Consider the following 56,259-nt stretch of genomic DNA (forward strand, 5'->3'; position numbering starts at 1 on the left):
GAGCTCTTTAGTAAGCGGCACGGGTACACCGCGATCCCGAGGACGCGAATCATGAGCTGCGCAACGTGCCGCCTCGAGGACGCCGACAGCTCGCCAGGAAGGCGGCGAAGAACCTCCGCCGCGTGGTCGATGGTGAACGCGTCGAGCGGCACCTCGCCGACGACCGGATAGACGTGCTTCTCGAGGCGCCCCTCGTCGTCGTCGCTCGTTCGCTTGCGGCTCACATGGTCGGGGTAGCGGCGCGCCAGCTCGCCACTCGTCCAGTCTTCGGCGAACTTGCGGAAGGTGAGCGGGCCAGCCTTCGGGGGTTCGGCTTTTTTGACGATGACGCCGGCGACGATGCCTTCGACGGCACGACCAAGCTCGGCCATCTTCGCCTCGTCGGCGAGAGCGGCGCTCTCCGCAAGCTTCTCGACGAAGTCGACCGCGCCGGCCACGCGGAGGCGGTTCACGAGGGCCTGAATGGCCTTCGCTCGCTGGTCGGCGGTCTCCGCGTCGACGCACCACGGGAGCGCTTCGTTGCGGCGCACACCAGGCGCCACGACGATGCGGGCGAAGTAGCGGCCGCGGATGCAGCAAGCGCCTCCGCGCCGCGGGGTCGACTTATTTCTTCGACTTCTTCTTGGTCAGCCCCGCACGCTCCGCTTCCTCGCGAATGAGTTGCCGGACGGCGTCCGTCATCGAGAGCCGCCTCGTCTCCGAGATGCGCTCGAGCTCGCCCCGCTCGTCGAGGCTGAGACGGAGGAAGATCCCCTTCGTGCGGTGTCGGTCGGGTTGGGCGGCGGGCATGTGGCTATCCATGCCTAGCACGCGCTTTCGACAATGGAAACGCTATTTCTGGCGATGCTTTTTCACATCGATGCGTTCCGTGGAAGGTCGCGGGGTTGCGGGGCCGCGTTCGTGATGCGAATAGGTCTCGCCGAAGCGGCTATTGCGCACCGCGTTCGAGGTTGGCCTGAAAGACACCGACGACCTTGTCGCGCATCTCGCGTGACGAGATGTCCAAGAGGGACGCGTGCGCCGGCTTGAGTTCCGCGATTTGGCAGTCGTGTGACGAATATCGGACATCGACGCCGATCTTCCGAAGGGCAGAGGCAGCGAAGCGGGCCACTCCGTACCCCTTCCACGCCGGCTTCGCGGCCTCCAGCGACGCCAGGTCGTTCGGGAGGCGAGACGCGACATACACCGATGGCCCGTAGTTGCTCGGGGTCGGGGTACCCTCGAATTCCTTCGTCGGAAGCGACGCGGTTTTCACCACTCGTCCCTCGATATGGGTGGGGTGAATCAGGCGCAACACAGCTTCTTCGTCACCGACCGGCACAAGGTCGGACGCCGGCGGACGAATCACTTGCCGCGTCGCTGGTCGAGCAGCCGGGTTGTACGCAACAGAAGATCGCCAAGCGACGAGAACGTCTCTTCGGTGCGCTCCGACGGGCTCGACGCGGACACGACATGTTTCGCATCCCCAAGCTCCGCAAGTACGGTCCGCTCGCCATCGCGCCATTCGAAGTGGATGTACCCATCTCCGCACGGCGAGATCATCGGCCGGGGGACATCGAACAACACGACCATCGCGACGAACGAGCGCGCCGATTCCCAGCGTGACGCTGGAAAAGCTTCAGCCCCCTCATCGTCCCATCCCGGCAACCGGGTAACGACCTCGAGCCGCTTCAGTGTTTCGCGCGCCTCATCAAGCCACGGCTGTCGCCGCGCCGTGCGGGGCCCGGTGGGCTTCGGACGCGCGACTACGGGCAGCGGCGGCGGCTCCAGCTTACGCTCGACGCCGCTCTCCGGCGGCGGCGGCACGCGCCACCGTTGACCTTGCGTCTGTCGACGGTCGTAGGCGTGTTCGCTCACTGAATCCTCCCTGAGGTTGGGCTTGGCTGAACAAGATCCATGACCATCGCCACGAGTTGGAGGGCCTGCCCTTTGCCCATGATGACCCGCGTCCTCACGAGCGCAGGTAGCACTTGCTTGCCGCCCTCCTCACGGATGGCTTGCGGCTGCACGGAGCAGAAGTCGAGGTAAACCTCGTCATCCGACGCCGACAGCGCCACATGGTTCGAGTGGACCTCGGGCAAGTCGCGCGGGTCGGCAGGGTAGATCGGCTTGAACTCCTGGATGTTTATCCGGTCGGCCACGGGGTCTCCTCGGGCGGGAAGATATGCGCTCCGGAGGGAACACGCACGTTCGGCGTAGTATGCCCCGCCCGCATGCTCTACGGGGGTTCAGTGGCGCCTTGCTGAGCACCGTCGCTCACGCCCTCACCTTCGACGCGCCGGTGAGGATGACGCCGGTGATCGGAACGGGCGCGAGAAGCACGCTCTCGAATGCGCCCGCCGTTGGTGAAACCCCCGAGAACGGCGTCCCGGGCGGGATGGTGCACGACACGACATCGCCAACGCGCGCGACCGCTTGGAGGCCGCCGCCGAGCGATAGCTCAGTCACGCCGCCGGCGGCGTCGAACGAAACAACGCGAGGCTTGGCGGGGTCGCCATTCTTCCAGGTGACACCGACGCGCGTCCCTCGAGGCACCTTCGCGGTCGTGCCCGGGGTGCCGAAGTCAATCGGGACGCCGGCGAGGTCCGGAAAGCGGGGGTCCTCGAGGTCGAGCTCGAGCGTCCCGTCGGCCGCTTGGAGGATGACGGTCGCGGCGTAGGTGCCGAAATAGTCGACGTGTGAGACCGCCCGACGGATGAGGGCGTCGAGGGTCGCGCGGTCGCCGACCTCGAGGACCATCGCGGTCCCCTGGTCTCCGACCGAGGCCGTCGCTCGAGCGACGCGCTCGCCGGCGACCGTCGTGCCCGGGAGGGCCCATCGCCGCACCTCGACGCGCCCGGTCGCGCTGTCGCGGTTGAGGATGTCGAGGTCGACGAGGCCGGCGTCGGGCCACGTCGGGGCCTTGAGCAGGAGCGATCCCGCCGGGGTCATGCGCCACGCGAGGCCGAGGGAGCGGGCGAGCGAGGAGAGCGCGAGGGCGGCGTGCGAGCCCTCGCGGGTCCAGTGCTCGAGCTCGACGTCGACGTCGCTCGCGGGGTCGAGTGTCTCGCCTGCCTCCGTTGCGATGTCATTCGCGACCGTGCGCGCGGAGACGCGGCGATAGTGTCGAGCGGCGAGGACCTTCGGCATGCCGCCGCCACCGCCGACGATGCGAGCCTCGACGGTGCCGGCAAACGACGCGCCACGGCGCGCGGCGCCGCGGAACGTGCCAACGCCTTCCCACTCGAGCGACACGGCTCCGGCGACGACGGACGCGTCGGAGCCCTCGACCTCGACGTCGGCCCACCACGCGCCCTCGAGGGGCACGACGAGGCGAGCGCGCACCACACGGGCGCCGTTGAGGGTGACGAGTGAGTTGTTACGCATGACCTGCCTCCAACGCTGATCCCTCAAGTGCGGACGCGAACTCTTCGCCGAGACTTCGGCCGAGTCGGCGGCCGTAGCTCTCCGCGCTCTCGCCCTCGCGCCGCCCATCGGCATTGACCGTGACGGTGACGTTGTTGGTGCTTCGAGCCCCGGAAGGCCTCCCGAGGTCGTGTGGCGCGGACGCGGAGACGGCGCGCGGCGCCGTGTCGGCCGCATCGAGGCGCGTCGCGAGGTTCTCGAGGCTGAACGCGTCACTTCCCGCCTGGACCTGGGAGAGCAAGGAACTCTCAGCGCCTCCGGTCGCGAACTCCGCCGCGCCTGGTCCGGTCTTGATTCCCAGGGCGCTCCTCACCGCGGGCGGGAGCTGGTCAACCAGACTTCCGAGGCGAGAGAGCAAGCCGGCCCACGCCGACGACAAGCCTTGCCAAATGCCCTCGACGATGTCGGTCCCGACCTTCACGAAACGATCCCAGGACATGCCGAGCTCGAGCGGGAGGCTCCGCCAGAAGTCGAGGAACTTTTGCCAGCGGTCGACGACCCAACCGGCAGCGGCCGCGACCACGGCGCCGCCGACTACAATCGCGCCGAAGACGAGGCCGACGACAGTGCCGACGCTCTCGAAGCCGCGTGTGAGGCGGTCGAGGTGGTCGGTGCCGCTGATTCCCAACATGGCGAGGATGTCGGAGAAGCGCTCGAAGGTTGCGAGCGCTCCCTTCCCGCCGGCGGCTAGCCCATCGATGAAGGCGGCCCCCATCTTCGACAGCGGCTCGAGAACGTCGAGGACGCGCGACAGCCCCTTCGTCGCGTCGGGGTTCCCGAAGGCGCGCGTGATGGCGTCGCCGATGGTCTCGATGATGCGAACGACGCGGCCCCCCGTGTCGCTCTTTGGGTTTAGGGCGTTGCCGAGGTCCTCGAGGAACTTCATGCCCCCGCCGCCCTTGAAGTTGGCGGCGGTCACGAGCTCGAAGGGCCTCGACGCGAGCGTCGACGTGAGGCCGGTCATCGTCTTGGCCATCTTCGCCTGAAGCGAGCCGGCGTTCCCGCCGCTCATTCCGACCGTGATGGCCTCGAGGATGGCGCCGACGCCTTGGTCGGCCGTGATCTTCCCGGCTTGCTGTAGCTTGTCGAGCTCGTTCCGCGTCTTCCCGAGCGTCTTCCCGAGCGAGTCATAAACGAGCTTTTGCGAGACGCCCGCCTCCGCGAGCTGCATCATCTCTTCGCCAGAGAGCTTGCCCTTCGCCTTGATTTGGCCGAGCGCGCGAACGACGCTCTCAATGCCCTCTTGACCCTTGAGGACGCCGACGTCGCCGACGACGTTGAGGACGTCGAACACCTCGCCCTGCTTGAAGCCGGCGATGAGGAGCTTTTGGATGTTCCCGACGACGTCCTTCGTCGCGAAGGGTGTCACCGCGGCGAAGTCGACGGCCTTGTTATAGATGTCGGCCGCGGCTTCCTTGGTGCCGAGCATGACCTCGAAGCCGACGAGCGTGTTCTCCTTGAAGGCGAGCGACTCGGCCGCGAACTTCGCGCCGAGCACAGCGCCGCCGACAGCGACGGCGCCCGCAACAAGGGCGACCGACTTGAGGCCGCCGGCGACGTTCTTGAGGAATTCGCCCGAGCCGGAATTTAGTTCCTTGATGCCCTTCGCCGCGCCCGGCATGAATTGCCCTTGGGCGTTGCGGAGGGGGCGCATCGCTCGATCCAACCCGTCGAGAGAGGCCGTGGCCTTGCGGGCCGGGCCGCTCACGCGGTCGAGGAGCTCGAGGACAAAGGTGAGGGTGTCAGCCATTGCGCGCCTCCGCGACGTTGAAGATCAGCGCTTCGTCACCGAGCCCGACGAGGCCCACGACGGAGCTGGGGCGTGCGGCGCTCCTCGCGCTCTCGTACCGCTGAGCCAACGCTGGCCACTTCTCGCGCAGCTCCCGAAGCAGGTCGCGTGCGAGCACGACCGACGCTTCGCAGTCTTCTCGCACAAGCACGGCGAGACTGGCCGGCCTGTGCCCTAGCGCCATCATCGCGAACAGCTTCGGTCGAAGCGCTTGCTCCCATCGTTCAAAGTCGGTCGGCGTCGGATTCATCGTCGACCTCCCTTCACTCCGCCGCCGTGGGGGGCTCGTTGTTGAATGTCACTGGCGCGAGCCTCTCGACGACCGCCGAGAAGAACGCCGCCGTGGGCTCGCTCTCCCACGGCCACGCGAACCCTTGCGAGAACCCGACGGCGGGGGCTTCGCGCGGCTGAACCCACGCCCCGAGCCGCATGAAGTTCGGGTCACCGGGCGGAGGCGGCGTCTCGCCTCGAGCGTGGGCGAGCTCAGCGATGGTGCGCTGACTCAAGTGGAGAGCACGCGCGACGAGCGCCTCGAGCGCGCCGAAGCCGGAGATGTTCGTCTCCCGCGATGACGCTCGCAGGTCGAGCGCGTCGGTGGCACCAAGCTCCGTCGCCCGCGTAGCCATGGCATGAAACACGCGTGCCTTCGTCGAGAGCCTCGCGCGTATCGCCGCGAGGCGGTCGGACAGCTCGGCGACCTCGAGGACATCCTCAGCGACGAGCTCGTCGAACGCCTGCGCCGTCACTTGGGGCGCGAGGATGGCCAGCGCGGCAGCGTTCGCGTTTGCCGTTGCGAGTTCAAGCGCCCGAGTTGCTTTCGCCACAACCGCACGCTTCCAGCGCGCCATGGCCTCGAGACGGGAGAGCTCGAGCTCGAGCGGCTCGACGTTCTTGGTCCAGGCCTTTGGGTCGGCCATGTGGGCATCCCTTGCGCGCTCGAGCGCGGCGCGTGCGGCGTCGACCTCGCTGGCGGCCTGTCGTGCGGCGGTCTCCGCGCCCTCGAGCGCGGCGCGTGCTTCGCGCACCTTCGCCTCGTCGTCGTCGTGGCGCTTCTCTCTGGCGATCGGCGTGAGCGCGTTCATGAGCGGGGCTCCTTGACTTGGGGGGCCTTCATGTCCGCGAGGGCGCGTTCCGTTTCCGCATCCTCGTGTGACGTGGCGAGATGGCAGAGGACGGCGAAACGACGGAGGCCTTCCCCAACGGTCCGCGCGCCGGTGGCGGACCTCAGCACGTCGTGAACGAGCCCAACGCGCTGCGCAGCCTGCTCGGCGGTCATGGCGGGAGTTCCCATCAGAGCACCCCTTCGTCAATCATCCGTTTTTGCGTGGCGACGTAGACGTCGGCCGACAGGCCGAGAACCCTCAGCGTCGCCTCGTCGGGGACGTCGATGGTGCGCGCGCCGTGGTGAACGACGCGCGTCGCCGGTGACGCGCTTTCGCGCTGAAGCGTTGCTACCTGCCGCTCGAGCGGCACCGGATGAAGCGTGCCGTCGGCGATCTGCTTCCGCTGTACCTCGATGAACTCGTCGCGCGTCATGCCGAGGAGCCGCAGGGTCGCGGCGGGAGGCACTTCGACGCCGTCGGCGGTGAAGGTGGTTCGGTCGTTGGTGTTCATGGTTTGGGCTCTTTCTTCTGTCGGCACGAAGGGCGCCGAGTGGTTTGAGGGTGGGCCAGCGGGTGAGCGTGAAGCGGGGCCGTCGTCGCCGGATGACGGCGAGAGCACGATGGGAATGAAGAGAGCGTCGACGACGACCGTGCCCTCGACGTTGAAGCGTCGGTCGGTCATAGGGATCGGTCTCCTCCGTTGGTTCCGCCCTCTCCGTCGACGAAACGGAGGGAGTGATCGCGGTCGTCGTCAGAAGCATCATCGATGGCCAGAAGCGGCCCCCACTTGTCGTGAGCACCACGGAGGGACTGACTGAAGGCCTGGCCGATGCCGGTCATACGGAGCGGCGACGACGCGAAGGCACCCGGGGAAGCGGCGAACGCGCCGGCAAGCGCATCGACCTGGTCGTCGTGCACGTCGCCGGCCCCGGTGAACGAGACGATCTCGCTCACGAACGCGTCGAGCCACGGGGCCGAGTTCGGCAGGAGCACGCGACCCGCATTCCACTTCGCGGCCACGGGCTGGGCTCGGGTGAACTTGTCCCCAATGGCAGGCCGGGCGTCGATGCTGAGGCCTTGGCTTCGCATCATGTCGACGGTCCCCTTCTCCGTGCCACTCACGAACGCCGTAGCCCGCGCGCCGCCCCATCGATCGCGAAGGCCCTTGAGCGCGCCCATGAACTCGGGAGCGCGCACTTGCAGACGAAGCACCTCAAGCACGAAGTGAAGCGAGTCGCGGCCGCGGCCCGTCGTGCCGAGGACAACGGCGACGGAGTAGTCGGCCCGCGTCTTCGTCGAATAGGCGAGGTCGACGCCAATTCGCACGTCGAGGCCATCGCGCGGAGGCGCGGCGTCGAAGACGTGAACGTCTTGGAACAAGGCGCCGCCGCGGGGCATCGGCTGCCCCTGGTAGAGCGACGCCCATCCGTACGCGCCAATCTGCTCTTGGATGGCCCGAAGGCGCTCGACAGAGAACCGCTCGGGCCAGAGGGCACGGCCATGACCGTCGATTGCGGGGAGGCACACGTTCGCCCATCCGTCGCGGATGAGAGAGCCGGCCAGGTCGTCGGGATGCCACCGCGTTTGAATGACAATCGCGGAGCCGTTGGGCTCGAGCCGGGTGAAGGCGACGTCGTCGAACCACTCGCGCGTCTGTTGACGGCGGAGCGAGCTCTCCGCTTCGACGCGGTCCTTTACCGGGTCGTCGACGAGGAGGACGTCGAAGCCCTCGCCAGTGATGCCGCCGCCAATGCTCGTCGCCCACACCCCGCCGTCCTCGACGCCCGTGCGCCAGTCGTGCTTGGACGCGGAATCCTCGGAGACGGTGACGTGTGCCGCGATGGCGAGCTCACGGGCCTTGCGGGACTTCTTCTCGGCGAGCCGCTGGGCATAGCTCACATACGCGATCTGGGCGTCGGGCCGCTGTAAGAGCCACCAAGGGATCGCGTGGAGTACAGACTCCGTCTTCGCGTGGCGCGGAGGCACCGACACGACAGCGCGAACGGGCTCGACGAGGGCGCGCTCAAGGACCTCGAGGAACGGGCGAAGGTGCGTCGGCGCGACGTAGCGCGGCGAGAGAAGCGGAATGAACCGCTCAAGCGAAGCGATGCGGCGGGCCTTCACGGCTTCCCCTCCGTTTCGCCACTCGTCGCCTCAAACCATGGCGGGAGCGCACCGCCGTGCGTGGCCTTGCGCGCCTGCGCCTCGCGCACCGCGAGCTCGTAAGCCGCCAACAGGTTCTGCCGGCTAGCGTTCGCTAGCTGGCTCGCAGTCTGAAGCGTGGCCGCGTCGCCGCTGACCGCACCGCGCGCGAACAGGAAGCGCGAACTCGCAAGCTGAAGGGCGGCGCTGGCCACCATGGTCGACGGGCCCGGACCACATGTGCCACCGGCCTGAAGCGCGAGCGCTTCGACGTGGCTGCGAAAAAACTCGTCGGCGGCGACCTGGAACGGGCGGAAGTCCGACTCGGCGGCGAGCTCAGCGAGGCCAAGCCCAGCCACGAGGCGCGCCTTGTAGGCCTTCTTGAAGCCCCCCAGGGAGCCCAGGCGCTTGGCGGACTCTGGATCGGCGACCGTGCCATCCCGGCGACGACGCACCGGCTCCGGCACACCCGGCACCGGCGCCGGAAGCTCGTCGGGCGGCAAGACCTCGATGCGGGGCACGCCCGCTCCGTTTCCGTGGCCAGTGCGAAGTGTCATCAATGCCTCCGCGCATCGATGCGCTCGACGGGCAACCACCAAAGGCCCGCGTCGTCGTCGGCGACGACGAAGACGGGGAGCGAGCGCGGACGGCGCGCGCCGAGATGTCGGGCGTAGCTGTCGAAACCGGCCGAACGAAGCCAACCGATGAACTCAGCGCGGGGAAGCACGCGAACGCCCTCGGGTTCGGCGCTGTCGATGTAGCAGGCGAGCGTCTCGACCGCGGCGCCGCGTCGCATGAAGGCTGCGAGCTGCCGCCGGAGCGAAGCGAGACGGGCGACGGCCAGGTGGGGACCCGTGGTCATCGTCGCGCCTCCACACCAGCGCAACGGGCGGCGGTCACGGCCAAAGCTCCTTCTCGAGCCGTTGGCGAAGGGCCTTGAGACGGAACCGGTCGCCAGCCCCAGGCTTCTCGAGCTCGAGCCAATCCTCGACCCGCGCGAGCGCGACCGACATGGCTTCCCGCGCGCGGCGCCTCGTCCCGAAGTCGGCGGGCGTGAACCCCGAGGCGCGGTAGCGCTCCGTGACACGTAGACGCGTCTCGGCGGCCAGGACGGCCCGGAGTACCTCCGGCCATGCGATCGGCGTTCCTGGCGAGGGGGTCGACTTTTGCGAGCTTGTTTTCTCGAGGCGCCGTGAGGGCGCCGGATCGGTGTTCATGCTGCCCTCCGTCGCGGTGACGCGGGGGAGGCCCGGACCGCATGTAAGTGCTCGAAAGCTCGTCGCCCGGGGAAGAGCAGGCCACCGGAGCAGCCGCAAAGCGGCCGCCGGTGAGCCGGCTAGCCTCGGTTCCTCGACGCCGCAGCGGACTGCTCATCCGGTGAATCCGGCTGAAACGACCCTCCCCGCTTGGCACGAACGTGAGCCAGAGCAGGCCAAGTGCAGAATGCACGGGTTTACTGAAGCCAGATTCCGGGGCTCCCGTGACTTGTGCCACCGGGCTCATTGCGCGACTCCTTCCACGAGGAGGTCGTCGAAGAAGCCCGGCTCGTCTTCCGTGGGGGTGTGGGGACGCGTGAGGTCCGGATCCCGGTTAGGCCGATCATGTGGAACTTCGTCTTGGGAACTAACCGGAACATGGTCACCACAGGACCCCACGTCCCCAACGGCTCGAAGCCCCGAGGTCCGCTCGGCCTCCGACAGGAGGCGTACTCCGCGCCAAGCGTCCAGGAACTTCGCGCCGTCGCGCTTGGTGGCGTCGGTGACTCCTTGTTCCCTGAGCTTTGCCGCGAACTTCTTCGCGTCCACTGGTCGGAAACCGTTCTCTTCGCACCACTCCGTGTAGACTGCACGAAGTAGCTTGCGGGTCTCAACGTCGCCGCGTGCACCGAAGACGCACCGGAGCCGGAAGAACTCGCCCACGAGGTCGCTCTCGTCGCGGTAGTCGGCCGTCGCCTTGGTCACCTCGGGAGGCTCACCGAGGCCACTGGCCTGCCACTCGAGACAACCGCGGACAGCCCACGCGAGGATGCCCGGCAGCTCCTCGCGCAGCTTGTCTACGAGGAGCGGATCGCGCTCGGCGGCGGGGATCGTCACGGTCCACGGGATGAGCCGTATGCGCCGCCAGATCCCCTCATCGTCGCCGCGAACGCTCGGCCGATGGTTGCCCGCGATGAAGAGCTTGTGTGAGGCGCGAAGGACCAGAAGTCTTCCGACATGCGGCGAGCGCTGATTTCGTCGCCCCCGGTGAGGTCCTTCACGAGGCCCTCGTCGAAGGCACGGCCCTCTTCGATTTCGGCGCAGGCCACGAAGCGCGCCCCGAAGAGCACCGTTAGCTCCGTCGGGTGTCGCTCCCCTCGAGAGCGAAAAAGGAGCCCGCGCGGGGCCGTGACGGCGTAGTCGCCCATCATGGCGCGCGTCGTCGCGATGTACGTCGACTTGCCGTTGGCGCCGCCACCGAACAGGAAGCCGAGAACGTGCTCGCGGATGACGCCCGTCAGGGCGTAGCCCGCCATGCGCCGGAGGAAGGCGATCATTCCCGCGTTGGCGCCCATCGCGCGCCCGAGAAACGCATCCCACGCCGGGCACTTTGCTCTCGGGTCGTAGGCCACCGGTGAGAGCTTCGTGATGAGGTCGTCGCGACTGTGGGCGCGGAGCTTGCCGCTGCGTAGGTCCAGGGTTCCGTTCGCCACGTTGAGGAGCCACGGATCGGCGTCGAGCCGGTCGTGCGTGACAGCCACGGCCTCATCGGCGCGGGCGAGATCAACCATCGCGTGGAGGCGCGGAGCGGCCTGCGACTTCAGCGCCCACTTCCAACCATCTTCGGCCGAGCGGTGCCGCTTCTCAGCGCGTCGCTTCGCCTTGTCGTCGTCGCGGCCGACCTGCTCGAGTTCGGCCATCGCCGCCGTGACAGCGCCGCGCGCGTCACTGGCCATGGTGCGCGCGGTGTCGGCCGCGAGTCGTAGCGCCGCGTCGGTCTCGTCGAGTCGCCACCGGCGGCCGTCATAGACGAGCCAGCGCGACCACTTCGCGACGTGACGAACGTCGGCCCCGTGGAGCTCCACGAAGCGTTCAGCGTTGCGGAGGTCGGTGCCTTCGATGGTGAGCCGACTCATGACGCGCGCCTCCCCTCGAGGAGGGCGCCGTGCGGCATCGTCCCGCGCTCGCGCGCTTGCCGAACCTTTCGCCGAAGCTCGTGCTCGGACCACGGCGGGGAGCACGACTTGTTCCAATTACGGAGAAGCTCCAGCGACTCTCCGTCGGAAAGCCCGAATCCCCTCACGAGACGTTGGGCGACGACGAACGTATGGGCGTGCCCGTTGGCGCCCGAGATCGCGGGGGCAATCTTCTCGAGGTAGCGGCGCGCCCGATCAAACGCGTCCGGCGACGATGGCGATGCGGGGGCGCACGGCGCCGGCTCGACGCTGCGCCGAGTGGCCAGCTCCACAAGCCAGGCGGGCGCCTTGGCGATGGGTGTCCCAGGGGGCGAGTCCCACGCATAGCTTGCCGCGGTCACGCTCGGAGCAACGAGGATGTAGCGCCTCGCGAACCCCTGCTCGTCGGCGCCGTGCAAGAAGTCGAGTCCCGGCCCGAGCTTGCCGCGGCAGTCGACGCCGCTTGGCATGAGAAACAAGTGATGCGCGCCGCCGCCGCCCGTGCGCGCGGTCTTGGTTGCGGGGAGCGGGCCATGCGCCTCGAGGATGCGCGCGAGCGTCTTGTCGCCCCCGCTCCGAGGGTCGACGTCGAGGACGGCAAGGGGCGGCGTGACCGCTATCGCGAGATTCGCGGACGGCCATCGTCGCGCCCACTCTTCGATGCGCGGCTCGAGCCGAGTGGCGTCCTTGACGCCGTGCTTCAGGAGCGGACGCTTCCCGCCCGGTTCGACGGGGAGAACGAAGAAGCCGAAACGCGCGTAACGCAGCGCGGCGACGAACCAGTTCATGCCGCGGCTCCGCTCTTCGTGAGCTCGAGCTCTTCCCAGCGCGAGAGAATTCCGAAGGCCAGCCGAGCCGCGACCTCGGGATTCTCGGCGAAGAGAACGGGGCACGCATGGCGACCGACGAGGGAGGCGACGGTCCCGAGAATCGCGTTCGGATGAATGCGCCCGCGAAGCTCGACGAGGTCCGAGAGCTTCGCCTCGACAATGATGGCCCGACGCTCGAGAGAGGCGAGGCGCTCGAGCTGCCGGTCACGCCGCTCGGCGTCAAAGAACGTTCCCAGGAAATCCGCGGGCGCCTTCCTCTCTACTGCCGCGCGAGGCGCGAGGATGGGCGTCGAGTAGTCGCCCGCGGGCAACGCGACGCGGACGATCTCGACGATGTCGCCGAACGTCCAAGGCGTTTGCTCGCGCGTGTCGACGACGACGGCGCGAAGGAGGTGGGGCATCACCGGACCTCCGCGGTCGAGGCCACCGCGCGGGACAGGTCGAGGCGTCGCTCGAGGAGCGCTATGCGCTCCTCAATGGCGTCGGCGAACTCGACGTGCCCTTCACCGTCGACCACGAAGAACGCGGCGCGGAGCGATGCCAGTTCGGCGCGGATGTCGAACCCGAAGAACGCGACATCGACCCTCATCGCCCGCCTCCCGCGACCTTGGTCGCCCCGAGCTCCGCGAGCACGTCGGCGAAGGCGTCGCGCGGGCCACTCGCTGGCGCCGCTGGCGCTTTCGCTTGAGGCTCGGCGGCATGGGCCGCGAGCCAAGCGTCGAGGTCCTCGCGACGCACAAGGACCCGCTTGCCGGCTTTTACCGCGGGCAGCTCGCCCGAGCGAACGAGCCGAAGGTGCTTCGACTTGCCGAGAGGCGATGCATGCTGGTCTACGAGCTCGGGCGGCGGGGTCACCTCTGCGACGAGGGTGCCGCACACTTCGAGCAAGCCAGCGCGCCGCCGACAACGACCGCCACGATTGCACCGGTGCACTCGCACGTGAGCCTCACGGCGCCCGCAGCCTTGATGTTATTCCGTATCGATGTAGAGTTCATGGGTCCTCGTTGGTGTCGAGGGCTCGGAGGCGTCGGGGGTCGAGTCCCGGCGCCTTCGGCGTTTGTGGTTTAGGCCGCTCGTTCACTCGCGGGCGGCAGGCCGGCGGGAGGGGCGAGACCGAGCTCGGTCATCGCGGCGGCAAGCTTCTGGCCGGCCCGGCCGCGAACAGCGTGAGCGCCTTCGGTGAGCGCTTTGGCGGCGGAGCGTGGGTCCACGTCCGCGGCGGCAGCGAGCTTGAGGACTGCGATTCGGTCGGCGGTGCCCATGGCGAGCACAGTGGGCGCCATGCGGCTCGAATCAAAACAGCTTGCCGGCGGCCGGCATTGCTAACGCTTTTTGAGACGTCGTGATTTCTCGACCCGAAGCGCCGCCGGGGTAGTGCGCGGCATCTCGAGACGTTCAGCCATCACTTCAATGATCGCGCGTTCGATTTCGCCAGCGGCCGAGGGCACCCCGTCGAGGGCTCCCGATCGCCTCGGTGGCCGGCCACGCCGAACCTTCACGCGCAACACGCGGCGGATCGCTTCCAGCCCGATCTTGCGGGCCTCCTCGAGAAAAGGCCCCCCCGCGCCGATGTGGTTCAGCACAGCTCTCGCGGCCCGTTCCTCGTCGTGCACGCCATCCCGGTGAGATTGCCGAACCGCCTCGAGGAACCGCTGCCGAACCTGCGTGAGACGCCGTTCGCGCGGGCGGAACCAAGATCGCGTGGACGCTACGAACGCGCTCAAGCTCCTCGAGAGCGGGCAGGGTGTCGATCGGCCCATCCACGCGAGCCTCGAGGTCTTCGAGCCATCGTCGAAGGCTGGGCAGCATTCGGGCGATCTCGCCGGCCCGAAGGAGTTCGACGGTTGTGCGGCGCGCCGCCTCGTCGGACGCCACGCCCTCGCGCTTCGCGCGTTCCTCCACGGGCGTCGAGCCCGCGCTCGACGCGGCTCGCTTGGAAGTCACCTCGCGCGCCTTCCGCTCTTTCGCCATCGCCCTTGCCCCCGCACCGGGAATGGTATCGCTCCACACAAGAGAAAGCGCGGCGCTCACGCATCACCCCGCGCACCGCGGGGTCCGCCTCGAGCTCGGCGACACGGGCCCCGAGGGCGCCCGCGATGGCTTCGTGCGCGGCGAGAAGGAGCTTCAGCTTCGATTGGGTGAGGAGGACGAGGTCGGCCACCGTGCCATCGTTGACGTTCTCGGACTCGTGCACGGCGCCGATGGCGTCGACGAGGCTCTCGACTTCGGCAAACGCGCCGGCGACATCCCCCCGAATAGGAGACGGCCCGCCTCAGCGAAATGGGCGCCTCGAGGGCAACGGTCTCGAGTTCGAGCGCGCAGGTCGTACTGGTCTTCATGGTCGGATCGCTTTCTGCGGCGTCGTAGGCCGCCGTCGACGTCCCTCCACGGAGAGGCGCCGAAGGCGGACCACGCCGCCTATCCCGACCGCCCCTTTCGCCTCGCCGTCGCGAGGTCGGCCACGCCTTCGCGCGCGAGCCTCCTTGCCTTGAGCTCCTCGGCCACTTGTGCGACGACATCGAAGCGACCCGCCGCCGTCGCTGCTTCGAGCGCCCTCGCGAGACCCTCCTCGACGCGGTCCCCGAACGTGGCTGCGCTTTGCGGCTGCTCACCGACCGGCAGCTCGCTACCGACGGCAACACGGTTGGCCATCTTCCGGATATCGTTAGCGTCGACTCCCGATGCGTCGTCCTCCGAGGGCTTTAGGTTCCGCCGCCGCAAGGCGTGGGGGTTCAAGTCCCTTCCCGTGCACTTCCCTTGAGGCAACTCAGCCCGACACGCTCACTGCAAGAGCACGTCGACCCTTCGATCCATCATCCAGCCCATCTCATCGGTGCCCGTGGCGTCGAGCTTGCCGCGGGACGTCTCGAGAAGGCTCCCGTCGGGAACGCCGAGGCGCCCCAGGTAGTCGCGCACGCTGCTCGCGCGACGCTCGCCTAGCGCCATGTTGTATTCAACTTCGCCGCGCGGATCGGCGCGGCCCACCAGCGTGAGACGACGCCCTTGGAGCGGGCCCGTCGTGACACACGTCGCGATCTGAGAGAGCACGTCGCCGTCTTGCGAGGCGAGGACGCTCTCGTCGAAGGCGAACTTCGGCGCCGTGCCGACATCGTTGAAGTGCAGATTGCACACTCTGGCGATCTCCTCCGAGACGTTGAGGTTCGGCGAGACCGGCTCAACCTTCGGCGGGACCACGAGCTTCGCCGACGTGAAGACCGGCGCCTCCACGACCGGCACCACCGCTTTCGGGCTCGCACAACCCGCTACGACGGCGAACGACATCGCCACGCCCCACGCAACCGACCCACTCGATGAATTGTTGAACATGTTCCGTTCCAAAGCATTCGCTGTGCCGCGTAGGGCTCGTGTCTCCCGTTCTCAGTGCAACCGCGTTTGGAGGCCAAACGACGTCTTCGCGTACGCAGCGAGCTGCTTGTCCGTCGGATGGTCGGACGTCTCCATGCCGATGATCTTGGGCTCGAGGGCGTGATCGTGCCGATGCACGTACCTCAGAAACTCGAGCTTCGCGGAGCCCGGTCCGACGACGAGGATCTCCTCGGCGCCATCGAGGCCCCGCCCCACGTCACGGAAGAACCGCTTCACGTCGTCGGGATGCTCCTTGTCTCCGTCCGCGCCACGAGGGTGCTTGTGATGCAGGTTCGGCAACGCGGCCACGACCACGGCCTCGTCGACGCCGTCCATGTGGATGTGAAAGATGCGCGCTTCCTTGTGATCGAGCCAAACGGCGGCGTACCTGCTCATGCGAGACCTCCGATTTTTCCAGAAGAGACGGGCGACACGACCACGTGACATGGGGGACGGCACGCACGACGCGTGCCGCGACGCCGGCGTGGCCCCAAGGACGCGCAAGAACAACGCTCGAGAAGCCATGACTCGCTTGGTTACAGCCCCTCTGCAGCGAGAGCGCTGGCAACCTGCGAAGCCTTCGCAGGATGCGAACGCCTCATGGCGGCGGCCACGCGCGCCGGTCGCCGACGGTCTCAGGACTCCCCCACCCGATGGACCGCTGTTGGGTTCTCATCAGCCCATCGGCGGGGCGCGTTTCCGCGGAGTTGCGGCGCTCCCGGCCACTCGACCGCGGGCACACGCGATGCAGCGCCCGGCGCATGCGCTTTGCAGGTCGATCAGGCTCGAATCACTTCCCCTCTCCCCGCGCGGTGCCGCTCCTCCTTGGTTGCGCGCTGTTGGCGTGCGGCGGCGCTGACGACGCTCAGGTCGACGCCGACGAGGGCGCCCTCGAAGCAGGTGGCACCGTCGAGAGCTACGCCTTCGTGCGAAGCCGGAACGTCAGCCCGAGCGAGGACGCGCCCGATCCCGAGCTCCACCGCAAGCTTTGCCCTCCCGGCGAAGCCGTGTGCCCACTCTACGGGCTGCTCATCTCGCAGGAGCACGACCGGGCGCTCGCCAAGACGGTCTTCACGGGTCGCTACAACGCGCCGCTGCCTATGCTCGATCAGGGCGCCATGGTCGCGCCATCGGCCGTCCGGAAGACGCCGCCGTACTCGGATCCGCTAGCGATGACGCTCTTGGGAAAGAAGATCTACCACGGCGATTGGGTACGGATTCGTTACGGCAAGCTCCTCGCGGGTCGCCCCTACGGGCAAGGCAACTTTGGCGACGCGAGCGTCGCGTACTGGATGGATGACGTGACCTCCGTTGACGTCACCTACGCGCGCCCGCGGCTTCAGTGTGTCAGCGCGCCGCAAGCGAACGGTCGAAACTACGTGCTCGTCACCGAGAGCGGCCGCGCCCCTTTGACCTATGGGCCCGGCACCCGCTTGAAGTTGCATTCGTGTAGCGCCACGCCGGGTGAGCTGTGCAGCGTCGAAGCGACGGCGGAGCTCAACGTGACCGAGGCCAACAAGAGCCCGCTGTCGTTCGTTGGCCACCACGAGCGCTGGGCGCTGAGCGGCCCGGAGAACGAGCTCCGCGCCGCCTTCGGCGAGCGCTACTGGAGCATGCGGCCCGTGGCCATCCGAGAGAAAGACCGACTCGGCATGGAGGACGGCCGGAACAACCGCGTCCGCGACGTCGACCTGTCGACCCGGGCGGAGCTCGACTTCAACATGCAGATTGGGTCGCCGCTCGCGCTAAGCGGTCTCCCCCTCGCCACGCACCTGAGCGTTGAGCCGAAGGATCGAGCGGCGGTGCGCGCCGACGCCGAACGCGTCCCCAACGCGGAGCTTCAGTGGACGTGCGGCCTCCGCGCCACCGACGTCGTCATGGAGAAGAGGGTCCCGATGTTCTGCTCGCGCTTCGAATAGCAAGGGCTGCCCCGCCCTCGCGGGGCTTCCTCGTTGGTTGGTCGTCGCTCACGTTGAACGACACCCAAAGATGTGATCCCCGCCCTATCGGGGCCCGCTAGCCTCTCGCGATGCGCACTCCCCGCTCCTTGTTCGCGTCCAGCCTTCTCCTCGCCTCGTCGGTTGCCGTCGCCGCCGCGTCTGGCTGCTCCGACGACGAGACCACGCCTTCGCCAGCGGCCGCGACCGATGCGTCAACCAGCGGCGACGCGCCCACGGGGGCGGACTCCTCAAGCGCGAGCGACGGCTCGACGGCGAACGACGGTGGCAGCGGCGACGCCGGCGGACTCGACGCGACGCCAAGCGCGGACGCCGCCCCCGACAGTGCGACCGCCACCGGTGGTCCCTTCGGACTCGTCTACTCGGGCAAGTTCAACGGTATCGACAACCGCGTCGTCACCGCGACGCTGAACGGCGCCGGCGAATTGCGCGGGTACACGTTCAGCGCCAACGAAGCGCCTGTCGTCCTCACGGCCAGCGTCGGCGACGTCTTCGCCGACGGCTTCGCCAACGCGGGACGCTGGCACAGCGGCACCGTCGGCGGACCGTTCTACGATGACGGCGGCGTGAAGACGCTCTCGGCGACGGAGGCGCAACACTACGGCCTCGCGCGTGTGAAGCCCGCGTTTCCAGCGACCGGCAGCGCAACCTACACGCTCGTTGGCTCGACCAAGCCCACGATCGGTGACGGCTCAAAGCCCGTCGGCAACGTCACCGCCGGGAGCCTCACGGCGACCTTTGGCGGTGCCGCCGGCACCGTCGTCGGCTTCTCGCTCAGCCTGACGATGGACGACGGCTCCTTCGACCTCGTTGGCAATGGCGGCTCGAGCAATGTCGGCGACGCTGGCACGCCGTACACCTCCGGCGACGCTGGCTTCTACTTCGCGGCGCCCGGAATGGTCGTCTCGACCGACGCCGGCGCGTGTCCCTCCGGCACGTGCACCTCGACGGCAAGTCGCATCACCTTCGCCGGTCCGAACCTGGAGCGCATCGTCCTCGCGTTCGTCTTCGGTCCGGGGTCGCTGACGGGAGCGCGTCGCGGGGTCGCCGTGTTCCAGCGACAATAGGCCCAGCGTGCCGAGCGGGACCGCGCAGATCGTGCTCGCCCGGAGGTGCGTCGCGCCAAATTCGCGCGCGCCTCGGGACGCGTCGATTCCGCGTTGTCGCCGACGTACACTGAGCGAGTGGGCGCGGAGAGCGAAAGAGGAGGGGCTAGCCCGTCGAGCGTCGGGTCTCCGCGGACGGCTGCGGAGATCCGCGAGCGCATCCTGGCCGAGCACCGGGAGCTTCGCGAACTCTTGGCCGAGGTGCTCACGCTCTCGCGTACCGTGGCCTCGCGCGACGACGAGGAGTCGCTCAAACTCGCCGTGCGAGCCCTCGTCTTGGTCTTCGGAGAGCACCTGCGCTCCGAAGAAGCGGTCCTCGTGCCGACGCTCGAGCGCGTCGAGCCGTGGGGCCCCGCGCGCGTGGAACGGCTCGACGAAGAGCACGCAACGCAACGGGCGATGCTGAAGGACATCTTTGCCAGCATCGGCAAGCTCGACGATCGGACGCAGCTCGCCGAACGGGCCGCGGCCTTCGCCACGCGCCTCCTCGACGACATGAACGAAGAAGAGGCGGACTTGCTGACACCAACGATCTTCCACGACGCGATCCTCGTCGTCGACTAAGGCGCGTTGCCCGTTGAATGCCGCCCCGTCCGCGGCTACGACGGTCGCATGAACCGACTGTTCCTCGCGCCCGTTGCCCTCTTGGTCCTCGCTTGCGGTGCCGCCGAGGCGACGCCAGTGGCGCCGCCACCACCGCCGCCCGTCGCGACCACGCCGCCCGTTGCCGCCGCACCGGTGCCCGTCAAGGCGCCCGAGCCCACGGCTGAAGAGAAGAAGAAGGCTGACGACGCGCGCCAGCTCAAAGAAGATCGCGCCAAGTGGGAAGAGGACCACAAGCTCGAGCTCGCGCGTTGGAACGCGGAGCTTCACGCTGAGGCAAAGGCCCTCGCGGACAAGAGCTTCCCCAACCTCAAAGCGGCCCTCACGGCAGCGATGGCGGGCCACCACCGCAAGCCCGGCGCCGCCGAACGCGACAAGTCGCGACACCCGCTGGAGACGCTCGAGTTCTTCGGCCTCAAACCCACCATGACCGTCATCGACGTCGGCCCCGGCGAAGGTTGGTACACCGAGCTCTTGGCGCCCGTGCTCGCAAAGGGTGGAAAGTACATCGGCACCTCCGCCGACCCGAACGGTCCCGCGGACGCGCGTGGCACCTTCTACGGCCAGCGGTTCAAGAGCTTCTTGGAGAAGGCGCCGGAGCTCTACGGCAAGGTGCAGACGATGGTCGTCGACGGAAAAGCGCCGAAGCTCGCGGCCGACGGCACCGTCGACATGGTCCTCATCATGCGCGGCGTGCACGGCATGAAGGGCGGCGGCACCTACGGCGCATGGCTCTCCGAAATCCACCGTGCGCTGAAGCCGGGCGGCGTCCTCGGCATCGAGGAGCACCGCGCCCTCGAGGGCGCGAACCCCGACGAGAGCGCGAAGAAGGGCTACATGCCGGAGAAGTGGGTCATCGAGCAAACGGAAGCGGCGGGCTTCAAGCTCGAGAAGAAGTCAGAGCTCAACGCGAACAAGAACGACACCAAGGACTACCCGGAGGGCGTCTGGACGCTCCCGCCGACGCTTCGACTGAAGGAGCAGGACCGGGCGAAGTACGTCGCCATCGGCGAGAGCGACCGGATGACCCTGAAGTTCGTGAAGGTGAAGCCCGCGACCGACAAAGCCGACAAGCCCGCGCCGGCCAAAGCTCCGGCGAAACCCGCCGCGAAGAAGTAACGGGCCGCGGGCCGCGGACAAATCCAGGCTCCTTGCAGCAATTGGGCACGATGTAGCCACGGCGCGCACGAGCTTGAGGCGATCCACCGATGGGGTGGCGGCCTCGGGCGCGTGCCACCTGCGTCACCCTTTTTCGCTGAGCCCGTTACGCCACGACGCGACCTCATGGTGTTGGGCGAGACGGGCGTGAGGCACTTGTGTTGCAGCGTGCACGATCCTCTGCCCCCTGGAGGATCGATGCCCCGTTCGTCCGCGCTCCCGTCCTTGCTCGCGTTGCTCGCGTCGTTCGCGCTCTTGGCCTGCTCTGCCGAGACGCCGGCCCCGGACGTTCCGCCGCTCGTTCCGGGCCAAGGCGGCGGCGCGCCGAACCCCGGCGCCAGCGCCGGCGCGAGCGACACGACCAGCGGGGTCGGGGCGGCGCCCGGGTCGCCGACGCCCTTGCCAACAGCGCCGCCTCTGGTCGGCCCCAACGCGCCCGCAGAACCAACCCCCCGCGACATGGCCAAGGCGTCTTGGTCGCCCATGAGCACGGTTGGCGCGCCCGCCGACGCCGAGTGCCCTTCAGCCGTGTGGACCGGCTCGAAGATGCTCGTGGTGGGTGGCTCCCACAGCCGCACGCTCGTCACGGCCTACGACCCCGTGACCGACACGTGGTCCTCGCTTCCGTCGAACAACATGCCGCCGGGTCGCGTCGAGGCGTCGGCCGTTTGGACCGGCTCGAAGCTCATTCAGTGGGGCGGCCGACAAGTCACCGCCGGTTGCTCGCCGTTCTGTTGGTACTACGAAGGCTACACGTACGATCCCGACAAGGGCTCTTGGACTCAGAACGCCAACGCCCCCGTCGTCGACGGGTTGTACTTTGCACGTTTTGGTCACGCGGCCGTGTGGACCGGCACGAAGATGTTCGTCTACGGAGGGAACTTCCCCTCCATCGTGTTCGGCCTCGCACAAACCTACGACCCAACGAGCAATCAATGGGCTGCGGCTCCGACCGCACCCGAGGCCCGCTCGATGGTCGCGGGCACGATGATGGGGGACAAGGCGCTCTTTTGGGGCGGCGCCGACTCCGTTGATCCGTCGACGGCCGCTGCGGCCTACGAGGCAGTGGTCTTTGATCCGACCACCCAGAAGTGGTCCGCGGCGCTCAAGCCTTCGCCGCTCAAGCCTCGCGCCGGCGTCTCGCTCGTGTGGACCGGGCGAGAAGCCGTCGTTTGGGGTGGGACGCTCGGCGCCGAGACCTTCGGCGACGGCGCAGCCTACAACCCACAAACCGGTGTTTGGAGCGTGCTTCCCAACAAGGGAGCGCCCTCGGCGCGCCGCTGCGCGGCGTCCGTGTGGACCGGCAAGGAGACCATCGTGTGGGGCGGCGTCTCCGGAGGAACGGCGCAAGCGTCGGGCGCCATCCTCCGCTGAACAAATCTCGACGCGCCCTCGATTCCTTTAAAAGGGGACCATCTTAGTCTTCTTTGATGCCGCGCTACGCAGCGGCGGATACGCTCGCGGCATGCCGTTGGGGGCTTCGAGCAACCTGTTCCGCCTCGTTCTTGAGGCGTCGCCTACGGGAATGCTCATGGCCGACGAAGACGGCATCGTCGTGCTCGTCAACGAGGCGACGGAGCGGCTCTTCGGCTACTCACGCGACGATCTCGTGGGCCTGCCGCTGGAGGTCTTGGTGCCGGCACGGTTTCGCGCGGGCCACCCCGCGCTTCGCAAGGACTACGCGGAGAGCCCGCGCATCCGCGCCATGGCGGAGAGCCGCGACCTCTACGGCGTCGCCAAGAACGGCGAGGAAATTCCCCTCGAGATCCGTTTGAACCCCGTGACCATGGAGGGGCGTCGCTACGTCCTCAGCAGCATCGTCAACGTCAGCGAGCGAAAGCTCGCGGCGGCGGCCCTCGAGGCCTCGCTGAAGGAGAAGGAGACGCTCCTTCGCGAGGTTCATCATCGGGTGAAGAACAACCTGCAGGTCATCTCGAGCCTGTTGAACCTCCAAGCGGCCACGAGCGACGAGCAGCTGAAGGACAGGCTCCTCCAGGTTCGCGATCGCATCCATTCCATCGCCATGATCCACGAGAGCCTTTACGGCGCCGTCGATCTGGCTCGCGTCAACTTCGCCGACTACCTAAGGCGACTAACCACCAACCTCGGGGGCCTCGGGGCCGGGCGCACCGAGATCACCGTCGACGCGGAGGGCGTGATGGTCCCGCTCGACGTCGCTGTGCCGTGCGGCCTCATCGTGAACGAGCTGGTCACCAACGCCGTGAAGCACGGGATTGGGCAGCGGAACGGTTGCGTTCGCATCGTGGCCACGCACCCGAACGACGCGGGCCCGCTAACGCTCACCGTGAGAGACAACGGCGTCGGCCTACCCGACGGACTCGATCCGACGACTGGGGGAAACATGGGAATGATGATTGTCGCGACGCTCATTCGTCAGCTCGGCTCCTCGCTTCGAGTCAAGAGAGAGGGGGGCACCGAGATCTCCTTCGACGTCCCGGTGCACCCGTGAGGGCGAACATCGAGCGCCCACGCGTCCTTATCGTGGAAGACGAGGGCCTCGTGGCAATGGACATCGCGCAGTGCCTCGCGGAGACCTGCGAGGTGACGGGCATCGCCGACTCGTCCACGGAGGCCGTCGCGCAGGCCGCCGACAAGCGCCCCGACGTGGTGCTGATGGACATCCACATTCGCGGTCTCCTTGATGGCATCGGCACCGCCGCTCTGCTCCAAGAGCAGTTCGACGTGCCGATCGTCTACCTAACGGCGCACGGTGATTCGGATACGACGGCGCGGGCGCGCAGGACCAACCCGTTTGGGTACCTGCTGAAGCCCTTCAAGCAGGTCGATCTCGTGAGCAGCGTCCGCATTGCCGTGGCGCGGCACCAGGGAGTCCTCGAACTCCGGAATCGCGAGCGAATTCTCGCGACGACCTTGCGCTCCATCGGAGAGGCCGTGCTCCTCACGGACGGAACCGGACGGGTGACTTCGGTCAACCCCGCCGCCGAGGAGCTTCTCGGAGCGACCGCGCGAGACGTCGCGGGCAAGAACGCGGAGGCGCTCTTTTCGCTCAAGTCTCAGGCATCCGGCCTCGCCATCCCGTCGCCCGTCGGACAGGTCCTCGACACGCGAACGAAGGCTCAACTCGACGCGGCCGTGCTCACGCGGCTCGACGGCGGCGAGCGCCCCGTGTGCGGGAGCGCCGCGCCAATCCTCGACGGCGAGCTCTGTGTGGGGAGCGTCCTGGTTTTCCGGGACATGACCGAGGCCATGAAGCTCCAGCGCGAGCTCGAGTTCGCCGCGCGGATGACGTCGCTCGGCGTGCTCGCGGCCGGCATCGCCCACGAGATCAACAACCCGCTGACGTTCATCCTCGCGAACCTCGACGACAGCATCCGCGAGCTCGACAACACGACCGACGCCTCGGAAGAATTGACACAGTGGCTTCGTGAGGCGAAGGGCGGGGCCCAGCGCATCGCAACCATCGTCGGGGGCCTGCGCAGCTTCAGTCGCCGCGAAGAAAACGACACCCTCGTCGATCTCGATGAGGTCCTGGAGTGGGCCGTCGTCATCACGACACACCGGTGGGGACACCGCGCCAAGGTCATGCGTGAGCTTGATGCGATTCCGCGGGTTCAAGGCAACGCGAGCCGGCTCCGACAGGTCTTCGTCAACCTCCTCACCAACGCGGCGGACGCCATCGTCGCCGCCCCCGCTCGCCTCGGCCTCATTGGCCTGCGCTCGTACACCGACGCGGAGGGCTTCGCCGTGATCGCCGTCAGCGACAACGGCGACGGGATTCCAGAGGCCGAGCGGGCCCGAATCTTCGAGCCGTTCTTCACGACGAAGCGCGCCGGTGCAGGTCTAGGCCTTGGTTTGTCCATCTGTCACGGCATCGTCACAGCGTGCGGCGGCACCCTGAACGTCACGAGCGTGGTCGGCAAGGGAACGACGTTCACCGTGCGGCTACCCCCCCCCAAAAAGACCGAAGCCGTGCCCACCGCGGGCCTTCACGCAGTGCCTGACACGGCGGCGCTGACGCTCGCGAGGAGGCGCGTCCTGGTCGTCGACGACGACGACATGGTTCGGTTAGCTATGGCGCGCGTGCTGCAGAGCCACCACGACGTGATCGCCGTCGCGACGGTCGACGAGGCCCTGACCACGCTCGCGGAGCGCCGCGTCGACGTCGTGCTGTGCGACCTCATGATGCCGGGGCGGAGCGGCATCGACCTGTATCGGACGGTGGCCGCGTCACATCCTGCACTGCTCGAGCGCGTCGCGTTCGTCACCGGTGGCGCCGTCACTCCCGTGGCCATGGAGTTTCTCAGCACCGTCAATCCGCCGCGGCTCGATAAGCCTTTCACGGCAGCATCGTTGCTGGCGCTCATCGAATCGCTGGCGCTGCGCTCCTAGCGCGGGGCTCGCCCAAGTGGGCAGCCCGCGCGAGGCCCTCTGCGTAGGCCGCGCGGTCGCGGAACGTGCCGCGAACGAAGGCGACGCCGCGGCCATGTTGTTCGAGCGCATCGTGCGTGGCGGCGCCGGGGAGACACCGCCGCGCCTCGGCGAGCGCGAGACGAAAGGCTGCGGCCTGCTCCTCGGTCTCCCAGAGCGACGCCCACGCGAGCGCGTGCGGGACGCTCGCTTGCGGCGTTGGAACCGACGGGGAGCCGACAACGAACCGTTCGCCAACGAGGCCACCGAGGAGCGTCGCGCGCTTCCGGCACCGTGATGCGACGAGCTGAGTCCGGAACTCGCCCAACGAACCGCCTCCTTCGCGCACGAGCCCAGCGGGGATTGGGGGCTCCGGTAGCACTCGCGGCTTGTGACCGCGCAGGAAGGCTTCCGGGTGCAGGATTTCCATGGTGCTCGTCGGCGGCGCTCGAAAGGCGGCGTCAATGCGCGCCGTGCCGCCCACCTCGTAGAGGCGGGCCACAAAGCGCAGGCCCGCTAAGTAAGGAAAGAGGGCCTCCTCGCGCTCGTCGTTCGGGGCTCCGAGGACGCGTTGCGAAGCGCCCACCGCGCGCGCGACGGTGGCGCCCGGCAGCGCGTCGATGGCCCCGAGTGCGCGGGCGAGGAACGTTCCCTCCGCCTCGCCAACGCGACGCGCGGCGAGCCGTTCGCGAAGCAAGACCGCGTCCCCTTCGTAGAGCGCCTCGGCGGCGAGAGCCTCGTCGGGCGACGCGCCATCGGCGATGAGTCCGAAGTGTTGGTCCTGCAGCGCGTGAACCAGCTCGTGGGCGACGATGCCGTCGAAGCGGGAGCGTCCTTCCGACGCGGCGTCGCCGCGGACGATGAGTCGGTGGGTGACGAAGTCGTAGAGTCCGACGTAGCGCTCTTGCGAGGCGCCGCCGGAAGCCGCGCGCGTGGGGCCCAGCCCAAAGACGCGGGCCACGAGGGCACGCGACGGGTGCGGCGACGACGCGGTGCTCGCGCGCACGCGGCGCACGAAGTCGACGCGACCGAGGAGCTCCACCGCAACGGGGCGACGAAAGGCGAGGCCGCGAAGCGCGGTCACCTCGGCGAAGAGCTCCGCGTGCGAGCCCGCGGGCATGGTCGCTGCCTCTGCGGCGCTCGCGGAGGGCGCCGGCGAGGCGCTAGCCGACGCCTGCGGTGGTGTGTGTCCGGCGTCGGTCCGAGCGGAGCCGATCGGTGCCATGGGCGGAACCACGGTGGCGCCACGCGGTGCACAGCCGCCTAGGAGGAGCGCGGCCAGGAGCGCGCGGCCGAGGAGCCAAGGCTGTCCCACGCTGACCAGACAGGGCCTTTGCGCCGAAGTTCCCGCCTTGTCGGGGGCGGGATTGGCTCTAAATTGCCGTCGCGGCCCGACCCGAGCGGGCCTTGCGAGGGGCGATGACGCGATCAACGACGGTTCGCGAGGCGCGCGACGCGTACCTCGCGGAGAACGGCTTCACCGTGGCCGGCTACGACGAACCCAAGACGGAAGCGTCGTTCATGGGGATTCGCTTCACGGTGCCAAACACGCCGCGGCATCGCTTCGCGATCATGCTCCACGACCTGCACCACGTGGCCACGGGCTTTGGAACCGACATCGTCGGCGAGGGGGAGATCTCCGCCTGGGAGCTGAGGCACATTCGAGCGCTCGGGTGGTACGTGGGCGGCATCGTGGCGCTCGGCGCTTTCGCCGGCGCCGCCGCGGCGCCGCGCCGCGCGTGGGCCGCGTTCCGCGGGATGCGCGGCAAGACCCTCTTTGACTTGGCCCGGACGGAAGCCGAATACGAAGCGCTGCTGGAGCTCGATGTGAGCGAGCTTCGACGGAGGCTGAACGTACCTCCGGACGGCCTTGCGCGGGGGCCGCGCCACCTGCACCGATACGCGCCGCCGCGGCCCTAGATGGGCGTCGATTTTGTGATCCATCGGCGGTCCTCGGGCCATGATCGCCGCGATGAGTCAGAACGCGATGGCTTGCTCTCGCTGCGGTGCACCGACTTGGGCCGGTGCGGCATGCGCACGATGCGGAGCTCCGCCGGCGGGCGCCCCGGCGCAGGGGTATGGCCCTTCGCATGCCCAAGGCGCGCCGCCCAACGCCTATGGTCCGCCGGGCGCGCACGGCGGTCCCCCATTTGGAGCGGCCCCACCGGGCCCAGGCCCCTACGGGGCGCCGGGTATGGCGGGCGGGATGGGCCCGGGCATGCCGGTGAACCCCGCCGCCGCGATGTTCGTAAACGCCATGGGTCAGGTGCCGGGGGCTGGCCGCAAGAGCAGCGTGCTTCCGATCCTTGGGGTCGTCTTGGTCGTGCTCCTCGTGGGTGCCGGGAGCGTCGCCTTCGCGTTCTTGAAAGGCAGCTTGTTCCAGCCCAAAGGAACGGCCAACGCGAAAGACTTCGGCATCGATCCCGCGAGGGCGACGCCCGAGGCGATCCTCACGGCCGCCACCAAGCTCGCGAAGGGCTGGCGCTCCGACGCTCAATTCCGAGCGCTCTCCGTCAACGGCCTCCGTGTCGACGGCACCGTTGACCTCACATCGGGCAACGCGCAGGTCGAGTTTTTCTCTCCGTCGCGCGTCGCGGCCTTCACCGAGAAGGGGCGCCAAGATTCAGTGAAGAAGTTCGCCTTCAACAGCGAGCGCATCGTCTTCAAAGATCGCTGGGACGTGAAGAAGAAGCCTTGGAAGTTCGTGCAGGCCACGCCAACGCCGAGCTGCCCCAGCAGCGAGCTAGGCAAGGTTCTCAAGGCCGCCGGAGCGAAGGCCGACGCAAAGGGCATCCTCGCCGTTCATCCGCGTTATGGGGCGACCTACAAGGTGAACATGGGTCCCTTGAACAAGTGGTATTCGCTCACCGACTGCAAGGAGCTCTTCTCCGCCGGCAGCGGCTCCGCCGACGACGACGAATGAGCGCGCGAAGACGCTGTCGGCTCCGTCCGACAGCTTGATGAGACGCGCTCACGGCGCAGACGTGAGCTACGTGTACCCTGCGCCCGTGGACGAGCCGAATCGCGCCATCGGCACCGCTTCGCTCCTCGCGCTCGGCGTCAACGGCATCGTCGGCGTTGGCATTTTCTTCGCGCCATCGGCGCTCGCGGCGGAGGTCGGCGCGACGGGAAGCGTGCTCGTTCTCCTCGCGGTGGCCGCAGCCCTTGTGCCGGTGGCGCTTTGCTTCGCGATCTTAGGGAAACGTTTCCCTGTCGACGGCGGGCCCGTCGCGTTCGCGCGAGACGCCTTCGGGCCGCGCACCGCATTCGCCGTCGGTTGGCTCGCCTATGCGAGCGCGCTCTTCAGCTCTGCCGCCGTCGTGTCAGGCCTCGTTCAGGCGACCTTCGGCGCCGGCCCCAAGAGCACCGCGATCGCCGTGGGCGCGGCGCTGGTGCTCGCCGCGATCGTCGCGCTGGGCGTCGACGTGTCGAGGCGCGCGTGGTCGACACTCACCGCGCTGAAGCTCGCGCCGCTCGTCGCTTTGGCCTTCGTCTCCGTGGTCAGCACGCGAGTCGCTGAACCGGCGCCGGCGGACGCCGCTGTGTTCACCGCGAGCGGCGCGCTGCGCGCGGCGCTGACCGCATGTTTTGCCTTCCAGGGTTTCGAGATCATCCCGGTCATCGCAGGCCAGACGAAGCGCGTCGAGCGGGCCGTCCCGCGCGCCATCCTCGGCTCGCTGCTCTTCGCGGCAGCGCTCTACGCGCTGCTCCAGTGGGGCTTCGTTCGGTCCGGCGTGCCGCTGACGTCGACGGAACCGCTCGTCGACGCGGGCGCGCGGCTTTCGGGGCCCCGCTTCGGCGCGGTCTTGCGCGCGGGAACGAGCGTCTCGGCGCTGGGCATCGCCTTCGGAATGATGGTGACCACGCCGCGCTACCTCTCGGCCGCCACCTCCGGTCGCCTCGCCGCGACCGATCGGCGCGGCGTGCCGCAGCGGGCGCTCTTCGTCACGGCGGTCGCCCTTGTCGGTCTCCTGACCTTCGCCCGCCTCGCCGAGCTCTTCGTTCTCTCGAGCCTGGCCGTCGTCATTCAATACGCGGCGGTCGCACTATCCCTCTTGCGGCTCGCGGCTCGGCGGCGCCACGGGCTCGGGCCGAAGCACTACCTGCCGGCCATCGCGACCCTCATCTTTTCCGTGACGCTCTTGGGCTCGCCCTCGGCGACGGAGTGGCGAGTCTTCGCGGCTCTCCTGGTGGTCGGCGTATTTGCGTACTTTTTTGCGGGGGTTCGGGGTACGCGCCGCGCCCAAGAGCCGCCCCCGTAACGACGAGCATTGGTGCCGAGCCCGTCCCTTGGTAGGAGAGGGGCGTGACAGAAAAGGCCCTTGGCGCGGACGCGCCCTACGAAGTCCTCGCTCCCCTCGCCGGTGGTACCTACGGCGAGAACCTCGTCGCCGTGCGGAAGGACCGCCTCGGCGTCGGTAAGCTCGTCGTCCTGCGTCAACTCAGGCGAAGCCTCTCGAGCGATCGCGGCGCGGCCCAGGCCTTCGTCGAAATGGGCAAGCGCGCCGTGCGCCTATCGCACCCCAACGTCGTCACCACGTTCGAGCTGACGGAGCGGGGCGGAACGCTCGCCGCCGTGACCGAATACTCCGAGGGCGAGCCGCTTGACGCGATCATGGCGGCGGTCGTCTCGGCGCCCAGCGCCGTCGATCCCCGACTGTGGCTCCTCTTGATCTACGAGGCCCTGGCGGGACTCCACTACGCTCATGAGCTCGACGACTTCGACGGCTCGCCGCTCGAGCTCGTGCACGGTGGGCTCACGCCGCGACGCATCTTCGCCTCCTACACGGGACGCGTCTTTCTGACGGACTTCGGCCTCGCCACCTTGGCCCCCCACGCGAAGCGCATCGAGGGAACGTATCTGCCGGAAATGGTCGGCTACGCGTCGCCGGAGCAGCGCTCCGGCCTCGAGACCGATCGCCGGAGCGACATCTTCTCCATCGGCGTCATTCTCTGGGAGCTCTTGTCGGGCAAGCGGCACCACGCCCCAGCGGACCTCGAGACGGAGATGGAGCCCTTGCCCAACCTCAAGGAGCTCAAGGAGGGCATCGAGCCGACGTTGGCGGCAGCCGTCGCGCGCGCCGTCGCCCTCAATCCGTCGGCGCGCTGGGCCACAGCAGCGGAGTTCAAGCGCGCGCTCGAGCCGCACGTGGACCTCGGCCTCTTGCGACGCGGCGCCATCGGTGAGTCGGTGGCGGCGCTTTTCGCCAAGTCGCGCGACAAGATCCCTTCGCTCTTGGCACGTCGCCTCGAGCCGCTCGGCAAGCAGGGCCCCTTGTCGTTGGCGCTGCGTCCGTCGGCGCCGCCCGGCGCGACGGAAGACGCCGAGGAGGAGGCCTTCCTCCTCGCTTCCCCCATCGAACCGGTCTCCGAAGCGCAGGTCATTTCCGTGCGCGAACTGGTGAGCGAGTCGGAGCTCCTCGAAGGGGCCGGTGCCGGTGGCAGCGCCGACGCGGCCCCGCCGGTCTTGAGCAGCGTGGAGCTGGTGGTCGATTTCGGCTCTGGGCAGTTGCCGGAACCGGGCGACGGAGCCCGCGCGCCGGTGCCCGTCGAGTCGGCGCCGGTCATGACAGAACGCAGTCCTCGCGCGAGTCTTTCGGCGGACCCGGGCGCACAGGTCTCCGTCGCGCCGCCTACGGAGGTCACGCCCCGAGTGGCCGAAGAGTCCGCCGAGGAAGGCGCCCGGCCCACACTCACGGAGGCGGCGCCGGCTTCCGCGAGCGCGCCGGAGGCGCTGGCCTCGACGCCCAAGCCGAAGGCGGCTGAGGCGAAGGGCAGCGTCCCGCCGAAGGCCGAGCCGAAGACTGCCCCCCCATCCGACAAAGGAAGCGGATCCGGCAAGAACGAACCGGACAAGGCCTGAGGTACTCGCCCGTCATCGACACGTCACAGAAACGGCACACGCGCTCGTTACAACGCGCTCCAGCAACCACGAGAGTATGAGGAGCAACGATGATGGCTCGCATCTTGGTCGTTGAGGACGAGAAGGATCTTCAAGAAATTCTCGACTACAACCTTCGGCAAGCGGGCCACAAGACCTACCTGGCCGACACAGGCCACGCGGGCCTGCGCATCGCCCGGGAGAAGAAGCCCGACGTGGTCCTGCTCGACCTCATGCTCCCCGACATCGCCGGGACCGAGGTCTGTCGAGCGCTCAAGTCTGAGGCAGCGACGCGCGACGCGCAGGTCATCATGGTGACCGCGAAGGGCGAGGAAATCGATCGCGTGGTGGGCTTCGAGCTCGGCGCCGACGACTACGTGACGAAGCCTTTCAGCGTGCGCGAGTTGTTGCTCCGCATCCAGGCCGTCCTTCGCCGCGTCACCGGAGAGCTCGAGACCGACAAGCTCGTCTCCTTTGGTGATCTGCGCGTCGATCGGGCGGCCCATCGGGCCTGGGTTCGCGACACCGAGATCGAGCTCACGGCCCTCGAGTTCAAGCTGCTGATCACGCTCTTCGATCGCAAGAACCGCGTGCAGTCGCGCGGCACCTTGCTCCGCGACGTGTGGAACCTCGACGCCGAGATAGAGACGCGCACCGTTGACACGCACGTCAAGCGCCTCCGGGAGAAGCTCGGCTCGGCCGCCGAGTACATCCAAACGGTGCGCGGCACGGGCTATCGGTTCGCCGAAGACCCAGCCGAGGAGCCCGACGGTTGACGCGGGGCTATCCCCTCCGACTCTTCTTCGTCGCCGCGGTTCTGGTCTTCCTTCCGTTCGCGTGGGCGCGCCGTTGGGCGCCTGACACGATGACGTTTTTCGCCTACGGCGCCGGGGCGGCGCTCGTGACGGGCGCGCTGGTGGCCGCGCTCGCGTCCTCATGGTTGCGACGAGAGGTGCGGCTCCTGACGGAGGCCGCGACGCGCATCGCCGCCGGGGAACACGGCGTGCGCACCCGCGTCTCCGGCGACGGGGGCGGCGATGGCGAGATGGAGCGACTCGGCGGCGCCCTCGATCGGCTCGCAGAGACGCTCGGCGCAGCGACGAATGATCTGCGCACCGAGCGGGATCTCGTCGCCGGCATCCTCGACGGGATGCAGGAGGGCGTCCTCTTGATTCAAGGCGACGGCTCGGTGGGGTTGGTGAACACGTCGCTCCGCGAGATGTTCCTCTTGAGCGGCGACGTCGTCGGCCGTCCCCTCTTGATGGTCTTGCGACACTCGGTGTTGCTCGAACTCGTCGAGACGGTCCGTCGACGCAAGAAGGCGGCGTCCGGCGAGATTGAGCTAGGGGGCCTCAAACCACGACGACTCTTGGTGCGGATCGCCCCGTTGGCAAAGGACCTTGCGTCTCAACTGGTCGTGGTCGTCGACGTAACTGAGTTGCGTCGCCTGGAGCGGGTGCGGCAGGACTTTGTTGCGAACGTGTCCCACGAGCTTCGCACGCCGGTCGCGGCGATCCAATCGGCCGCCGAAACGCTCGGCGACGGGGCCCTCGGCGACGCGGTCGCGGCGCCGCGCTTCTTGGACATGATCGCCCGCAACAGCGCGCGCCTCCGAAACCTTATCGACGACCTGCTCGATTTGTCCCGCATCGAAGCCAACGAGTTTGCCGTTCACGTGGCGACGACGAACCTCGCCGCCGCGGTGGCGCAGGTGTTCGCGGGCGCGCGAGCGGCCGCCGACCGCCAACGCGTCACCCTCGCTTCGGAGATCGCAGCGCGTGGTGAGACGGCGATGACCGATCCAAGGGCCGTCGAGCAGATCCTGGGCAATCTCGTCGACAACGCCGTCAAGTACTGCCCCGGCGCTCTCGTGACGGTGACCATCGTGCCACGGGACGGTGGTGGCGTTTCCTTGCGCGTGGCCGACACGGGGCCGGGCATTGAACCGAGACACATCGGCCGAATCTTCGAGCGCTTCTATCGGGTCGACGCGGGGCGCTCGCGCGACCTTGGCGGCACGGGCCTTGGCCTCTCCATCGTCAAGCACTTGGTCGACGCCTTAGGCGGCACGGTCCACGTCGAGAGCGTGGTCGGACGCGGCACAACCTTCACCGTCGAGTTGCCGGCCCGAAGCGAGTCCGGCGTGATGCCCAGCGACGGCGAGCCTCCCGCCGCTACTGGAGCGCCGTGACCGGGAACGAGGCCTCGGCGGGGCCGCCTTCGACGTCGTCCCGCCGCCAATTACGCTCTAAGCTCACGCGGTGACCCGCGTCGCCGATCTCCCTGTGTTGCCAGGTGTGGAGCCGGTCTTCGGCCACGTGCGGCGCATGCAGCGCGATCGACTGGGCTTCCTCTACGACGTCGCCCACGACGTCGATCGCCTCTCGCGCTTTGGCACCGTGGCCGCCGAAGGCGCCATCGCCAACCACCCGGAGGTCCTGGCCGAGCTCTTTGTCGAGAAGGCCCGCGTCTTCGACAAATCGTTCATCACGCGCTTCGCGCTGGGGCCCCTCGGTGGCGAAGGGCTCTTTACGAGTCGATACGACCTGTGGCGTGGGCAGCGCAGGATCATGGCGCCGCTCTTCCATCCGTCGCAGCTCGCGCGCTACGCCACCGACATGGTTCGCTGCGCCGAGCGGGTCACGTCCGAGTGGAGCGACGGCGAGACCTTCGAGCTCTTGCGCGAGACCACGCGTATGACCATGAGCATCGCCGGCAAGACGCTGTTCGACGCCGAGACGCTCGGCGAAGCCGACGCCATTGGCCGGGCGCTCAACACCACGCTCGACTGGGCCGCAAAGAACTCACCGGGGCCGCTGGCCATCGCGCATCTGCTCGCGCGAGAGGCGCTCGTTCGGGGGGCGCGCGCTCTTCCGCAAGGCGCGTTGGCCAACACACTTCGCGAGACCGCGTCACGCTTCGAGAGGCCGGTTGCGCTCGTGGGCGAGAGCGGACGCAAGCTCAAGGCCGCCGTCGCTGTGCTCGACGCGGAGGTCGAGCGCATGATCGCCACGCGGCGACGAGAGGCCGCGCTGGGCCGCGCGCCCACCGATCTGTTGGCGCGCCTCCTGGCAGCGCAGGACGACGACGGCACCCGCATGACCGACCGGCAGCTCCGCGACGAGGTCCTCACGCTCTTCGTCGCCGGCCACGAAACGACGGCGACGGGGCTCGCGTGGACGGTCCATTGCCTATGCCAGAACCGGGATGTCTACGCAGCCGTGCAGCGGGAGGTCGACGCGCTCGGTCACGAGCCCTCGTTGCACGACCTTCCGGCGCTAGACCTCACGCTGCGCGTCTTCAAGGAGGCCCTCCGACTTTACCCGCCTGTCTATCTCCTCGGTCGGCAGGCCACGACCGAGACGACGCTCGACGGCGTCGCCTTCGGCGACCGCGCCATCGTCCTCGTCGCGCCTTTCGCGCTCCACCGGCGAAGGGACCTTTGGCCCAACCCCGAGCGCTTCGACCCGAGCCGCTTCGTTGCTGCGGAAGAGGCCAAGCGACACCGGCTCGCCTGGTTGCCCTTCGGCGCCGGCCCGCGCGTGTGCATCGGAAATCACTTCGCGCTCATGGAGGCTCAACTCGTGCTCGCGACGATGTTGCGGCGCGCAGAGTTCGAGGCCACCGACGACGAAACGCCGCTCGCCGGCGCGACGCTGCGACCGAAGCACGGCGTCCGCGTGCGCGTCAAAGTCCGCCAGAAGAAGGCGACCCAATGGACCGGCGCTGAACTCTCATGAGCGACCCCCGACTACCAGAGGACGTCGACCCGGCGGCCAAAGAGTACAAGGTCGTTGAGCTCGCGACGGTGACCGACGAAGAGGTCGAACGCGTGCTCAACGACCTCACGCGATCGGGATGGGCCTTCGAAGGGATGCAGTTCGCGATGCGAGAGGCGTCGCGACGCCCCTCGATGGCCTTCTTGTTCTTCTCGCGTCGACGCAAGGACGACGGGGTCGCTGACCCCTGATCGGCACGACGGCCGCGTTTCACGGCCGCGCCAGCGCCAAGGACGACCGAAACCGCATCGGCGTGGCCCCCGTCCACCGGCGAAACGCGCGACAGAGCGCGCTCGAGTGAGAGAAGCCGAGGCGGAACGCGAGCTCACGAAGGGGCGGCGCCGCTTCGAGGGTCGCCTCGAGCGTTGACAGCGCGAGACGCCGACGAGCGTCGTCTACAACCTCGCGGTACGTGGTGCCCTGCTGATGAAGCCGACGCCGTAGCGTCCGAGCGCTCATGCCAAGCTCGGCAGCGACGTCCTCGATTTGGGGAGCTTCGCCACAGAAGCCCGCCTGGATGGCCCTCACGAGCTCGTCCAGGGGAAAGCCTTGTCCGGCAACTCTGTGGCGCGCCTGCGGCTTCGCGTGGACGATGGCTTCCATGAGGCGGTGACATTGCAACGGGCCTGCCATCACAGGCCGCAATGAACAAGCGGGCTTTTCGCGGCGTTTTTCACCCTCGCGCGCGCCCTTTCGTCTTGATCGTCGGCCCGAGGTGGGCGCCTCGGTGGCCTGTGCACGTGTGCACGAACAAGTCACAGGTGCCGACGCCGAGGCGGGCGCCCGCCGAGTCAGAGATTCGTCGCGGGCATCGCCGTCGCGACGCGACCCTCGTGAAGGCGTTCACCGGCGGCCGCCACGTGCATGACGCCGAGCCCGACGAGGATCACGCCAAAGGCGCGCCGGACCAGGGGCCGCGCGAAGAGCTTAGCCACCGCCTCCGCCACGACGCCGACGCTCACAACCGCGGGCAACGTCCCGAGCCCGAAGGCGGTCATGACAAGGGCGCCGCGGAAGAGAGAGCCCGAGGCCGCCGCGACACTTAGTGCAGAATACACGAGTCCGCACGGAACGAAGCCCCACGCGGCGCCGAAGAGGGCCGCTTTCGGCAAGGTGTTCAGCGGCAAGAGACGCCTGGCGAACGGCGTGACGCGGCGGAAGAGGGGACCGCCCAATCGCTCGACGGTGACAAAGGCGGGAAAGAGACCGATGAGAAACAGGCCGAGCGACAGAAGCAGCAGGCCCGACGCGAGCTCGAGCGCGCCCTGTCCCTTTTGAAGACCGGCGCCGAGTCGGGCGCCGAGGCCGCCGAGCGTCAGACCCAGCGCCACGTAAGCCGTCAGGCGACCGGCGTTCTGAGCCAAGAGGAGCAGCGGCCGCGACGGCTGCGTTCGGCGAACGAGCGCCGCCGGCGCCAGGAGCGGGCGAGGGTCGGCGGTGAGCGACGCGAAGCCGGAACACATGCTGACGCAGTGGCTCGCGCCCAGGAGGCCGAGCGTGAACGCCGAGGCGATGATCGCGGCGCTCATCGGCTCACCTCTTCGGCCCGAGGAAGGGCAGCGTGATGGTTCGTGCGTCGGCCTCAAACCCCTTCGGCACCACACGCAGTGGCAACGCTCGATCGGAGACGAAGTCGTTCGCTGGGAGCGTGACGAAGACCGGAGCGCTGACCTGCTCGAGCGGCTTGAGGCGCACCTCGCGGAGCGGCACGAGGAAGGTCGCCCCCGGCGCGGGCACCGGCTCGATGAGGAACACCGTCTCGCTCGAGCGCTTGTTCACGATGTGAATGGTGAAGGCGTTGCGGACGAGGCCGCCCTCAAGGGTATAGGGCGGCCCTTGGACGCGCAGGACGTTCGACTCGAAGTCGACGCGACGGCCGTAGGCGAAGGTCGCCGCGGCCACGCCGAATGCGCCGAGCACGAGGTAGAGCGCGATGCGCGGGCGGAAGAACCGCCGCGGCTGCCCCACCAGGCCCGCCATCGAGTCATAGCGAATCAGCCCGCGGGGCCGATTGAGCTTGTCCATGATCTCGTCGCAAGCGTCGATGCAGGCGGTGCAGGCCACGCAATCCATCTGCAAACCGTTGCGAATGTCGATGCCCGTCGGGCAGACGGTAACGCAGCGACCGCAATCGACGCAGTCACCATGCTTCTCCGCTGCGTCGCCGGCGGTGGCGTCGGCTTTCTTGGCCTTGCCGCGCGGCTCGCCGCGGGACTTTTCGTAGCCGATGACGAGCGAGTCGGGGTCGAGGAGAGCCGACTGGAGCCGGCCGTAAGGGCACAGGATCACGCAAAACTGCTCGCGAAACCAGGCGAAGTTGAAGAGCAGGATGCCCGTCAACACGGCAACCACGGCGAAGGCCTCCGGGTGCGCCGCCGGAGATTGCTGCATGGCGCGGAGCAACTGTGGCACCGACACGAAGTACGCGAGCAGCACATGCGCGATGAGGAACGCGAGCACCACGTAGCCCAGGTGCGTCAGCGTCTTGCGCCACACCTTGTCCCAGGTGAGCGGCCCCGCGTTGCGGCGAAGGCGCTTCTCGCGAGGCCCCTGCAGAAGCCTCTCGAGGCGACGGAAGAGCGCCTCCAGAAACACCGTCTGCGGACACGCCCAACCGCACCAGACGCGACCGGCGGCTGCCGTGAGGAACACGAGGCCGAAGGCCGCGCCCGTGACAACGAACACCAGCATCCAGATGTCTTGGGCGTTGAAGGAGGCGCCGAAGAGGAAGAAGCTGCGGCTCTCGATGTCGAGGAAGACAGCGGGGTGACCGCCAACGTTGATCCACGGCAGCGCGACGTAGACGGCCAGCAGCACCACGAAGACAAGTTTGCGCGCCGTCGCGAAGCGCCCCTTCACGTCGGCGGGGTGCACGTAGGCGCGCGACCCGTCGAGGTGAAGCGAGCTCTTCATGTCCACCAGCGGCAGGTGGACGGTCTTGCCGCCGGGACTCGGTGTTACGGGCTTGTCCATACCGTGATGCTCACTCCGAAGCCCCCGAAGATGCTGAGCCAGTGCGGCGACTCAAGGATTCACGACTAGACGGATGGTGGAAGGAAGAGAGCACCCAGAACGGCCCCCAGAGACGGCCGAACCGGGTGGCTCTCGCACTGCTATCGACACATTCTGGAGACGAATCGTCTGTTGAAGACCTATCGGCCCGCGAATTTCTCGCCCTGCGGCGCCTTGCCCCCGGGCACGTTGGTGTTGCGGAGCGAAAGCACGTAGGCGGATACCGCTTGCGTCTTGGCTTCGCCGAGCTGCGGGCCCCACGCTGGCATGCCCTTGGCAACGACGCCGTCCTTCATCGTCTTGTAGATCGACATGGGGTCGCCGCCGTGGATCCAGTACTCGTCGGTGAGGTTTGGTCCGATGGTGCCGCCGCCGGTGGGTGCGTGACAGGGCGCGCAGAATGTAACGAACCCCTCCTTGCCGTCCTTGAGCGCGGAGGTGTCGGCGGCGAGCGCGACGAGGGTGTTCTCGTCGGCACCCTTGCCGGCGCGTTTTGCCGCCTCAACCGTCTCGCGACGCAGCTCCGCCACCGGCAGCTCGCCGGCCCCGAGGCCGTGGTAGTAAAACCAGTAGCCGATGCCGAAGATGACGCTTCCGTAGAGGGTCCACAGCCACCAAGTCGGGAGCTTGTTGTCGTACTCCTGGATGTCGCCGTACTCGTGAACGACCTTGTTTTCGCCGTGCCGTTCCTGTGACCGGTCACTCATGACTGCCTCCCTGCGGTGGAGCTTTCGTGTTCAGGTGCAAGCGGAAGCTCAGCCATGGCTTGGAGCCCGCGCCCACGTTTTCCAAAGGTCCGAACGAGCACGACGACGAAGAAGGTCACGAACAGCACGATGCTGATGAGCGGAAAGAACAGAAGCCCGCTCTCTTCGAAAAATTTCGAGGCAATGAATCGCATAGCTTCGCTCCTTCCTCAGCGGCGCTCGGCGACGGGCGCCGTGGCGGGTTTGGCGTCGGCCTTGCGACCGAGCGATTGCATGTAGGCCACAAGGGCGACGAGTTCGCTGTCTTCGCGGGCATCCTCGGCGCCGCCTTCACGCAGCTCTTTGGTCACCGCCGCGGCCTGTGCGCGAGCGGCTGCGCTCGCGCCTTGGACCTCCGCGTTCGTGTACGGGACGCCGAGCGTTTGCATCGCCGCCACCTTGACGGCGACAGCGTCGAAGTCGACCTTGGCGGCCGCCATGAACGCATAGGGGGGCATGTTCGATCCTGGCGAGGTTGCGCGGGGGTCCTGCATGTGGCGCCAGTGCCAGAGATGCGGGTACTTGCCGCCAACGCGCGAGAGATCCGGCCCGGTCCGCTTCGACCCCCACTGGAAGGGGTGGTCATAGGCCGAGTCTGCCATCTCCGAGTGGTTGCCGTAACGAGCCGTCTCGAAGACCATCGGTCGAATCATCTGCGAGTGGCACGTGTAGCAACCTTCACGGATGTAGACGTCTCGGCCCTCGAGCTCGAGCGGCTTGTAGACGCCACCGGTCGCGACGCGAGCGTCGGTCTTTGAGATGACGACGGTGGGGATAATCTCGGCGATGCCGCCGACGAGGATCGCCAGCACCGAGAAGACGGTGAAGAGCAGCGGTCGCCCCTCGATGATCCGGTGCCACGTGGGCTTACCGGGTACGTTGCTCACCTTGAGGGCAATGACGCCGCCAATCCCAACGGCGAGACCGATGACCACCGTTCCAATGGCTGCGCTCACGTTGAGGAAGCCTGCCGAGCCGATGAGAACCACGACGAGGACCGTGAGGATCATCGGTGCACCGAAGACCAACTGCGTCCAGGGCACCTTGTCTTCAGCGGACGCGACGGGGCGGACGACCTGCACCTCGCCATCGACGGCCTTGCCAGAGCGGGCCGTCATGAGGAGGTTGTAGGCCATGAGCAGGAAGCCCAGCAGGTAGAGCGTCCCACCGGCGAGGCGCACCCAGTACATCGGGCGAATGGCGATGAGCGTCTCGACGAAGTTGGGATACTGGAGCGCGCCATCGGGCGTCTGAGCGCGCCACATCATGCCTTGCGTGATGCCGCTCACCCACATCGAGATGACGTAGAGAATGATCCCCACGGTGCCGAGCCAGAAGTGCGTGTCGGCGAGCGACTTGGAGTGGAGCTTCGTGCCGAAGAGGCGGGGGACCATCCAATAGAAGAGGCCCGCGGCCATGAAGCCGTTCCAGCCGAGCGCGCCCGAGTGCACGTGCCCGATGATCCAGTCGGTGTAGTGGGCGAGGCCGTTGACCGACTTGATGGAGAGCAGCGGGCCCTCAAACGTGGCCATTCCGTAGAAGGTGACGGCCGCCACGAAGAACTTGAGCACCGGCTCCTCGCGGACCGTGTTCCAGGCCCCGCGCAACGTGAGCAAGCCGTTGAGCATCCCGCCCCACGAGGGAGCGAGGAGCATGACGCTGAAGATCATGCCGAGCGTCTGCGCCCAGTCGGGGAGCGCCGTGAAGAGCAGGTGGTGCGGGCCGGCCCAGATGTAGAGAAAGATCAGCGCCCAGAAGTGAACGATGCTGAGGCGGTAGGAGTAGACGGGGCGATCGGCCGCCTTCGGCAAGAAGTAGTACATGATGCCGAGCACGGGGGTGGTCAGGAAGAACGCCACCGCGTTGTGGCCGTACCACCACTGGACGAGCGCATCCTGCACGCCGCCGTAGATTGAGTAGCTCTTCATCGCGAAGACCGGCAACGCGAGGCTGTTCACGATGTGGAGGACCGCGACGGTGACGATCGTCGCGATGTAGAACCAGAGCGCTACGTAGATGTGCTTCTCGTTCCGCTTCGCCAAGGTCCAGAAGAAGTTGATCGCGAAGACGACCCAGACGAGCGCGATGGCAATATCGATGGGCCACTCGAGCTCGGCGTATTCCTTGCCGGTCGAGAAACCGAGCGGCAACGAAACAGCCGCCGCGGCGATGATGGCTTGCCACCCCCAGAAGTGAATCTTGCTCAGCGCATCGGACGCCATGCGCGCCTTTAGGAGGCGCTGCGTCGAGTAGTAGATCCCCGCAAAGATCATGTTCCCGACGAAGGCGAAGATCACCGCGTTCGTGTGCAGCGGGCGAAGACGCCCGAAGGAGAGCTGCGGCGCGACGTTCGCGGGAAAGAAGGCCAGCTGCAGCGCGATGATCACACCGACGAGCAGGCCCACGATGCCGAAGATCACCGAGGCCGCGATGAAGAGCCGCGGCGTCGAGTCATCAAAGACGACCGTCGACTTCTCCAGTTGAGCAGGAGTGTTGGTGGATTCAGTTTCCATTTTCTTTTCCAGTGGGTTTGGCGTCGTCTTCAGCGATGGGAAATAGGGCGAGCCGGTCAGCGTGCTCGTAGTCGCGCCCCCGCACGCTCTTCAGGAAGAGCAAGAGCCCGCCGACGACGAGCATCAGGCTCACAAACACTTGCAGAATCAACACTTCCAAAGTGGGCTCCGTGGACTGAGGGAAGCGACCGTGAGCAGAACGATCGAGAGCGAGCTCAAGGGCATCACCACGGCGCACAGGAGCGGCGTCATGAGACCGAGCGACGCGAGGAGCACCGTGAGGACGTTGTAGAGAACCGCGATGAGGAGGTTGCGGCGCGTCACGCGGCGAAGCGCCGCGGCTGCGGTGAGCGCCAGACGCACGGGCCGAAGGCCCGCTGTGGTGAAGTAGAGGTCGGTCTTCGCGGGCATGAAGGGACGATCGATGGCAGGCGTCGCCGACGCGAAGGCGCGCTCCGCCGCGAGCCCATCGTTCAGACCGTCACCGATCATGAAGGACCGCTCATGGTCCTCTAGCCAAGCGGCCTTGCCCTCGGGGGAGCGTTCGCCGATGGCACGCTCGAGCGGGACGTCGACGCGTTGCGCGAGCTCGTCGACGCGCGATTGCGCGTCGCCACTCAAGATCCAGACGTCGTAACCGGCGGCCTCGAGGGCGCCGATCTCGCCCCGCGCGTCGGGCCTCAGCGACTCGGCAAACTCGAACGCCGCGAGCACGCGCCCATCGCGAGAGAAGAAGACGTCACCGACCGAGTCGGCGCCAACGAACTCACGAGAGCCGAGTCGGTAGGTGTGTCCGAAGACCAGCTCCACCCCCGCGCCGGCGTGCTCCGTCACCACGAGGTCGGCGCGGAGGCTGACCTTACCAAGGTGTCGTTCGAGCGCCTTCGAAAGGGCAACGCTCTTGGGGTGGGCGCTCCGCGCCGCCAGGTCGTAGAGCGCGCGCAGGTCGACCGGCTCGAGCGCCGCGAGCGAGGTGACGTCGGCGACGGCGAGGTCGCCTGTGGTGAGCGTGCCGGTTTTGTCGAAGACGACACGACGAACGTCCACGGCGCGATCGAGAAAGCTCGCCGATCGGACGAAAACGCCCGCGCGCCGCAGCCCTGCCTGCACGAACTCGTACGCCATCGGCGTGGCGATGCCGAAGGCGCAAGGACAGGTGACGACGAGCAGCGCCGTCGTCACTTCGAGGGCGCGCGTCAGATCGCGCGTCGCGTAGAGCCAAGCGGCAAAGGTAACCGCGGCCACGCCGAGGACCACGATGACGTAGACGCGCGTAAAGAGGCGCCACCAAGGCGTAGCGCGCGCCGCGTCGCGAACGCCAGCGCGCGGGCTGCGGAGGAGCGACAGGATGGGCGACGCGGCGAACGGCGAGAGGGCGCGGACGACGATGGCGCTCTGTCCAACGTTGAAGGCGCCAGCGTCGATGCGCTCGCCACGGCGAACCGCCCGCGGACTGCTCTCGCCGTTGATCCAATCAAGGGACACGCTCGCCGACTCCTCCTCGAGAGCGGCGGGCACAGGAACGAGGTCGCTCGGCGCAACGAGCAGCCGAGCGCCGGCGTCGACTTCGCTGCACGGCACGAGACGCACACCGCCGTCGGGGGCGATCATCCGCGTCAGGAGCGCGTCGACGTCCCCCGTCAAGAGCTCGCGCCGGTTCCGCACGAGGACACGCTCCTGAAGGAACCGGCCCACGAGCATGAGCGCGATGAAGACGCTCACCGTGTCGAAGTACGCCGCCTTCCCGCCGCCCAGGAAGAGCGAGAGCGCGCTGCCCGTGTACGCGAAGACGATGCCGAGCGCGATGGGGACGTCGAGATGAAGGACGCGCGCCCGAAGCGCTTGCCAGGCGGATCGGAAGAAGACGGTTCCGCCCACGAGCACGCTCAACGTCGCGAGGGCGAAGTTGAGACCGTGAAAGAAGCGAAAGATGGGCCCGCTCTCGAGGCCGGCGTAGATGGCGATGGCGAAGATCATCGCGTTCATCGCGATGGCGACCGTCACGCCGGTGCGCATCAGGAGGTCGCTCGTCTCGTGGACCTCTGAGCGTGCGGCCTCGTCGATGGGCCCGACGAGGTAGCCGAAGCGCTCGACTTGGGAAACGAAGCGGCTCACGTCGAAGCCGCGGTCGACCGAAAGGTCCATCCGGCCGAGCGCTGGATTGACCGTGAGCGCGGCGCCCTTCCCTTGACGGCGGAAGAGCTCCTCGAAGAGCCATACGCACGCCGCGCAGTGGACGCCCTGCACCGACAACGCGACGTGGGTCACCCCCGACGGGGCGCCGGCGCGCTGGTCTTCGCACTCGAGGTCGGCCGTGAGCCGCTCCAGCCACTTGTGGTCCTTCCGGCGACCCCAGGTCGTCACGGCGGAGCCTTTGCCACCACCGAGGGCGTAGTAGCGACCGAGCCCCTCGTTGGTCAGGAGCTCGTGCACGGCTTCGCAGCCTCCGCAACAGAACGCGCTCGCCTGCCCCGCCGGAAGCCTCTCGTCGCAGTGCGCGCAACGCTCTCGAGAGCCCACGCTCAGTGCGGGAAAGACGCCGGACGAATCGCGGTCCCCCCCGAGAGGCGTAGCGGTCTCCACGGGCCGAGCCCGAGCAAACGACGTGCCGTAGAGTAAGGGCGCGGAAAGTCCGCGAAAAGGCCCCAATTCACGCACCCGCTGCGGAGGCGCCGCAGCCTTTGCACGAGCCGACCGGCGTTAGAGGCGGATTCTGGTCCCGGCGTCGGGAATGTGAACCCGCGAGAATCCCTTCGCCTTCAGGCGACCCGCCAACGCCTCCTGCGGCGCCGGCTCACCGTGGACCAGGATGACGTCTTCCAGCGGCCCCGCCTCGCGAGCGCTCGACGCATACGACAACAGCTCGTTTCGGTCCGCGTGAGCGCTGAAGCCGTTCAACACGTCGACCTCGGCGCGCAGCTCTCGCTCAAGACCGAAGATCTTCACGCGCTTGCGACGCTCGACGATGCGCCTCCCAAGCGTGTGCTGCGCCTGGAAGCCAACGATGCAGACGGTGTTCTTCGGGTCTTCGACGGCGGCCTTCAGGTGATGAAGTACGCGACCCGCCTCGCACATGCCGCTGGCGGCGATGATGATGGCTGGCTTGTCCGTGGCATCGAGCGCCTGCGATTCCTCCTTGTCGGAGACGTAGCGGAGGAGCTCGAACTCGAAGGGCGGATCGCGCCCGACCAAGAGCGCCCGCGCATCGTCGTCGTAACACTCGGGGTGAAGCTTGAAGACGTCGGTGATCTTCACCGTGAGCGGCGAATCGACATAGACGGGGATGTTCGGAAGGCGGCCGAGCTTCTTCAGCCCCTTGAGCGCGTAGACGATCTCTTGAGCGCGCTCGAGCGCGAACGAGGGGATGATGACCTTCCCGCCGCGCTCGAAGGTGCGCTTCACGATGGCCGCGAGCTCGTCGTACATGCTCTCGATGGGCGGGTGTTCGCGGTCGCCGTAGGTGCTCTCGGTGATAAGCACGCTCGCCCCCTGAACGACCTCCGGATCACGCAAGATCGGCATACCGGTCCGCCCCAAATCGCCGGTAAATAGGAGCCTCTTTCGCGTTCCGCCTTCCTCGACATCGAGCGCCGTAATGGCGCTCCCAAGGACGTGCCCCGCGTCGAAAAACGTGAGCGTAATCCCCGGCGCGACGGTGAGCGGTCGGTGGTAGGGGAGCGAAATCATCTGCTCTAGGACCTTGAGCACGTCGCGCGCGGTGTAGAGCGGCTCGACGCGCTCCATGTCGCTCTCGCCCCGCTCGATGAGCTTGTTGATGTACCGCGCGTCGGCCTCCTGAATGTGCGCAGCGTCTTCCAGCATGACGGCGCAGAGGTCACGCGTCGCCGGCGTCGCGAAAATCGGTCCGTCGTAGCCGGATCGGGCCAGGAGCGGCAGCGCCCCCGAGTGATCGATGTGCGCGTGAGAGAGAACCACGGCGTCGAGCTCGCTCACGGGAAGCCCGATGTCGCGGTTTCGGTCGATGGATTCGCGCCGCTTCCCTTGGTAGAGGCCGCAATCGAGGAGCACCGTCGAGCCCGCGGCACGCACGATGTGTTTGGAGCCAGTGACGGTGCGGGCCGCGCCCACAAACTCGAGTTCCATGACACTCTCCTCTCGGGCGCTACCGGGCGATCTTGTCAGCAGCCTACGCCACATCGACGCGTTCGACCGGTGGCAACGTCTTTGCTTGTCGCAGAGCACGATGCCCCCTTCGCCGCGAAACGCTTCAAGCTTTCACGAACGTCGTGCGTCGTCGCGCAAAAGGCGCGCGGTCCCGCGGGGCCTGCTGAAGCAGCGCTCGGGCCGTCTTCTCCGAGGGGGCGATGGACGCACCTGACGCTTCACGCGGCCTCGTGCTCGTCGTCGACGATGACGCGCGAACGGCGCGACGCCTGGCGACGCTGCTCCGGGAAGACGGCTTGGTGGAGGTCGCCGTCAACGGTGCCGTCGCCATCGGTCGCCTCTCGCGAGAGCCGACGCCTCACGCTCTCGTGACGGACCTGCAAATGCCACTCGCCGACGGCTCGTCGGTCGTGCGCTACGCTCGCTCACGAGAGCCGGGCATCGTTGTGGTCGTCGTGACCGGCCACCCGAACCTCGCAGGCGATCTCGTGGAGATGTCGCCGGAGGTGTTCGTGATGCCGAAGCCGCTGGAATACGAGCGCCTGCTGAACGTGCTCGCGGACGCGGTGAAACAACCCCCGCTCGAGTGACGTTGGCGTGCCGCGCGGCTCGGCGCGGAGCGCACCGAGTGCGGTGCGGATGCAATCGATGCGAAGGCGGCGCCGCACCGAGTGGGCAACGATGCGGTTTGTTGCCGGCACGATAGCTGCGTGTCGGCTCGGCCATGAACGACCCGCGCGCGGAGAACGAATCGGCTGGGGCCGTCTTGCGCCAGAACATCGAGCGACTCCTCGACGCTCTGCGCCGCGCCGATGGCTCCGAGGCGGACGCTCTGCGCGCCTTCGACGCGGGGCTCCGCCTCCACATGATGGCGGAAGAGGAGGTGCTCTTTCCGGTGCTCGCCGAGGCCTTCGCCGACGAGGTCAGGGCGCTGCGCCGCGAGCACGCTGAACTTCGGTCGCTCCTCGACGTCGCGGTCGCGTCTAGCGACGGACGAGCCGTCCACCGCGACGTCCTCGACGATCTCGTCTCGCGACTCCGAGACCGCGCGGCCCGCGAGGACGGAAGCGTCTTTCGGAACGCACTGGCGCGGCCCGACGTCGCGGAGCGGCTCCACGCGCGTCTGCGCGGCATCGAACGCGAGCAAGGAGCGCTCTTCCAATGAGCGCGGACCGGACGAAGGCGCTGCCCGACGCGCTCCGAGGGGCGTCGCTGGGCGGAGCTCCCATCGAAGAGGTTCGAACCACCCACATCTCCTGGGTCTTCTTGACGGCCACCGAGGCCTACAAGGTGAAGCGGCCGGTGCGCTTGCCGTTCCTCGACTTCTCCACACTCGAAAGCCGGCGCGAGGCGTGCGAGGCCGAGGTCAAGAAGAACCGGCGGCTCGCCGGCGACGTCTACCGTGGCGTCCTACGTCTCTGCGAGGGCGACGGCGGCCTCTCGCTCGGCGGCCCCGGCGCCGTCGTCGACTACGTCGTCCACATGCGACGCCTGGCCGATGAAGACAGCGCCGCGGCGCGCCTTCGCGCCGGGAGTCTGTCATGGGCCGACGTCGATGGCGTGGCGCGACGGGTTGCCGCCTTCCACGACGCCGTCGGGCCTGCGCCGGACGGCTCGTTCGGCGACGCTCCGGCTCTCCAAAGGCACGTCGAAGAGAACTTTCGCGCCGCGCGGAGCACCCTCGACCAGCGGCGAGAGCTTGACGAAGCTGAGGCCTTCCAGCGCGCCTTCTTGGCGCAGTCGAAGGAGCTCTTCGAGCGTCGTGCCCACGGAGGTCGCGTTCGCGATGGGCACGGCGATCTGCGACTCGACCACGTGTACTTCATGCGCGACGGCACGCTGCGCATCCTGGACTGCGTTGAGTTCTCGGACCGCTACAGCGTGAGCGACGTCACCGCGGACCTCGCGTTCTTCTCCATGGACTTGGCGTTTCATGGACGCGTGGACCTCGCCGAGCGGTTCATCGCCACCTACGCCGCCGAGTCGGGCGATTTCGAGGTTTACTCGCTGGTCGACTTCTTCGAGGCCTACCGCGCGCTCGTGCGCGGCAAGATCGAGGGCTTCATGGCGATCGACCCGAGCGCCGCCGAGTCGGAGCGGCGAGCGGCCGACTCGGCGGGGCGTCGCTACCTACTCTTGGCCGTCTCCGCGGGGCGTCGCGCCACGTTGGCGCCGTCGTTGACGGCCGTCGGCGGCCTCATCGGCGCCGGCAAGAGCAGCGTCTCCGACGCCCTCGCGAGGGAGTTCGGCGCCCCGGTGATTGAAGCAGACCGGACGCGCAAACAGCTCCTCGGCGTTCCCGCACACGAGCACGTCGACGAGGGCGCCTTCCGCGGTGCGTACGATCCGGCGTTCACGGAACGCGTCTATGAGGAGATGTTCCGTCGCGCCGGCCTCGTGCTCGCGTCGGGACGCCCCGTCGTCCTCGACGCGTCGTTTCGTTCGGCGGCGCTACGGGGCGCGGCCCGCGATCTTGCCAAGCGTCACGGCGTTCCGTTCCGTTTCGTCGAGTGTCGGGCGCCCTTGGAGGTCCTTCGGACGCGCTTGCTCGAACGAGAGAAGCGCCTCGTCGTATCGGATGCGCGCCTTCCACTCCTCGAGGACTTCGCGAAGCGCTTCGAAGCCGTGGTTGAACTCGGCGAGGAGGAGCACCTCGTGGTGGACACGAGCGGTCCTCTTGAGGCCGTGGTAGACGGGCTCCGTCATCGGCGCCTCGTGTGCGACCTCGCTTGGCCGAGTCGACTGACCGCCTAACCTGGAGGCCCCTTGCGAATCGTCAGCGCCGAAGAAGCCGTCTCCGTCATCCGCTCCAACGACGCCATCTACGTGCATTGTGCAGCGGCCGCGCCGAACGTGCTCCTCCGCGCGCTCGTCGCGCGCGCGCCGGAGCTGACAGACGTTTCGATCATCCACCTGCACCTCGACGGCGACGCCCCGCACCTTCGGCGCGAGGTCTCAAGGAGCTTCCGCCACAAGGCGCTCTTCATCGGACCGAGCGCTCGCGAGGCCGTCAACGAGGGGCGCGCCGAATACGTCCCGGTCTTCTTGTCGGACGTGCCGGCGCTCTTCCGAAGGCGGACGCTCGCGCTCGATGCGGTGTTCATCAATGTGTCGCCGCCCGACGCGCACGGCTTCTGTTCGCTCGGGACGTCATGCGAAGCCATGCTCGCGGCGATCCCGGCTGCAACGACCGTAGTTGCGCAGATCAACCGCTCGATGCCCCGCGTGCTCGGAGACGGCTTCGTTCACGTGTCGAACATTCACCTGGGCGTGCTTGTCGACGAGCCGCCGTTCGAACATGCCGAACCGGAACTCGGCGATGTGGAGCGGCGCATCGGCGCGCACGTCGCTGAGTTGGTGCCCAACGGCGCGACACTCCAGATGGGCATAGGGGCTATCCCCAGCGCCGTCGCGGCTTGCTTGACGGACAAACGCGAGCTGGGCGTGCACACCGAAATGTTCACCGACGCCGTCATGCACCTCGTCGAGGCGGGCGCCATCACCGGCGCGGCCAAGGAGGTCAACCGCGGCAAGATCGTCTCGGGCTTCCTCATGGGCACCAAGCGCCTCTACTCGTTCGTCGACGACAACCCGATGATCGAGATGCGCCCCGTCGACTACACCAACGACTCGACGCTGATTCGTCGCTTTCGAAAGATGATCGCCATCAACTCGGCCATCGAGGTCGACCTGACCGGCCAGGTCTGCGCCGACTCGATCGGCGCCCGCCTTTACAGCGGCGTCGGCGGACAAATGGACTTCATTCGCGGCGCGGCCATGGCGGAAGAGGGGCGCGCCATCATCGCGCTGCCGTCGACGGCGGCGGGCGGCAAGGCGTCGCGCATTTCGGCGTTCCTGAAGGAGGGCGCCGGCGTGGTCACGACGCGCGCGCACGTGCACACGGTCGTGACCGAGTGGGGCGTCGCCGAGCTTCACGGTCGCAGCCTTGCGGAGCGCGCGCGAGCGCTCATCGGCGTTGCGCACCCAGACTTTCGAGACGACCTCCTGGCGCGGGCGCGCCACACGCACACCCTGTAGGTCGGCACGCCGTGGACTGAGCGCAAGGCGTGCGCGGACTTGCGCGATGCGCGCGCGCCCTCTGCGCAGCGGCCCTTGGTTTCGTGGCGTTTGCGCCTTGCCGAGGGGACGCGCCGCGACCGGCCCGTGCCTTGCACCGTCGGCCGCGATGGCCCCGAAGCCCCGGCGTCCGCCGCCTCTCTCCACGCCTAAGAAGCCCGCCGTCGAAGCGACGCCATCCAAAGCGGCGATTCACGCGCGCGTGGCCGTCGACAACGCGGACGAGGTCGAGGTGGAGCGCGTGGCCTTCTGCCCCAAGCGCAAGCAGAGCGTCGCCGTTGGCGTGTGCGAAGGCTGCGTCCACTTCGAACACATCGGGCAAGACGAAGACGGGCCGGTCGTTCATTGCGCTCCGCCGATGGCCGCCGATGGCAATCGCGCTCGTTTGGCGCGGAGCTTCGACCTCGGTGAGCTGGCGCTCCGGGTGCCGGTCGGCGAAGTCATGTCGCGCGTGGTGACCTGCGTGCGCCCGGAAACGCTGCTGGGCAAGGTTCGCAAGTTGCTCGTCGAGAACGGGGCCGCCTGCGCCCCCGTGATCAACGAGGACGGTTTGCTGCTCGGCATCGTCTCGGCGCAGGAGCTCTTGGCGGCACCAGACAGCATGAAGGCCGGCGACGCGATGTCGAGGGTCGCCCTCGGCATTCCGGAGGACGCGCCGCTCACACACGCTGTCGCAACCATGGCACAAGCACGCGCCCTCGCACTTCCTGTCATCGCGGGAGACGGTGAAGTGATTGGCTGCGTGAGCGCCCTCGACGCGATGCGCTTCTTCGGCCGTCGCTGGGGTTACGACATGTCGAGCGTCGAGCTGGAGTCTGCGGCGCCCGACGAGTAGTCCGGCCTGCGTCGAGCCCATCTCGGTCACGCGACTGTGCACCACGCGTTCACTTCGCGGTGCGCGCGCGCGTCGACGACCCGTGCGCGACACTCGCACACGAGGCGCCTGTCTCGCCGAGGTGTCTTTGTATTCCATCCCGATCCAGTAAGAAGGTCTCCCACCGGTAATTTTTCACGCGGTGGCTCGAGAATGCAGCGCCTTCCCGAAGATCACCGGCCACCGGATCCATGGTGGCCGCTGGCACCAGACGTGCTGAAGCCCAACTGACAGCGGAACGTAACGTGATGGGCTCGCGAGGGACGCGCCCGCTCATGCGTTCGCTGTTCGTGCCCGCGCCTTCAAGCGCGCGCAGATCGTTGGAGGAACGGATGCGGTTTAGTGCTCGTCGCGCCATAGAGCGCTCATGCTCGTTGGACGACCTCGACGACGTCCAGGGCGGATGCCATCACCCGAAGATCGAGGACAGCATCGAGATCGACAACGGTGGTCTAGGCATCTTCGGCCCCAACCAACAACCCTTCTTCGGCGGCGGCATCGGCGTCGGTGGACCTTCGCCGCTCGTCCCCGCGGGCAGCTTGCCCGTGAACGGCATCGGTCCCAACGGCGGCCTCGGCGTGCTCGGCAGCGGGCTCCATGGGCCCAACGGCGAAGCCATCGTCGGCTTCGGTCCTCACGGCGAACCGCTCGGCGGAGTCGGTGGCGTTTTTGGGCCCGACGGTCAGGTCATCGGCGGCATTCCCGGTATGGGTCCGCTCGGAGGTTCACCCTTGAACGGCGCCGGTGTCGTGGGCGGCTCGCCGCTCGGGGTTGGCGGAGTCGGCGGCGTTGGCAACTTCGCTCCGAACGATTGGAATGGCGCGCTTCAGGCCGTTCATCAGAACGGCGCGAACGGCGGCGGTGCTGGCGTGGTCGGCGGCGTGGTCGGCGGCGTGCCTGGTGGGGGGGTCTTTGGTGCGGGAGGCAGCGCGCACCCGCTTGGCGATCTAGGTGCCTTTCGCGCCCAACGCTGGAGCGGGGTTGGGTGCCGCGGGAAATCCGGGAATGATGTACCCGCCCGGTAGCGGCATGGGCGCCGGCAACGGCGTGGGGCCCGGAGGTGGCCTCGGCGATCTCGGAGCCTTCGGCGTCGGCGGCGCGGGCGCTAACGGTGGAGTCTTCGGTCCGCTCGGCGTCGGTGCGAACGGAGGCGTCTTCGGCGCACCGGGCGCTCCCGGCGGAGGCATTCTCGGCGTCATCGGCGATCCGAACGGACTCGGCGGCGGCGTTGTGAACGCGGGCGGCATCTTCGGCAACGGCGGAGCCGGCGGCGCAGGCGGCATCTTCGGTGCACCGGGCGCGCCCGGCGGAGGCATCTTCGGTGTCGGCGGCAACGGCGGCATCTTCGGCGTCGGTGCGAACGGTGGCGTGTTCGGTGCGCCGGGCACGGTGAACGGCGGCGGCGTGGGCGCGTCGGGCAACTCGTGGGACGGCTTCTCGCCGAGCAACGGCGTGGGCGCATCGGGCAACACGGGACTCGCGAATCCGTTCGCGGCGTACGCGCCGTCAGCGGCGATCCCCAAGTGATCGAGGCGCGCGCGCTGTAGCGGCGGGCCCGCTGCGGCGCGCGCGAGCTTGGTCGCACAACCAGGAGCAACGCCTCGCGCTCACCGCGTCGAGGCAGTTTTCAAAGAAACCAGGCACGTCACGACGAGGCTTCCGAGAGCCACGAGAGACGCGGGAGTGTGGGACGGCGCCGCCCATCCACGGGGCGGGTTGGCGGCGTCGTCCCACACTTCCGCGTGTCGTCTCCACGCCGAGACAACGATCCGTCCTTGTACGGGTGGTTTCTCGGCGTGGATCATTTTGTCCTCTGCGAAGGCTTTCTTCTCGCAAAATTCGTAAGTCATTCTGTACGCTTACATTATGCTACCGAGCCGCGTTCTCAGGTCCTTCTCGTGGGCCCTTCGTTTGCAGCAGTCGTGTGCAGTGTCTGCGAATTCAGCAAAATGGCTCGGCATGCTCGGAGCGCTCGCGGTGTGCGCGACCACGAGCGTTGCGCGCGCAGAGACGCTGACGTTGGCTCAGGCGATCGAGATGGGGCTCTCGAAATCGCCGACCCTCCGCGGGGCGCGCGCTCGAACCGCAAGTGCCGACGCAAGTGTGACGGCCGCTCAAGGAGGCTATTGGCCGCGCTTCGACGGTACGATCACAGCCGGAAGCGGCTCGTTTCAACCCATGGCGCAGGGCGTAGTCACCGACACGAAGGCCACGGGTTTCCCGACCCAAACGAGTCGCTCGGTCCAGTACACCTATGGCATTCGCGCCGAGGCCGGCCTCCGGTGGACACTTTGGGACTTCGGCAAGACCTCGAACAATGTAGGCGCATCGGAGGCAGGCCTCCGCGGAGCCGCGGCGAACGAAAAAGAGTCCGTGGCCCAGACCAGCGCACTAGTTGCTAACGCGTACCTCACGTTGTTTCATCAAGAGAAGTTGCTCGAAGTCGCCAAAGCCACGCTCTCGTCGCGTGAGGACCTCTTCAAGATCGCCAAGGGCCTCGTCAAGGCGGGCATCCAGCCCCCCGTCGAGGAGCTCCGGTCCGAGGCTCGCTTCGAAGGAGCCCAACGCGATTTCGCGCGCGCTCGCGCCGAGGCCGAGCAAGCGCGGATGAGCCTTGCGATCGTCCTCGGCCACGACACCCCGACCGCACTGCGGGTCGTGACCCCGAAGCTGCCTCGCATCTCCCTCGAGCTCAACGCGGCGATGAAGGAAGCGGAGAAGCGCCCCGCCATCACCGCCGCCGAACAGGCCTACGAGTTCAACAAGAGCCGGGCTGACGCGACGATCGCGCAATACTTCCCCACCCTCTCCGCGCAAGGAACGCTGGCCTACAGCTATTCGGCCAGCGATCCACCGAGTGGCACGAACGTTCGCTTGGACCAAACCACGGAGCTGCGCAGCGGCACGGGCTCGATTGTCCTCGGCGGTCCGCTCTGGGACCCGTCGCAGAGCGCCGCCGTAGACAAGGCTCGCGCCGACGCCGCTGCCGCCGAAGCGAGCATCGACGACACGAAGCGTGACGTGAAGTCAGAGGCCGCGCGGTCCGCGATTCAGGTCAAGCTGGGCCAGGCGCAGCTCGAGCACGCTCGGCTCGCCGAAGAACGCGCGGGCCAGGTGCGCATGGTCATCGAGGAGCGCTACAAGCGCGGCCTCTCAAACCCGCTCGAGCTCATCGACGCCGAAGACTCGGATCTTTCGGCGCGCATCTCGCGCATTCAAACGGAGCTCGACTATCAGCTCGCCATCGTGCGCCTCTGCGTCGCGACGGGCCGACCCATCGTCGACGACGCGGACAAGCCCTCCAAGAGCTCGAAGGATTCGCCATGAGCGGGGGCGGCGCCGGTGACATGTTTCGCGCCGAAGCCGTGGCGCACCACGTCCAGGGCGTCCAGGAAGGCGACATCCTTCGCTACGACCACACGTGGACGCGTCACGCGTACACGCTCGTGGTCATCGCGTGCCTCGTCGGCTTCGCCTTCATCAGCATCTTCAGCGTCGACGAGTGGGCCACCGGCACATGCGTCGTCCGCATCGACGGTCGGCAGGTGTTGACCGCGAAGAACCCCGCGACGGTGGACACCGTTGAGGGCCGCACGGGCCAGGCCGTTGAACCCGGCCAGGTCATCGTCATGATGAACGCGCAAGAAGAGGCGAAGGAGTACGCCAGCGCAACGAAAGAGTTCGAGCTCGCCCTGGTGCGCATGATGCGCGATCCGAACGACGGCGAAGCGAAGGCCAACCTCACGAGCCTGAGGGCGCGCCGCGAGAGTTCGAAGACGGTTTTCGACGCTCGCCGCATCGTCTCGCCCATCTCCGGGACCATCACGGATGTGCGCGTTCGTCCGGGCCAACGCGTCAACCCGGGCGATGTCCTCGCGACCGTCGCGCCGAAGTCCGGCGGCTCGCAAGCCTCGATCACGGCCATCGTGCCCGCCGACTACCGACCCATGCTGGAGCCGGGCCAGAAGATGCGCTTCGAACTCGACGGCTTCCGCTACATCTACGCCGACTTGAAGGTGGAGGAGATCTCCGCCGAGGCTGTGGGTCCCACCGAGGTCATGCGCATGCTCGGCCAAGAGAAGGCCGACTCCGTCGCCCAAGACCGCGGCGCGAAGGTCCTCGTGTCGGCGAAGCTTCCGTCGTCCACCTTCACGTCGGAAGGCCAGGCCTTTGGCTATTTCGACGGCCTCACCGGCACCGCCGAGATTCGCGTGCGCCGTGAGCCCATCTTGGTGCTCCTCATCCCGGCGCTCCGCGCGCTCCTCCCCAACGAGGCTCTCGTGAAAATGCCGGGTGCATCATGACCACCGCCCCGACCCCCGCGCCGGCGCCGGAACCGAAGCGCGCGGGCTTCGATCGCTTGAAGGATCTCCTCCCGGCGCTCGAACAGCTCGGCGTCGGCAAGAAGGCCGGCATTCCGATCATCCAGCAGACGGCCAGCACCGACTGCGGCGCCGCCTGCCTCGCCATGGTGCTCGGTTATTTCGGACGTCACGTGCCGCTGGAGGAGATTCGTAGCGGCATGGCCGTCGGGCGCGACGGCGTCAGCGCCCGCGCCATTCTCGAGTCTTCGGCGCGCTACGACTTGCGTGGCCGCGGCGTGCGCATCGAGGTGTCGGACTTCGCGCAGCTCGACCGCGCGTCGATCCTCCACTGGAACTTCTCGCACTTCGTCGTCTTCGACAAAGTCGACGAGCGCGGCATTCACATCGTCGATCCGGCGCTTGGCAAGCGCGTCGTGACGTCGGAAGAGGCTTCGCGCGCCTTCACCGGCGTGGCGTTGCTCTTCGAGAAGACCGACGTCTTCCAGCGCGTCGGCCAGCGCAACGTTTCGATGATGAAGCGTTACCGCGACATGATGAGCGGCAACGGCTCCGACGACGTCAAGCGCGTCGTCATCACGTCCGTCGTGCTCCAGTCGCTCGCGCTCACGCTGCCGCTCATCCACGGCCGCCTCGTCGACCGCGTTTTGCCGCGCAACGACAAGCACCTGATGTTCGTCCTCGTGATGGCCTTCTTCACGGCGAACATCTTCTATTTCCTCACGGCGATGACGCGAAGCCACATCTTCACGCACGTCCGCACGAAGTTCGACGCGAAGCTCACCTTGGGCTTCGTCGAACACATGCTCAAGCTGCCCTACGGGTTCTTCGAGCGCCGCCAGCCGGCCGACTTGCAGATGCGCATCACGAGCGTCGCGCAGATCCGCGAGTCGCTCACGGGCGCTGTCCTCTCGGGCATGGTCGACGGCACGCTCGTCATCGGCCACCTCATCTTCCTCCTCCTCATGAGCGTCAAGATGGCGCTCGTGGCGTCGGCCGTCGTGGCGGTGCAGGCGACGGTCTACATCGTTCTTCGCAACAAGATGCTCGAGCTCTCGGCCGGCACCATTGCCAAGCAGACGGAGTCGGCCCACGCGCTCCAAGAGCTCCTCAACGGCATGGAGTGCCTCAAGGCGAGCGGCATTGAGCACGTCGCGGCTCGCCGCTGGGCCGGCGAATACATTGACCTCTTGAACATCAACCTCCGCCGCGGCGGCGTCAGCAACCTGTCCGACGCGCTCCTCGGCACGATGCGCGTCACGGGCCCGACGCTCCTCCTGTTGGTCGGCGTTCACGAAGTCACGACGGGCGCCCTGAGCCTCGGCGCGATGCTCTCGGCCAACGCCTTCGCCGTGGGCTTCATCCAGCCGGTCATGAACCTCGTCGGCACGCTGAACAACCTTCAGATGGTGAAGGCCCAGTTCTCGCGCATCGACGACGTCTTGGAGACCCCGCCGGAGCAAGACGGCGCGGCCCGCATGGCGCCGAAGCTCAAGGGCGAGATCATCCTCGATCGCGTCAGCTTCAAGTACGTGGCGAACCAGCCGCCGGTCGTCAAGCAGGTCTCGGTGCACATCAAGCCCGGCGAGTGCATCGCCATCGTCGGCCGCTCGGGCTCCGGCAAGACGACGCTCGGACGCCTCCTCTTGGGTCTCTATCCGCCCAGCGAGGGCGGCGTTCGCTACGACGGCATTCCCATTCAGCAGCTCGATCTGCGCACCATTCGCCGTCAACTCGGCGTCGTCATGCAGCGGCCGCACATCTTCGGCACCTCGATTCGGGCCAACATCGCCCTCGCCGATCCGTCAATCCCGCTCGACAAGGTGCAGACGGCGGCGGGCCGCGCCTGCATCGACAAAGACATCGCGCGCATGCCGCTCGGCTTCGACACGCCCGTCGTGGCCGGCGGCGCTTCGCTCTCGGGCGGTCA

Annotated in this window: 60 protein-coding genes and 1 pseudogene (2 of these 61 only partly in view); 25 read left to right on the plus strand and 36 right to left on the minus strand. The window is 67.8% G+C overall.

Annotated features, from left to right (window positions below; translation table 11 throughout):
- From IPG50_21695 to IPG50_21820, 26 genes and pseudogenes are all read right to left on the minus strand, one after another.
- A pseudogene (locus IPG50_21695) lies at positions 1-371 on the minus strand (tyrosine-type recombinase/integrase); it reaches 556 nt to the left of the window's first position.
- Between the two features lie 232 nt (positions 372-603).
- Entirely contained in the window at positions 604-789 is a 186-nt protein-coding gene (locus IPG50_21700) for a hypothetical protein (protein MBK6694797.1), read from the minus strand.
- A 139-nt stretch (positions 790-928) separates the two neighbouring features.
- Entirely contained in the window at positions 929-1,255 is a 327-nt protein-coding gene (locus IPG50_21705) for a hypothetical protein (GenBank protein MBK6694798.1), read from the minus strand.
- Positions 1,256-1,344: 89 nt separating this feature from the next.
- The gene (locus IPG50_21710) at positions 1,345-1,806 is read right to left on the minus strand and encodes a hypothetical protein (GenBank protein MBK6694799.1); all 462 of its coding nucleotides are present in this window, start codon (positions 1,804-1,806) and stop codon (positions 1,345-1,347) included.
- Positions 1,807-1,853: 47 nt separating this feature from the next.
- A complete protein-coding gene (locus IPG50_21715) occupies positions 1,854-2,141 on the minus strand; it encodes a hypothetical protein (protein MBK6694800.1) in 288 nt (95 codons plus the stop codon).
- A gap of 115 nt (positions 2,142-2,256) precedes the next feature.
- Positions 2,257-3,366 carry a hypothetical protein gene (locus IPG50_21720; protein ID MBK6694801.1) on the minus strand — a complete coding sequence of 370 codons (1,110 nt, stop codon included), beginning with the start codon at positions 3,364-3,366 and terminating at the stop codon, positions 2,257-2,259.
- Complete coding sequence (locus IPG50_21725) at positions 3,359-5,155, minus strand: tape measure protein (GenBank protein ID MBK6694802.1); 1,797 nt, start codon at positions 5,153-5,155, stop codon at positions 3,359-3,361. Before IPG50_21725 ends, IPG50_21720 begins: the two co-directional genes overlap by 8 nt.
- A complete protein-coding gene (locus tag IPG50_21730) occupies positions 5,148-5,444 on the minus strand; it encodes a hypothetical protein (protein MBK6694803.1) in 297 nt (98 codons plus the stop codon). Before IPG50_21730 ends, IPG50_21725 begins: the two co-directional genes overlap by 8 nt.
- Positions 5,445-5,457: 13 nt before the next feature.
- Complete coding sequence (locus tag IPG50_21735) at positions 5,458-6,276, minus strand: hypothetical protein (GenBank protein MBK6694804.1); 819 nt, start codon at positions 6,274-6,276, stop codon at positions 5,458-5,460.
- Positions 6,273-6,485: a hypothetical protein gene (locus IPG50_21740; protein ID MBK6694805.1), complete on the minus strand. Its 213-nt coding sequence runs from the start codon at positions 6,483-6,485 to the stop codon at positions 6,273-6,275. The genes IPG50_21735 and IPG50_21740 overlap by 4 nt, the downstream gene beginning before the upstream one ends.
- Positions 6,485-6,979 carry a hypothetical protein gene (locus IPG50_21745; protein MBK6694806.1) on the minus strand — a complete coding sequence of 165 codons (495 nt, stop codon included), beginning with the start codon at positions 6,977-6,979 and terminating at the stop codon, positions 6,485-6,487. Before IPG50_21745 ends, IPG50_21740 begins: the two co-directional genes overlap by 1 nt.
- Positions 6,976-8,421 (minus strand): phage terminase large subunit, encoded by a 1,446-nt coding sequence (gene terL / locus IPG50_21750; GenBank protein MBK6694807.1) that lies wholly within the window; start codon positions 8,419-8,421, stop codon positions 6,976-6,978. Before terL ends, IPG50_21745 begins: the two co-directional genes overlap by 4 nt.
- The gene (locus tag IPG50_21755) at positions 8,418-8,996 is read right to left on the minus strand and encodes a hypothetical protein (protein ID MBK6694808.1); all 579 of its coding nucleotides are present in this window, start codon (positions 8,994-8,996) and stop codon (positions 8,418-8,420) included. Before IPG50_21755 ends, terL begins: the two co-directional genes overlap by 4 nt.
- Positions 8,996-9,301: a hypothetical protein gene (locus IPG50_21760; protein ID MBK6694809.1), complete on the minus strand. Its 306-nt coding sequence runs from the start codon at positions 9,299-9,301 to the stop codon at positions 8,996-8,998. Before IPG50_21760 ends, IPG50_21755 begins: the two co-directional genes overlap by 1 nt.
- Positions 9,302-9,335: 34 nt before the next feature.
- Positions 9,336-9,656: a hypothetical protein gene (locus tag IPG50_21765; GenBank protein ID MBK6694810.1), complete on the minus strand. Its 321-nt coding sequence runs from the start codon at positions 9,654-9,656 to the stop codon at positions 9,336-9,338.
- 282 nt (positions 9,657-9,938) lie between these two features.
- Positions 9,939-10,532, minus strand: a complete 594-nt coding sequence (locus tag IPG50_21770) for a hypothetical protein (protein MBK6694811.1) — start codon at positions 10,530-10,532, stop codon at positions 9,939-9,941.
- Positions 10,529-11,551: a hypothetical protein gene (locus IPG50_21775; GenBank protein MBK6694812.1), complete on the minus strand. Its 1,023-nt coding sequence runs from the start codon at positions 11,549-11,551 to the stop codon at positions 10,529-10,531. The genes IPG50_21770 and IPG50_21775 overlap by 4 nt, the downstream gene beginning before the upstream one ends.
- Positions 11,548-12,378 (minus strand): bifunctional DNA primase/polymerase, encoded by an 831-nt coding sequence (locus IPG50_21780; protein MBK6694813.1) that lies wholly within the window; start codon positions 12,376-12,378, stop codon positions 11,548-11,550. Before IPG50_21780 ends, IPG50_21775 begins: the two co-directional genes overlap by 4 nt.
- Positions 12,375-12,821, minus strand: coding sequence for a hypothetical protein (locus tag IPG50_21785; protein ID MBK6694814.1), 447 nt, complete (start codon positions 12,819-12,821; stop codon positions 12,375-12,377). The genes IPG50_21780 and IPG50_21785 overlap by 4 nt, the downstream gene beginning before the upstream one ends.
- A complete protein-coding gene (locus IPG50_21790) occupies positions 12,821-13,009 on the minus strand; it encodes a hypothetical protein (protein ID MBK6694815.1) in 189 nt (62 codons plus the stop codon). The genes IPG50_21785 and IPG50_21790 overlap by 1 nt, the downstream gene beginning before the upstream one ends.
- Positions 13,006-13,308: a helix-turn-helix domain-containing protein gene (locus IPG50_21795; protein MBK6694816.1), complete on the minus strand. Its 303-nt coding sequence runs from the start codon at positions 13,306-13,308 to the stop codon at positions 13,006-13,008. Before IPG50_21795 ends, IPG50_21790 begins: the two co-directional genes overlap by 4 nt.
- Positions 13,309-13,484: 176 nt before the next feature.
- Entirely contained in the window at positions 13,485-13,703 is a 219-nt protein-coding gene (locus IPG50_21800) for a hypothetical protein (GenBank protein ID MBK6694817.1), read from the minus strand.
- Positions 13,704-13,742: 39 nt separating this feature from the next.
- Positions 13,743-14,033 (minus strand): hypothetical protein, encoded by a 291-nt coding sequence (locus tag IPG50_21805; GenBank protein ID MBK6694818.1) that lies wholly within the window; start codon positions 14,031-14,033, stop codon positions 13,743-13,745.
- Positions 14,034-14,838: 805 nt separating this feature from the next.
- Positions 14,839-15,072 carry a hypothetical protein gene (locus IPG50_21810; protein MBK6694819.1) on the minus strand — a complete coding sequence of 78 codons (234 nt, stop codon included), beginning with the start codon at positions 15,070-15,072 and terminating at the stop codon, positions 14,839-14,841.
- Positions 15,073-15,201: 129 nt separating this feature from the next.
- Complete coding sequence (locus IPG50_21815) at positions 15,202-15,702, minus strand: OmpA family protein (GenBank protein ID MBK6694820.1); 501 nt, start codon at positions 15,700-15,702, stop codon at positions 15,202-15,204.
- Between the two features lie 96 nt (positions 15,703-15,798).
- Positions 15,799-16,182: a translational machinery protein gene (locus IPG50_21820; protein ID MBK6694821.1), complete on the minus strand. Its 384-nt coding sequence runs from the start codon at positions 16,180-16,182 to the stop codon at positions 15,799-15,801.
- A 416-nt stretch (positions 16,183-16,598) separates the two neighbouring features.
- Here IPG50_21820 and IPG50_21825 point away from each other — a divergent pair, with 416 nt between their 5' ends.
- From IPG50_21825 to IPG50_21855, 7 genes are all read left to right on the plus strand, one after another.
- Complete coding sequence (locus IPG50_21825) at positions 16,599-17,705, plus strand: hypothetical protein (GenBank protein ID MBK6694822.1); 1,107 nt, start codon at positions 16,599-16,601, stop codon at positions 17,703-17,705.
- 110 nt (positions 17,706-17,815) lie between these two features.
- Positions 17,816-18,811, plus strand: coding sequence for a hypothetical protein (locus IPG50_21830; protein MBK6694823.1), 996 nt, complete (start codon positions 17,816-17,818; stop codon positions 18,809-18,811).
- Positions 18,812-18,928: 117 nt separating this feature from the next.
- The gene (locus tag IPG50_21835) at positions 18,929-19,414 is read left to right on the plus strand and encodes a hemerythrin domain-containing protein (protein MBK6694824.1); all 486 of its coding nucleotides are present in this window, start codon (positions 18,929-18,931) and stop codon (positions 19,412-19,414) included.
- Between the two features lie 48 nt (positions 19,415-19,462).
- Positions 19,463-20,572 (plus strand): class I SAM-dependent methyltransferase, encoded by a 1,110-nt coding sequence (locus IPG50_21840; GenBank protein MBK6694825.1) that lies wholly within the window; start codon positions 19,463-19,465, stop codon positions 20,570-20,572.
- 237 nt (positions 20,573-20,809) lie between these two features.
- A complete protein-coding gene (locus IPG50_21845) occupies positions 20,810-21,985 on the plus strand; it encodes a hypothetical protein (GenBank protein MBK6694826.1) in 1,176 nt (391 codons plus the stop codon).
- A 91-nt stretch (positions 21,986-22,076) separates the two neighbouring features.
- Positions 22,077-23,081 carry a PAS domain S-box protein gene (locus IPG50_21850; GenBank protein ID MBK6694827.1) on the plus strand — a complete coding sequence of 335 codons (1,005 nt, stop codon included), beginning with the start codon at positions 22,077-22,079 and terminating at the stop codon, positions 23,079-23,081.
- Positions 23,078-24,982, plus strand: a complete 1,905-nt coding sequence (locus IPG50_21855) for a response regulator (GenBank protein ID MBK6694828.1) — start codon at positions 23,078-23,080, stop codon at positions 24,980-24,982. The genes IPG50_21850 and IPG50_21855 overlap by 4 nt, the downstream gene beginning before the upstream one ends.
- Here the strand turns inward: IPG50_21855 and IPG50_21860 are convergent.
- A complete protein-coding gene (locus IPG50_21860; GenBank protein ID MBK6694829.1) occupies positions 24,954-26,120 on the minus strand; it encodes a hypothetical protein in 1,167 nt (388 codons plus the stop codon). The genes IPG50_21855 and IPG50_21860 overlap by 29 nt on opposite strands.
- A gap of 299 nt (positions 26,121-26,419) precedes the next feature.
- On the opposite strand from IPG50_21860, the gene IPG50_21865 reads away from it, so the two are divergent.
- The 8 genes from IPG50_21865 to IPG50_21900 all read left to right on the plus strand — a co-directional run bounded on the left by IPG50_21865 (position 26,420) and on the right by IPG50_21900 (position 34,851).
- Positions 26,420-26,920 carry a hypothetical protein gene (locus IPG50_21865; protein MBK6694830.1) on the plus strand — a complete coding sequence of 167 codons (501 nt, stop codon included), beginning with the start codon at positions 26,420-26,422 and terminating at the stop codon, positions 26,918-26,920.
- 286 nt (positions 26,921-27,206) lie between these two features.
- A complete protein-coding gene (locus IPG50_21870; protein ID MBK6694831.1) occupies positions 27,207-27,923 on the plus strand; it encodes a hypothetical protein in 717 nt (238 codons plus the stop codon).
- A gap of 85 nt (positions 27,924-28,008) precedes the next feature.
- Entirely contained in the window at positions 28,009-29,262 is a 1,254-nt protein-coding gene (locus IPG50_21875) for an APC family permease (protein ID MBK6694832.1), read from the plus strand.
- 44 nt (positions 29,263-29,306) lie between these two features.
- On the plus strand, positions 29,307-30,863 hold the full coding sequence (locus tag IPG50_21880) for a protein kinase (GenBank protein MBK6694833.1): 1,557 nt from the start codon (positions 29,307-29,309) through the stop codon (positions 30,861-30,863).
- Positions 30,864-30,955: 92 nt separating this feature from the next.
- Positions 30,956-31,657, plus strand: coding sequence for a response regulator transcription factor (locus IPG50_21885; protein ID MBK6694834.1), 702 nt, complete (start codon positions 30,956-30,958; stop codon positions 31,655-31,657).
- An 89-nt stretch (positions 31,658-31,746) separates the two neighbouring features.
- Positions 31,747-33,072, plus strand: a complete 1,326-nt coding sequence (locus IPG50_21890; GenBank protein ID MBK6694835.1) for a HAMP domain-containing protein — start codon at positions 31,747-31,749, stop codon at positions 33,070-33,072.
- A gap of 70 nt (positions 33,073-33,142) precedes the next feature.
- Positions 33,143-34,621, plus strand: a complete 1,479-nt coding sequence (locus IPG50_21895; GenBank protein MBK6694836.1) for a cytochrome P450 — start codon at positions 33,143-33,145, stop codon at positions 34,619-34,621.
- Entirely contained in the window at positions 34,618-34,851 is a 234-nt protein-coding gene (locus IPG50_21900; protein MBK6694837.1) for a DUF4177 domain-containing protein, read from the plus strand. The genes IPG50_21895 and IPG50_21900 overlap by 4 nt, the downstream gene beginning before the upstream one ends.
- Positions 34,852-34,870: 19 nt before the next feature.
- Here IPG50_21900 and IPG50_21905 read toward each other — a convergent pair whose 3' ends face one another.
- From IPG50_21905 to IPG50_21945, 9 genes are all read right to left on the minus strand, one after another.
- Entirely contained in the window at positions 34,871-35,263 is a 393-nt protein-coding gene (locus IPG50_21905) for a helix-turn-helix transcriptional regulator (protein ID MBK6694838.1), read from the minus strand.
- A 188-nt stretch (positions 35,264-35,451) separates the two neighbouring features.
- Positions 35,452-36,189, minus strand: a complete 738-nt coding sequence (locus IPG50_21910) for a sulfite exporter TauE/SafE family protein (GenBank protein ID MBK6694839.1) — start codon at positions 36,187-36,189, stop codon at positions 35,452-35,454.
- Positions 36,190-36,193: 4 nt separating this feature from the next.
- The gene (gene ccoG, locus IPG50_21915) at positions 36,194-37,633 is read right to left on the minus strand and encodes a cytochrome c oxidase accessory protein CcoG (GenBank protein ID MBK6694840.1); all 1,440 of its coding nucleotides are present in this window, start codon (positions 37,631-37,633) and stop codon (positions 36,194-36,196) included.
- A gap of 179 nt (positions 37,634-37,812) precedes the next feature.
- Positions 37,813-38,379 carry a c-type cytochrome gene (locus IPG50_21920; protein ID MBK6694841.1) on the minus strand — a complete coding sequence of 189 codons (567 nt, stop codon included), beginning with the start codon at positions 38,377-38,379 and terminating at the stop codon, positions 37,813-37,815.
- Positions 38,376-38,573, minus strand: coding sequence for a hypothetical protein (locus tag IPG50_21925; protein ID MBK6694842.1), 198 nt, complete (start codon positions 38,571-38,573; stop codon positions 38,376-38,378). The genes IPG50_21920 and IPG50_21925 overlap by 4 nt, the downstream gene beginning before the upstream one ends.
- A gap of 15 nt (positions 38,574-38,588) precedes the next feature.
- On the minus strand, positions 38,589-40,898 hold the full coding sequence (gene ccoN, locus IPG50_21930; protein MBK6694843.1) for a cytochrome-c oxidase, cbb3-type subunit I: 2,310 nt from the start codon (positions 40,896-40,898) through the stop codon (positions 38,589-38,591).
- Between the two features lie 22 nt (positions 40,899-40,920).
- Positions 40,921-41,091: a cbb3-type cytochrome oxidase assembly protein CcoS gene (gene ccoS, locus IPG50_21935; GenBank protein ID MBK6694844.1), complete on the minus strand. Its 171-nt coding sequence runs from the start codon at positions 41,089-41,091 to the stop codon at positions 40,921-40,923.
- Positions 41,079-43,451, minus strand: coding sequence for a heavy metal translocating P-type ATPase metal-binding domain-containing protein (locus IPG50_21940; protein MBK6694845.1), 2,373 nt, complete (start codon positions 43,449-43,451; stop codon positions 41,079-41,081). Before IPG50_21940 ends, ccoS begins: the two co-directional genes overlap by 13 nt.
- A 180-nt stretch (positions 43,452-43,631) precedes the next feature.
- Positions 43,632-45,035: an MBL fold metallo-hydrolase gene (locus tag IPG50_21945; GenBank protein MBK6694846.1), complete on the minus strand. Its 1,404-nt coding sequence runs from the start codon at positions 45,033-45,035 to the stop codon at positions 43,632-43,634.
- 221 nt (positions 45,036-45,256) lie between these two features.
- On the opposite strand from IPG50_21945, the gene IPG50_21950 reads away from it, so the two are divergent.
- The 10 genes from IPG50_21950 to IPG50_21995 form a co-directional block, all read left to right on the plus strand.
- Positions 45,257-45,646, plus strand: a complete 390-nt coding sequence (locus IPG50_21950; protein MBK6694847.1) for a response regulator — start codon at positions 45,257-45,259, stop codon at positions 45,644-45,646.
- A 134-nt stretch (positions 45,647-45,780) separates the two neighbouring features.
- Entirely contained in the window at positions 45,781-46,221 is a 441-nt protein-coding gene (locus tag IPG50_21955; protein MBK6694848.1) for a hemerythrin domain-containing protein, read from the plus strand.
- On the plus strand, positions 46,218-47,810 hold the full coding sequence (locus IPG50_21960; GenBank protein ID MBK6694849.1) for an AAA family ATPase: 1,593 nt from the start codon (positions 46,218-46,220) through the stop codon (positions 47,808-47,810). Before IPG50_21955 ends, IPG50_21960 begins: the two co-directional genes overlap by 4 nt.
- A gap of 12 nt (positions 47,811-47,822) precedes the next feature.
- Positions 47,823-49,094 (plus strand): acetyl-CoA hydrolase/transferase family protein, encoded by a 1,272-nt coding sequence (locus IPG50_21965; GenBank protein MBK6694850.1) that lies wholly within the window; start codon positions 47,823-47,825, stop codon positions 49,092-49,094.
- Positions 49,095-49,242: 148 nt separating this feature from the next.
- A complete protein-coding gene (locus IPG50_21970; GenBank protein MBK6694851.1) occupies positions 49,243-49,968 on the plus strand; it encodes a CBS domain-containing protein in 726 nt (241 codons plus the stop codon).
- Between the two features lie 371 nt (positions 49,969-50,339).
- Positions 50,340-51,032 carry a hypothetical protein gene (locus IPG50_21975; protein ID MBK6694852.1) on the plus strand — a complete coding sequence of 231 codons (693 nt, stop codon included), beginning with the start codon at positions 50,340-50,342 and terminating at the stop codon, positions 51,030-51,032.
- A complete protein-coding gene (locus IPG50_21980; protein ID MBK6694853.1) occupies positions 51,013-51,534 on the plus strand; it encodes a hypothetical protein in 522 nt (173 codons plus the stop codon). Before IPG50_21975 ends, IPG50_21980 begins: the two co-directional genes overlap by 20 nt.
- A 432-nt stretch (positions 51,535-51,966) precedes the next feature.
- Positions 51,967-53,334, plus strand: a complete 1,368-nt coding sequence (locus IPG50_21985) for a TolC family protein (GenBank protein MBK6694854.1) — start codon at positions 51,967-51,969, stop codon at positions 53,332-53,334.
- A complete protein-coding gene (locus IPG50_21990) occupies positions 53,331-54,311 on the plus strand; it encodes an HlyD family efflux transporter periplasmic adaptor subunit (protein MBK6694855.1) in 981 nt (326 codons plus the stop codon). Before IPG50_21985 ends, IPG50_21990 begins: the two co-directional genes overlap by 4 nt.
- Positions 54,308-56,259 carry the 5' portion of an ATP-binding cassette domain-containing protein gene (locus IPG50_21995; protein ID MBK6694856.1) on the plus strand. 859 nt of this gene lie beyond the right edge of the window, so the window shows 1,952 of its 2,811 coding nt (coding positions 1-1,952); it begins with the start codon at positions 54,308-54,310; the stop codon falls past the right edge of the window. Before IPG50_21990 ends, IPG50_21995 begins: the two co-directional genes overlap by 4 nt.

The organism is Myxococcales bacterium (assembly GCA_016703425.1).
Taxonomy (GTDB): domain Bacteria; phylum Myxococcota_A; class Polyangia; order Polyangiales; family Polyangiaceae; genus JADJCA01.

Excerpts from the sequence above, each read along its gene's own strand:
- IPG50_21990 (MBK6694855.1), top strand. The coding sequence starts at position 53,331 with ATGAGCGGGGGCGGCGCCGGTGACATGTTTCGCGCCGAAGCCGTGGCG.
- IPG50_21865 (MBK6694830.1), top strand. The coding sequence starts at position 26,420 with ATGACGCGATCAACGACGGTTCGCGAGGCGCGCGACGCGTACCTCGCG.
- IPG50_21785 (MBK6694814.1), bottom strand. The coding sequence starts at position 12,821 with ATGCCCCACCTCCTTCGCGCCGTCGTCGTCGACACGCGCGAGCAAACG.
- IPG50_21820 (MBK6694821.1), bottom strand. The coding sequence starts at position 16,182 with ATGAGCAGGTACGCCGCCGTTTGGCTCGATCACAAGGAAGCGCGCATC.
- IPG50_21760 (MBK6694809.1), bottom strand. The coding sequence starts at position 9,301 with ATGACCACGGGTCCCCACCTGGCCGTCGCCCGTCTCGCTTCGCTCCGG.
- IPG50_21840 (MBK6694825.1), top strand. The coding sequence starts at position 19,463 with ATGAACCGACTGTTCCTCGCGCCCGTTGCCCTCTTGGTCCTCGCTTGC.
- IPG50_21775 (MBK6694812.1), bottom strand. The coding sequence starts at position 11,551 with ATGAGTCGGCTCACCATCGAAGGCACCGACCTCCGCAACGCTGAACGC.
- IPG50_21780 (MBK6694813.1), bottom strand. The coding sequence starts at position 12,378 with ATGAACTGGTTCGTCGCCGCGCTGCGTTACGCGCGTTTCGGCTTCTTC.
- IPG50_21745 (MBK6694806.1), bottom strand. The coding sequence starts at position 6,979 with ATGACCGACCGACGCTTCAACGTCGAGGGCACGGTCGTCGTCGACGCT.
- IPG50_21755 (MBK6694808.1), bottom strand. The coding sequence starts at position 8,996 with ATGACACTTCGCACTGGCCACGGAAACGGAGCGGGCGTGCCCCGCATC.
- IPG50_21945 (MBK6694846.1), bottom strand. The coding sequence starts at position 45,035 with ATGGAACTCGAGTTTGTGGGCGCGGCCCGCACCGTCACTGGCTCCAAA.
- IPG50_21920 (MBK6694841.1), bottom strand. The coding sequence starts at position 38,379 with ATGAGTGACCGGTCACAGGAACGGCACGGCGAAAACAAGGTCGTTCAC.
- IPG50_21985 (MBK6694854.1), top strand. The coding sequence starts at position 51,967 with ATGCTCGGAGCGCTCGCGGTGTGCGCGACCACGAGCGTTGCGCGCGCA.
- IPG50_21850 (MBK6694827.1), top strand. The coding sequence starts at position 22,077 with ATGCCGTTGGGGGCTTCGAGCAACCTGTTCCGCCTCGTTCTTGAGGCG.
- IPG50_21765 (MBK6694810.1), bottom strand. The coding sequence starts at position 9,656 with ATGAACACCGATCCGGCGCCCTCACGGCGCCTCGAGAAAACAAGCTCG.
- IPG50_21815 (MBK6694820.1), bottom strand. The coding sequence starts at position 15,702 with ATGTCGTTCGCCGTCGTAGCGGGTTGTGCGAGCCCGAAAGCGGTGGTG.
- IPG50_21900 (MBK6694837.1), top strand. The coding sequence starts at position 34,618 with ATGAGCGACCCCCGACTACCAGAGGACGTCGACCCGGCGGCCAAAGAG.
- IPG50_21740 (MBK6694805.1), bottom strand. The coding sequence starts at position 6,485 with ATGGGAACTCCCGCCATGACCGCCGAGCAGGCTGCGCAGCGCGTTGGG.
- IPG50_21980 (MBK6694853.1), top strand. The coding sequence starts at position 51,013 with ATGATGTACCCGCCCGGTAGCGGCATGGGCGCCGGCAACGGCGTGGGG.
- IPG50_21730 (MBK6694803.1), bottom strand. The coding sequence starts at position 5,444 with ATGAATCCGACGCCGACCGACTTTGAACGATGGGAGCAAGCGCTTCGA.
- IPG50_21950 (MBK6694847.1), top strand. The coding sequence starts at position 45,257 with ATGGACGCACCTGACGCTTCACGCGGCCTCGTGCTCGTCGTCGACGAT.
- IPG50_21800 (MBK6694817.1), bottom strand. The coding sequence starts at position 13,703 with ATGGCGCCCACTGTGCTCGCCATGGGCACCGCCGACCGAATCGCAGTC.
- IPG50_21960 (MBK6694849.1), top strand. The coding sequence starts at position 46,218 with ATGAGCGCGGACCGGACGAAGGCGCTGCCCGACGCGCTCCGAGGGGCG.
- IPG50_21970 (MBK6694851.1), top strand. The coding sequence starts at position 49,243 with ATGGCCCCGAAGCCCCGGCGTCCGCCGCCTCTCTCCACGCCTAAGAAG.
- IPG50_21885 (MBK6694834.1), top strand. The coding sequence starts at position 30,956 with ATGGCTCGCATCTTGGTCGTTGAGGACGAGAAGGATCTTCAAGAAATT.
- IPG50_21870 (MBK6694831.1), top strand. The coding sequence starts at position 27,207 with ATGGGCCCGGGCATGCCGGTGAACCCCGCCGCCGCGATGTTCGTAAAC.
- IPG50_21725 (MBK6694802.1), bottom strand. The coding sequence starts at position 5,155 with ATGGCTGACACCCTCACCTTTGTCCTCGAGCTCCTCGACCGCGTGAGC.
- IPG50_21830 (MBK6694823.1), top strand. The coding sequence starts at position 17,816 with ATGCGCACTCCCCGCTCCTTGTTCGCGTCCAGCCTTCTCCTCGCCTCG.
- IPG50_21955 (MBK6694848.1), top strand. The coding sequence starts at position 45,781 with ATGAACGACCCGCGCGCGGAGAACGAATCGGCTGGGGCCGTCTTGCGC.
- IPG50_21700 (MBK6694797.1), bottom strand. The coding sequence starts at position 789 with ATGCCCGCCGCCCAACCCGACCGACACCGCACGAAGGGGATCTTCCTC.
- IPG50_21910 (MBK6694839.1), bottom strand. The coding sequence starts at position 36,189 with ATGAGCGCCGCGATCATCGCCTCGGCGTTCACGCTCGGCCTCCTGGGC.
- ccoG (MBK6694840.1), bottom strand. The coding sequence starts at position 37,633 with ATGGACAAGCCCGTAACACCGAGTCCCGGCGGCAAGACCGTCCACCTG.
- IPG50_21735 (MBK6694804.1), bottom strand. The coding sequence starts at position 6,276 with ATGAACGCGCTCACGCCGATCGCCAGAGAGAAGCGCCACGACGACGAC.
- IPG50_21925 (MBK6694842.1), bottom strand. The coding sequence starts at position 38,573 with ATGCGATTCATTGCCTCGAAATTTTTCGAAGAGAGCGGGCTTCTGTTC.
- IPG50_21975 (MBK6694852.1), top strand. The coding sequence starts at position 50,340 with ATGCGGTTTAGTGCTCGTCGCGCCATAGAGCGCTCATGCTCGTTGGAC.
- IPG50_21845 (MBK6694826.1), top strand. The coding sequence starts at position 20,810 with ATGCCCCGTTCGTCCGCGCTCCCGTCCTTGCTCGCGTTGCTCGCGTCG.
- IPG50_21905 (MBK6694838.1), bottom strand. The coding sequence starts at position 35,263 with ATGGAAGCCATCGTCCACGCGAAGCCGCAGGCGCGCCACAGAGTTGCC.
- IPG50_21890 (MBK6694835.1), top strand. The coding sequence starts at position 31,747 with ATGACGTTTTTCGCCTACGGCGCCGGGGCGGCGCTCGTGACGGGCGCG.
- IPG50_21810 (MBK6694819.1), bottom strand. The coding sequence starts at position 15,072 with ATGGCCAACCGTGTTGCCGTCGGTAGCGAGCTGCCGGTCGGTGAGCAG.
- IPG50_21790 (MBK6694815.1), bottom strand. The coding sequence starts at position 13,009 with ATGAGGGTCGATGTCGCGTTCTTCGGGTTCGACATCCGCGCCGAACTG.
- IPG50_21720 (MBK6694801.1), bottom strand. The coding sequence starts at position 3,366 with ATGCGTAACAACTCACTCGTCACCCTCAACGGCGCCCGTGTGGTGCGC.
- IPG50_21860 (MBK6694829.1), bottom strand. The coding sequence starts at position 26,120 with ATGCCCGCGGGCTCGCACGCGGAGCTCTTCGCCGAGGTGACCGCGCTT.